Below are 57,671 nucleotides of genomic sequence, written 5' to 3'. Positions count from 1 at the left end.
TAATTGGATATGGAAATCGACAAAATACAAGAAGGCCTAACGTTTGACGACGTATTGCTGGTTCCTGCTTACTCGGAAATACTGCCGGCAGAGGCAGACACACGCACCAAATTTTCGCGCAATATCGATCTGAACATTCCACTGTGCTCATCAGCCATGGATACTGTGACCGAGGCGTCCCTGGCGATCGCACTTGCTCAGCAAGGCGGGATCGGTGTGATCCACAAGAATTTCAGTGTGACCGAACAGGCCGAAGAGGTCGACAAGGTAAAGCGCAGCGAATCTGGAATGATCGTCGATCCGGTCACGATCCATCAGGACAAATTGGTCTCTGATGCCCTCGAGATAATGAGCCGCTACAAGATCAGTGGTGTTCCGGTCGTCGATAGCAATGGTCTACTTGTTGGAATCATCACGAACCGTGATCTAAGGTTCGAGACGCGTTTTGATATTCCGGTCTCCGAGATTATGACGCCGCAGCCTCTCGTTACGGTTCCAGTCGGTACAACGCTTGACGAGGCCAAGGTCAAACTTCAGAAACACCGTATCGAGAAGCTGCTCGTTGTTGACGACAACGGGCATCTCAAGGGCTTGATCACGGTCAAGGACATACAAAAGGCGATCAACTTCCCACTCGCGGCAAAGGACGAACTCGGCCGTCTGCGTTGTGCAGCGGCGATCGGTGCAACGGGAGATTTTCTGGAACGTGCTGAGGCTCTCGTCAATTCGCGTGCCGATGCTATCGTTATAGACACGGCACACGGGCACAGTTCGAGAGTGATCGATGCGGTGAAAGCTGTGCGATCCAGGTTCCCTGAGATCGAGATCGTCGCGGGAAACGTCGCGACTGCGGAGGCAACAAGGGCATTGATCTCCGCCGGTGTTGATGCTGTTAAGATAGGAATCGGGCCCGGATCGATCTGTACGACCCGCGTTGTTACCGGAGCAGGAGTGCCGCAGATATTGGCGATCGTTGAAAGCGTAAACGCAGCTAAGGGCTCCGGCGTTCCGATCATTGCCGACGGCGGTGTCAAATTCTCAGGGGATGTTGCCAAAGCAATTGCCGCCGGAGCCGACAGCGTCATGATCGGCTCGCTTTTCGCCGGAACCGAAGAAGCTCCGGGCGAGGTCATACTGTTCCAGGGCCGCAATTTCAAGACATATCGCGGCATGGGCTCGATAGGAGCCATGAAAAGGGGCTCAAGCGACCGATACAGCCAGGAAGGCACCGTCTCCGACGCCAAGTACGTCCCCGAAGGCATTGAGGGCCGTGTCGCATATAAAGGTTCAGTCGCCGAAATGGTCACGCAGCTCGTCGGCGGCCTTCGATCAGGTATGGGCTATACCGGCTGCCGCTCGATCGCGGAACTGCAGACCAATGCACAATTCGTTCGTATTACGTCAGCCGGCCTGCGCGAGTCGCATGTTCACGATGTCATCATCACCAAGGAAGCTCCGAATTACAGAATTGAATCCTAAGAAGATATGACCGCGAGAAACGAGAAAAGACGCAAAAAAGAGATTCTCCTTTTTGCGTCTTTTCCTTTTTTTCGTGGTTAACTACTTTTTCATTTCCTCTTCGATCAGAGCACGTAAATATGATTCGCCGAAGGTAGCAAGTTCTCGGCCGTTGACGAAAAATGTAGGGGTCCGTCGGACGCCGATGGCCTGGCCGTCTTTTCGGTCCTGCTCGATCTTCGCGTCGAATTTCTTTGACTTGATCGCGGCCGACGCTTTTTCCATATCGAGGCCGAGTTCCTTGGCGTATTTGTCGAACAACTCGTTGATATTGGGCAGCGGAGCAGCGGTCGGCGGGCCGTGTTTTGTTCCCCATTCAGGCTGTTTTCTGAATAGAATGTCCTGGGCTTCCCAATACTTGCCTTGCTCGCCTGCGGCCTCGGTGAAGTTCGCGGCTGTCAAGGAGTTTGGATGGAGCGGCATGTATCTCGTCACGAAACGAATCTTGCCTTCGTATTCTTTGAGGATCTTTTTGACGACCGGTGCAAACGACGCACATGATTCGCATTCGGGATCGTAAAACTCAACTAGTGTTACTTTCGCGTCCGCGGGCCCTAATGACGGGCTGTCGGGCCGAACCAGCTGTTCTGGAGCGATCTTTGGCTTTCCACCGGAATTGCTGTTACCGACGACCGATTCTTTTTGAACGGAACTACGATAATAGTTTGAACCGATCACAGCCCCGACAACGACAAGGGCGATTATCGCCCCTAATATAATGATCTCTTTACGCATAATTAATTTTCCTTTGGTTTATAAAATATCAAACAAAGCGCTATCGTGGCGAAAGCCGCGAGCCCCATCAACGGTATCGTAATAAAGCCGAGAAGCTCGATCTGCACGGCGTTGCAAGGAACGCCTTCTGAACATGGCGCGATCGTCTCGGGGATAATTCCGTAGTAGAGCAGATTGTGATAAATGGCAACGGCCAACCCGGAGAGACACAGCGGCAAGGCGTAGATCTTCATCTTTGCGTCACGAGTGATTATTCCCGCACCGATGATCAGCAGCAGCGGATACATCGCGATCCGCTGAACCCAACACAAGACGCATGGCGGCAGCTGCATCACTTCACTGAAAAACAAGCTGCCGGCGATAGACAACAGCACGATTATCCAAGCGATATAGGGCAGCAGGCTGGCTATTCCATTTATTGACATATTCTCTACTCGATCCAACGTATTACAATCTTATCTTAATTCCGCCGTTAAAAATACGACCCTCGGTATGTGTATAGAGTTCAGCGAATGTCGGATTCTGATGCGTTCCGAGAACAACCCGACCATAACGTCCCTGACGGACATCGGTCAGGTTCTCGGCATTGATAAACAGACTGAACTTGCCGAAGCTCTTCTCGCCAAACAATCCTAACTCAGCAGTTGATCGCGTCAGCGAACGGTCATCGAGTGTCTGCCGGCTTCCATAGTAAAACTCAACTCCGGCCTTAAAGCTCTCGTGTTTTTCGAAAACGAGCGATGAGTTGACCCTATGTCTCGGCAACAAAGTCAGTGTGTGGTCACCAGTGAGGAATCCGGCCTTCGCGTCGGTGAAAGTATAGCCGAAGAAGAGCTTCGTGATCGAGTAGCCGACCCGTGCGTTCGTCTCAAAACCTTTGCTGATCACAAGTGACGGGGCGTTGCTAAACCGAAAGATGTTATTGGTATCGGGCCTCAGGATGATCGGATCGGTTATTTCTGTGTAAAAGAACATCTGGTTGAGGGAATAGGTAAAGTTCTCGCCGATACTATCCTTGTAATTAACATCAAACGTCCCGCCTTTGCTTCGTTCTGCTTTTAGAAGTTCGTCAACAGGTGACACATTTCTGAACAAAAGTGTCTCGGCGTCTTCAGTGAACATTGTTGGCGTCTTGTATCCTAGGCCGAATCCGACGCGAGTGGTCAAATGTTCGCTGAACCGATAGAGTAGTGAGACTCGGGGTAAAGCGAAAACGCCATGATCCTTGGAATAGTCGAGTCGAAACCCGGCTTCGAGCGAAAATCTGTCGGTTAGGTCGACTGTGTCTTGAACAAATACTCCGACAGTCGATCGAGTTTCATCGCGAGGATCGATACCGTTCGTCGTCTTTTCCCGAAACTGATCGTAGACAACACTTCCGCCAAAAACGACTGCATGCCTACCAAATGCCTGTGCATAAGATATATCAGTAAATGAATTGAACTGGCTTCCCTTGAATACGTAACTTTGCGTCGTCAGTTCGCGATCGAAGAACGCAAGACTTTGTTTTGCAAACAATCGTCCGCCGGTTGCGAATTCGCGGTTGAGATTGAACGACGTGATGTTTCGAAAGGATCGATTTTGTTCGAAATACTGATGAAACGCCGTAGCGTTGCCATTTAGCACAAAAGTGTCCCCCCCCTTGCGGTTTTGATAGGACATCGAGTTGCCAACCGTTAAAGTAGTTTTCTGATCGATATAGAAGAGCAACTTTGGGCGGAAACCGAAAGCCGTAGTTTGCGGCAACTCCGTAAAATCGTCGTCATCAACGTCATACGGTCGTTGATAATTTGTAGAGCCGTGGAGCGTATAGCCGAACCGCGAGTATTTGCGTGAATTGAAAACCGAAAAGTCAGTGCCGTATGCCGACGTTTGATTCAGGATCAGCGTAGTCACAGGCTCGTCCGTGGGGTCTTTCGTGACAAAATTGACGACTCCGGCGATCGCGTCACCGCCGAACAGAGTCGCGGCAGGACCCTTTACAACCTCGACCTGTTTAAGATCGAGAGGTGGTATTTCAAGAATGCTAAGACTGCCGGAAAAGCCGCCAAATGCCGGAAAACCGTCCTTTAAGATCTGAGTATAACGGCCATAAAGGCCCTGGATCCGAACACTTTGTGTATTCGATGTTGCCGATGTCTGCTGCACCTGAATGCCAGTGCTCTCATGTAAGACCATCGAGACATTCGCGGGCCGCATATTGATCTTTTCATCTATCTCTTCTTCGTCGATCGCCTCGACACGTGAAGGTTCCGATTCGATCTCGCGGCCGGTTCGAGTCGAGGTTATCGTCACCTCGCCAACTTCATTGTTGATCTCAAGGAATGCGACTCGTTCGGACGGATCGGTCAGCGGGTAAGTAAGTTTGAGTTCCAACGTTTCGAATCCGGGTGAGAATATCTCGATAGTTTGGTCACCATCAGCTGCGATCCTAAGCTCCGCCCTACCGTTTATATCAGTGACCGCAGACACCTCGGTGCCCTTTAGGCGAACTGTCGCTTCGGCGATATTCGCCTTTGTATCTCTGTTCTTTACAATGATCGTGACCGTAGTTGCGCTTTGCGCCAACACGGTGTTGGCTGTCAGAACGACGACGAGAAATATAATTGCTCTTCTCATAAACTCCATAACCTTAGCTCTAACTCGAACCATGTCACCTTTACAAAATGGTGACGAAAAGCGGGCGCAGTGGTGCGGGGCAGTTAAGCTTTTGGCGGCTGCCAAATGGAGTTTTGGTGGGCTTTTGAGTATGGGTTTGCATACTCGATGACGTTCGTTGGAATCGCTTTACTTTCAACATCGCTTGAAGCAAATGTCCGGAAAGAATGATCAGCAACCGACAGGCTACAGCATGGACAAAGACAGAATGGGGAGCAATCGTCAGAGTGCCTGTCACTTGTTGGCTGAATGCTAGTGATCTCTGTCCTACTATCAGTGCAATCATTCTCCATTGCAAGCAAGTCCTGACACGGCTGTGTCATGAGGAGCAGGAGATAGACGATAAAGCTGAAACAAAGAACTTTCACTTCATTTTATTTTCGCTTGATTGAGGATCTCCTGCAAGTCGTCAGGTACGGGCATCGGTTTGAAGAACCAAACGTTAGCTCCGCCCGTGTTGCCTGTCGGGTAAATTCCCAGCGGTGTCTTGGTCGCAGCACCGATGATCCGTATGAATTGCCCCCAGATCTCGAGTGCAGAATGCATCATTAACGCAAGCCTAAACATCCGCCAGTGAACACGCGTGTGATGATATGTGCTTGCTTGGCCAAGCACGTGGGCACGTTCCAGGTGACGAAACGCGGAAGAGAGATCGCCGATCGCGATCTTACGGTCGGCTTCGAGGATCTCGGCGTCGACATATTTTTCAATTCGATCCATTGAACAAAATGTATCATTGAGAAAAACGCCTTTGCAAGCATAATTCTGTTACGACAACTGTTCAGCGGCAGATTCCCATTCGGAGTAGAGATCCTTGATCTTTGCTTCTGTTTCGGTGAGCTTTTGTGTGACTTCGGCGAGACGGGCATAATCCGATGCGACCTTTGGATCGGCCATTTCTGCAGCTAGTTTTGCGGCCTCGTCTTCGAGTTCAGGGAGATCGGATTCGATCTTTTTGATACGTTTTTCGAGCTGGTTGATCTGATTCTTTGACAGAGTCGATGCCGGTTTATCGTTGGCATTTGCTTGCTCGATGCCGGACGATGCCACCGTTATTTTTGCCTGCGGCTCTAAGTTGGCCACGGATCTGTGTAGAAGACCACCCGCTGCTGCAGGTGGTTCTGACAATTTCCAGTCGTGAAATTCGGTGTAGTTGCCGTCAAAACTAAGTACCGTGCCGTCGGGTTCGAATGACAGCATTTGGCTCGCTATCTTGTCGAGGAAAAAGCGGTCGTGGCTGACCGTGATGATCGTTCCGTCGTATTCCTCGAGCGCATTTTCGAGCGACTCGCGTGATGGGATATCGAGATGGTTGGTAGGCTCATCGAGCACCAGCACGTTCTTTTGCGAATAGATCAGCTTAGCAAGGGCGAGCCTACCCTTTTCGCCTCCCGAAAGGGCTGAAACGGGCTTGAAAACATCTTCGCCCATGAAAAGGAATTTGGCGAGAAAACCGCGGAGTGTGCCGTTATCGGCAGTTGGGGCTACGCGTCGGAGCTCCTGGATCACCTCATTTCGCGGTTCGAGGCCCTCAAGATTCTGCGAGTAATAGCCGATGTTTACCTTTGTGCCCCAGTGTATCTTGCCGTCGAGTTCACGAATGTTGCCGAGGATCGTTTTCACGAGCGTCGTCTTTCCAGTACCATTGCCGCCAATAATGCCGAGCGCGTCGCCTCGATGAAGTGAGAATTTGATATCTCGGGCGAGAACCTTGTCGCCATAACCGATCGCCAGATCTTCGGCGGTCAGCACGTTGTTGCCGGTTCGCTGCACCTGCCTGAGGCCAAAATTGCCGCCCGATCTTTCGCTTGTAACTGCTTCGATACGTTCCATTTTGGCAAGGAGCGTACGGCGTGATTTTGCCTGTTTGGTCTTTTGGCCTTCGAGATTGCGGCGGATGAATTCCTGCGTTTTGTTGATCAGCTGCTGCTGATTTTCGTATTCGCGGATCTGCTGCTCTCTACGAAGTTCGCGTTCTTCGAGATATTTTGAATAATTACCTTTGTACGTTACCGCCTGACCGCGATCGATCTCGATCACACGGTTGGTCGTGCGATCAAGGAAATAGCGGTCGTGGCTAATTACGACATAGCTTTTATCGTATGTTTTTAGAAACTCTTCGAGCCATTCGACAGCATCGACGTCCAAATGATTCGTCGGCTCATCGAGCAGCAGAACGTCCGAACCGGAAAGCAGCAAACGCACCATGCCAAGCCGGTTCTTTTGTCCGCCGGAAAGCGTTCGCACATCGTCGCCCCACGATTCGGGCGCGAAGCCCATTCCGAGCAGAACAGATTCGGCCTTCGCAGCATACGAAAATCCGTCGGCGTGCTCAAATGCGGTTTGGAGATCGGCATATCGGTCGAGAATAGCTTCGGAGTGATCCGTTTCCATCTCTTTTTCGAGCCGCCGCATTTCGGCCTCCATGTCGTGTATCTCTTTGAACGCTGAAAGTGCTGCAGTGTGAACTGTCTCAGCCTCGCCAAAATCGACGTGCTGATCAAGGAGGCCCAATTTGAGGCCGTTCATTTTGATCACGTCACCATCATCAGGAGCCTCTTGCTGCGTGATTATGCGAAATACCGTGGTCTTCCCGGCGCCATTGCGGCCGACGAGACCGACCTTTTCGTTCGGGTTGACCTGAAACGAGACACCTTTTAGTATCTCGGTCCCGCCGTACGATTTCCACACATCTGAAAGTCTAAATAGCATGTCACTTAAGCAAAAAGGCAAAAGGCAAAAAATGAAATTTGCCTTTCACCTTGAATTGATAAAAACGCGATCCTTGTGGCTATTTGGTCGCCTGTTTCTTGGCTTCCGGTTTAGCTTCGGTCTTCGCAGGTGTCGCCGCCGCCGGTTTGACCGGTGTAGCCGCGGCCGGTGCCGCAGGTGTCGCAGCGGCAGGAGCCGCCGGGGTCGCCGCAGCTGAACCGGCAGGACGTGCTCCGCTGAGCTCATTCGGGTTCTCGACCACTTTCTTAGCAAGCAAATTTTCGATTTTCGCTTCGTTCAGGGCAAGCGCTTGATACGATGCGGCAAGCAGCTGCTTACGGTTGTTTGTCAATAGATCGATGATCTGCTGACGAACGCCCGGGCTCTCGAGAGTCAACGCTTCTTCCTTTTCGATCCGTTCCTGCAGCTTGAAAATATAGCCCTTTCCGTTGAGAGGTATCACATTCGTAACGCCTCCAACGCTAAACTGTGGATTCATGAATCCCGCAGCATTCTGTGCACCAAAATTCTGCTTCAATTCGTCTTCGCTAAGATATCCAAGATCGCCGCCCTGCAATTTGCTCGGGTCTTCGCTATACTCACGAGCCAAAGCAGCAAAATCGCTGGCCGGCTGCGAGAGTTTGGTAAGAAGTTCCTTGATGCGGACGTTCGCTTCGGCGTCATTTGTCGTAACATCGCCCTGACCGTTGTTCGTCGGATCAATAACAATAGCAGCAAGCTTTACGCCGCGCTTCTTCACGAACGATTCAGGATTTGCCGAGTAGAGATCGGTGATCTCCTTGTCTTTCGGTGCTTCGATGCGGGCCGTGATCTTGTCAACGAGCTTTTTGATTGCGAGGCCTCGTTTCGTTGTGTCGCGAAGTGCAGCCTCGCTAAAGCCTGCGTCTTTCATCTGCTTATCAAATTCTTCGGCGGAAACACGGCTGTCCTGCTTTTGCTTGTTCACCTCAGCAGTGATCTCTTCTTCCGTCGGCACAAGATTCTCCTTCTCCGCCTTTTGGAACATCACTTCCTGTTCAATGAGCGACTGTAGAACCTGGAGGCGGGCACCGGCAAGTTCAAGCGGTGACATTTTTGCTTCCTGTCCCTGAGCCTGTTGTTTGACCGCTCGGTCGACCTCTTCCATCTTGATGACCTTACCATTTACGTTCGCGGCTGTTTCATTCGAGGCACCCGTACCCGGGCCTCCGGCACCGCAAGCGGCAAACATCGCTGTAAAAACCGATATTACGGCGACGGTCAAAATTCGTTTTGTGTTATTTTGCACTATGGCTCTCACTCCCTCTTTCCTATCGATCTGTATCATAACTTGACTTAACCTACTCTAATTTGCTATAAACTCTACTTTTGAGTTTTGAATAACTCTTCTTAATACCTCAGTAATAGGAGGCAATAATAATATGGCAAAACGCTGCGACGTATGTGGGAAAGGCCCACAATTTGGAAATAACGTATCACACGCTAATAACAAGACCCGACGACGCTTTAATCCGAATCTTCAATCGGTTCGCGTCTCGCTTCCGGCCGGCGGAAACGGACGTGCTAAGGTTTGTACCCGATGTATCAAATCTGGGAAGATCGTTAAGGCTGCGTAATATCATTTGAGACATGAGTCTCACCTTTGGTTGCCAAACGCTTGAAGCAATTCAAGCGTTTGGTTTTTTTGTGTTACGCAAATGCTCAGTCGTACAAAACAAAGCTTGTATCCTAAACAACAGCCACGCACTCGATCTCAACCTTGGCATCTCGCGGCAGACGAGCTGCTTGAACCGTTGCCCTCGCAGGCTTATTCTCACTGAAAAACCTGCCGTAAACTTCGTTCATCTCTGCAAAATCATTCATATCGGCGAGAAAGACCGTCGTCTTGACCACATCGTTCAAGCTCGCTCCAGCAGCGGCGAGCACTTCGTTCAGATTCTTCAAAACCTGCTCGGTCTGCTCAGCCACAATTTCCGATACAAAATTTCCTGTAGCCGGATCGATAGGTATCTGGCCCGAGCAAAAGACCATGCCTCCTGCCTTGATTGCCTGCGAATAAGGGCCGATCGCTCCGGGGGCTTTTTCTGTCGAAATGATCTCTTTCATAGCACCAATAAACTGCGACTTGAATACTCAAGCAAAACGCGAATTGTAGCAAATTAAGGGAGGAAAGAAAAGCGGACGAAAGAAATAAGATACTATTCGAAACCCACAATACTCAAAAGAACGCGAAAATAAACGCTTTGTTTGGCGATATTTTGTACATTTCCCAACTTATCTTCACCCTATGCATTTACACGTTCTACCGCGATCACGCCCGGGACGTGTTCGATCGCTCCGACGACCTTGTCGAGGTGTTTCTTGTCGAAAACTTCGACCGTCACCTCGATCAAACCTATATCGTCCTTTGAGACATTTGCACGGGCATCTCGAATACCTGTTTTGATGTCGGCAATCGCATTTGTGATGCCGGCGAGCATACCGGTTCGGTTCTCGGTAGTAGCCAGCAACTGCACAGATTGGACCTGTTTCTCGTCGCTCTTGGCCCACTCGACCTCCACGATACGGTCGCGGTTAACCATTAGCTGATTGACATTCTTGCAGCGTTTGTTGTGAACTACGATTCCCTTTCCCAGCGAAATGTATCCGATGATATCTTCGCCCCTTAGCGGATTGCAGCAACGGGCCCGCGTCGTCAGCAAATTGTCGACACCGCGGACGACAATTGCATCTTCGCCTAATCCGATGAATTTGCGAACGGCCTTCATTCCGGTCCCAATTCGGGTTTCCTTTTTCTTTTCGGGATCAAGTTCGTCAAATTTATCGCCAAGATATTTCGCGAGAACATTTCGCGGCAAAGTCTTGCCATAACCGATCGAAGCAAGCAGATCATCGCCTCGGCCGAGGCCGTATTCATTGGCTATCCGCTTCATTTCCGGATCGTTATTAAGTAGTTTTTTAGGCGTGACGCGAAATTTTTCAGCCTCTCGTTCGAGGAGTTTCCGGCCCATTTCGACCGATTCCTCACGCTGCTGGAGCGATATCCAATGGCGGATACGGTTTCGGGCCTTGGACGTGATGACATGGTTGAGCCAGTCACGCGACGGCTTTGAATTTTGCGTGGTAAGGATCTCGATCACGTCGCCATTCTGGATCTCGTGACGGAGTGGCACGATTCGGCCGTTTATCTTTGCACCGGTACAGGTATCACCCACGACGGAGTGTATGGCGTAAGCAAAATCGATCGGTGTCGATCCGCGCGGCAACTGGATCACCTTACCCATCGGCGTAAACGCATAGACGTCCTTTGGAAACAGGTCTAACTTCAGAGATTCAATGAAATCCTCACTGTCGCCGGTCTGGTCGCTAGACTCGACGAGCGGCAAGAGCAGCTTTTCGACCGTTGCACGCAATTCGTCAAGACTATTATCGTCTTCGTGGGCCCCAAGCGAGCTTTCCTTGTACTTCCAGTGTGCCGCAACACCTTCCTCGGCGACCTGATGCATCTCTTCGGTACGGATCTGCACCTCAAAGGCCTGGCCACCCTTATCGATCACGGACGTATGGAGCGACTGATAGAGGTTATCGCGTGGTATTGCTATCCAGTCCTTGAATCGCTCGGGAACAGGCGTCCAGATGTCGTGTATGACGCTAAGCGTCAGATAACAGTATTTCCGGTCATTCGGAGTGATGATGCGGGCAGCGATCAGATCGTAGACCTGCTCGATCATGATCTTTTGCTTCTTGAGCTTTTTCCAGAGGGAATAAAGACGCTTAACACGACCCTCTATGGCTACATATGGAACCTCGTGCTCAGTAAGTTGGATCGCTATCCTTTCCTTGATCTTATCGAGAGCCGCCTCCAATTCCGGCCGCCGGGCATCGACCTCTTTTGCGAGCCGCTTATAATCGTCGGGATATAGATTCTGAAACGACAGGTCCTCGAGTTCGCTTCGCATTTTACCCATACCGAGCCGATGCGCGATCGGTGCGTAAATGTCGAGGGTTTCCTGCGAGATACGTGCTCGTTTCTCGGGTTTGAGAAATTGCATCGTCCGCATGTTGTGCAAACGATCCGCAAGTTTGATCAACACGACGCGTACGTCGGTGATCATTGCGAGGACCATCTTGCGGACATTCTCCGCCTGCTGTTTTTCTTTTGAAAGATTACTGATGTGAGCGATCTTAGTCAGGCCGTCGACAAGCAGTGTGATCTCGTCGCCAAAGTACGAGCGGATCGTGTCGAGATCGACGAGTGTATCCTCGACGACGTCGTGCAAAAGGCCGGTCGAAACACTAACCTCATCCAGCCGCATATCTGCGAGGATCTCGGCAACCTCGATAGGATGAACGAGATAAGGTTCGCCGGATGCACGCGTTTGCCCCCGATGATGAAGGGCGGAAAAGAGGTATGCTCGGCGAATGAGATCCACATCGGCATTCGGCCGATTGGCATTCACTTTCTCAATTACATCCTCGATCCTGATCATCTGTTTGATAAGGCCACAGTATCAATAGCGGCACCTTGTCACCGTTTCATCCATCCGATAGAAAAATGGCGATGCTCAATAAATTGTAATTGAGCACCGCCAGAGTTGGAAAGAAAAATTTGCCTACATTATTTATTAGTGTTCTTGCTGGCGTCTGCCTGCTTCTGAGCTTCGGTCTTTTCGGCCTCTTCCTTAGCAGCAATGCGAGCTTCGATCTCGGCTTGGAGCTTCTTAACGACATCACTCAATTGGAGTGAATTTCGCCTTAAAGAGCATCGCCCTCGGCTTTGAGTCTGTCACGTTCGGCGTTATTACCATCCATTTCAGCGATCCTCATCGCCTGAATAGTAAGACTCGCTTTATAAGAACGGGTCGATTCAAAAACCTTCATGATCTCACTGTTCAGCTGCAGCTGAGGATCAGAAGCCCCGGTAATATCAAACGTGGCGGCGTTCTTTACCTCATCCGGTTCAAGAGCAACGGCTTGATCGATCAACTTAGTGCCTTCGTCAACGCATTGTTTCAGCTTGGCGAAATCGTCCGCGTTCGCAGGTTTTGTGAATTGAAAGACGTCCTTTCCGTCCTTTTGAACGGTCTTCTTCGTCGCTTCAGTATCCGAAATCTCGTTGGCACATGAGTTAGCCTTTGACGCAAGCGAACTCAAGGCTCGTGCTCGTGCAGTCGCCGGCATCTCGGCATTGTTAGCAACCTGCACCTGCCATTCGCGTGCTTTTTCGGGCTGTGTCAGGTTCTCGTAAAGACTTGCGATTGCACTTGTCGTACTGTTGAGTGCCGAAAGTGTATTAAAGTACTTACGTTGGGAATCAACGTCTGCCTTGTTCTTCTCGTATACCGCCGTAACTTCTTTCAGATCTTTCAGCGACTGCGGAAGGCTCTTATTATACTCGGCCAGTGCCTCTTCCGCCTTTGCCTTGTTCTGGCGATCGCCGATGAACATCGAGTGAAGTGTGCGTGCCAAGGACAACTGTGCGGTCCTGCCTTCAACCGTGTCGCCATTTGGATCAAGTGACGCGGCATAGCGGAAAAGCCTCTCAGCTTCCGGGAACTTTCTGTCCTTGTAAGCCTTGGAACCATCGACCAGGTTCTTACGAGCCATGACCTTATTATAATAGGAGCAGTTAGTTCCCAATAAAACTGCAGCAGATATTAAAGCTAATATCCAAAAACGAGACAATCTCATTATTTGACTCCATTCACCAACCCTTACGGGTGCACGTCGAGAATTTCTGCTGATGTGCGACACCGGCCGGGCAAATTTAATCTGTTAAATCGTCGATCTGCAAACCGATCGGCGAAGCACCGACTGATTTGACCGCATCGATCACCTTGACAACATCACCATAACGAACGGTCTTGGGCGATTTGATGAACAATGTCTTTTCGACCTCATTGGTTCCTTCCCGCAACACACCGTTGGTTTCGCGTTCCTTAAAGATAGAACGAAGACGTTCGGATAATTTTTCCGTATCCGTAACATCACCGAAAGGCTCATTATTGAGCAATATCTTCTTATCTTCACGACTGATCGACACGACAAGCGTTAGCGGATTGGGCTTAACGTTTACCTGCGGCTCATTCTTCGGCTCAGCCGGAACCTTTGCCTCAAACCGGCTCGGCTTGAGAGGCGTGATGACCATAAAGATGATGATGAGCACGAGAAGCACATCGATCAACGGTGTAACATTGATGGTCGGCTTGGCATCGCCGCCAACGCCGCCTGTTGACATTCCCATATCTGTATCCTTCCTAAGTCGCTGCTAAAACAACACAACAGCCTATTTCGGCGCTTCGCCGCCCTTTTTCTTGTCAGCGACCAGCCCGATCTTATCAATATCCTGCTTACGAATAGTATCTATCGCCTTGACGACCTGACCGTATTCGACCTCGATACCGCTCTTGATGTAAACGATCCGTTTTTCAGGCGTTTTTCCTTCCATACGCCGTTTGATCACTTCACCGAGTTGATCGAGAGGATAAATTTCCTTACCGATGTAGAAATTGCTGTTATCAGGGATCGCGACGATCACTGATGTATCTTTGGCAATATCCGCATCTTCATCGGGGCTGATCATGTCACGCGGAAGGTTGACTGAAACTCCCTGTTGGAGCAGCGGTGTCACGATCATGAAAATGATCAGCAGCACCAACATCACGTCAACCATCGGAGTAACGTTAATATCCGAATTGTATTCGGATGATCCACCTATTTGTGCACCCATGGCAGTAAATCTCCTGAACTGTCAAAGATCACTACGAAGCAATTAGCCGCGTAGTGACTTTGCACGCTGTTTAATAAAGTAGTCAACCAGTTCCGAAGCCGAGTTCTCCATTTCCACACCAAAGCTCGTTACCTTGCTTGTGAAGTAGTTGAAGAGCCAAACGGCCGGAATTGCCACGAGGATACCAAAAGCGGTAGCGACGAGAGCTTCGGCGATAGCACCACCAACCGCACCGATACCGGCTGATTCGTTGGTTTTAAGAGCCTGGAAAGCACCGATGATACCGACGACCGTACCGAACAGTCCGACGAACGGAGCGGTCGAACCGACAGTTGCGAGTCCCGAGAGGCCGCGTTTGAGTTCGGCGGTCTTAACAGCGATCGCTCGCTCAAGAGCACGCTTCGAAGCTTCCATTTCATCAGCCGAAATATCCGTGTTGCCCTGATGAGCAGCGAATTCTTTCAAACCCGACGAAACGACCATCGCGAGATGTGAATCTTTGTGCTTGTCGCCGATGTTGATGGCCTCGTCAATGTTGCTGTTCTTAAGTGCCTGTGCGACTTTAGGTGCATACTGACGGGATTGAGCCTTCGCTTTGCTGTATGTAAGCCAGCGTTCGATACCGACCGCGATCATGTAGACCGACTGAAACAGCAGAGTGATGATAACGCCCCAGCCGGGAATTGTAAGGCTCTTTGCGATATCGTAAATACCGAACGAAACGCCCTCGCCGGTAAGCATTAGAAACAAGCCCGAGATGTCTGATGCGACCAGGCTGCCAAGAAATGTCATGATTTTTCCTCCAAAGAAATCGAAAACTTAATCTGATAATTGCGTAAACTTTTTATCGAAGGGAACGGCTCAACCGTTCCCTTCCGTTAAGGTCGTCCGCTTATGGAACGAAATTGTAAGTGATAACGCCCGAAACCTTGACGGGCTGTCCCGACAATAATGTCGGACTAAAGCGTGCCCCTCGAGCTGCGCTGGCTGCCGCGGCCCTCAGCAGCGGATGACCGCTAACGGCCGAGGCCGAGATCACGCTGCCGGTTTCACTGATCAGGACCTGTACGCTCACCGCTCCAGACGCTCGAACCGCTTTTGCTGCAGCCGGATAAGCCGGCTTTGGCAAACTCGTTGCCTTACCGTTCAATACGCCGCCCGAAACGGTTTTCGGAGCCGGCTTAGGTGTCGGCGGTTTGACATCGGGCGGTTTAGAAACGGGGTCATCGTTGTCAAAATCGGCGTCATTACCTCCGCCGCCAAGCGTAGGCTGCCCAACGACAGCTCCCTCGCCTCGTCGCGCGACAGCATCCGGGTTCGTCACGTTGCTGTCGCCCTGAACCGTCTTCACGTTCTCACGCATTGCAACAAATTTTGTATTCGCCGTTTCAACCTTATCCGGAACCTTTGGCGGCGTTTGATTGATGTTTGCGATCAGCTCCTTGCGGACGTCCACGTCAGGCTGCTTTTGCTTTTCAGGCTCCTTTTCCGGTTTGGGCGGCGGCTCTTCGTCCGGCGGCGGCGGGGCTACCAGCGATGTTAATTCTAGATCGCCGCCACCCATCGCGTAATCCTTACCAAAAAGGCTGTACGTCCAGCTGCTAAGCAGTGTGATGACCGCCAAAACACCAATCGCCAGAAAGAACTGGCTCTTACGTGCGTTTTCCCTTGAATTGCTTTTAGATTCAACTAATTGATCCAGCATAATAATTCCTCCGTTACTGCTTACCGGTGCCAAACATTAGGTCAAGGGTTACGAAACCTAAAATTGCTTATATATACTAAAACCTTCGCGAACAACCAAGTACGATACTGCTGCTCACGCCAGAGAGACCTGGTCGCTCATTTCGCTTTTACTTCTCTTCGTTCGATCAATGCGGGCTTTTCGGATTCTCGCCGGTCGAACGTACAAAGTTCCACGAATTCCGTTCCCTTATCGAACACGGAAAAAAGCAGATAGATCTTAAATTGACCAGCAACGTAAAGAAGTCTAAAAGTTTACAAAATGAAAGTCAAGAATAATTGCCTTGATTTCAGCTGTTTTGCACTTTTTTTAACGTTTTGGTCTCACCAATTTCCGGTCCGGATTCTTCTATCTCGTAACGGGCCTTCGAGTCACGCTGCGGCGTGAAGCCGTCGCCAGTTTCTCGCCCATTTCCGGAACCAGAACCTCTTTGACTTTTGTTCCGCCAAGTTTACCCTGCCACCAAATAGCTATCGGGCTGGCGATCGCAATCGTCGAATATGTTCCCGAGATCGAACCAACGAACAACGCCAACGAGAATCCCCTGAGAACTTCACCCCCAAACAGGACGAGTGCAAGGACCGACAAGAAGACCAGACCGTTGGTAACAATGGTTCGCGACATCGTCTGATTGATCGAGTCATTGGTCAACAGGTAGATCGATTTTCCTCGGTGCAAGGTAATATTCTCTCGGATTCGGTCAAAAATAACGATCGAGTCATTTACCGAGAAACCAACCAACGTCAACATTGCAGCCAAAACGGTAAGACTAATCTCCCATTGAAAGACCGAGAAGAACGCCAGTGTGATCAGGACATCGTGAAAAACGGCTATGACCGCTCCGGCAGCATAGGTCCAGTCATATCTGAATGCGATGAACAACAAGATACCGACAAGCCCGAGCAATGTAGCAATCACAGCCTGGTTTCGAAGCTGTTCGCTGGCCACGGGCCCAACTGTGTCAGTTCCAACGATCTTGTATGCAGCCGCAGTGTCGTCGGCAAGCGTTGCGGCGCCTTCGGCCTCCTTACCAAGCGTGTCAAGACCTTTCTTAACAAAACATCGGCTGGCCTCGCCCTCAACATCCGGACAAACGTCTTTACGCTCGCCAATATTCGGGACCTTTATCAGCACTTCGTCCGTCTTATCGGTCGAATCCTGGATGACAGCTTCGGACACTCCGGCGGTCTGAAGTGCTGAGCGAATCTCATCAGTCGAGGGCTTTTGCCGAAACTTGGCCGTCACGACCGTCCCGCCCTGAAAATCTACACCCAGATTAAAGGCATCAGTCCCGCCCTGGGTTAGCTGGCGGCCAATTGCTGAAAATAGTCCCGCGAGCAGGACAATGATCGAGATAAAGATCAGCGGCTTGCGCCATCCCATCCAATCAACATTGATGTTCTTAAAAATTTCTATCATCTTAAATTTGTAGCTCTTTTCACTACTGGATCTCGGCTAAATACTGACGGTTTTCAAATCCTTGTTTCGATGCAGGATCCACATAAATATGGTACGTGAAACAAAGACGGCTGAGAACAGATTGATCAAAAGTCCCAGCACCAGAGTGACTGCGAATCCGCGAATCGGGCCGGTACCGTAAAGGTACAAAATGGCAGCTGAAATGATCGTCGTCACGTGAGTATCGATGATCGTAATAAACGCTCTGTCAAATCCGGTATAAATCGATTTGGCAACATCGTGTCCGGCTCGGAGCTCCTCACGGATCCTCTCGAATATAAGCACATTCGAGTCTACCGCCATGCCGATACCAAGGATCAGCCCGGCGATACCCGGCAATGTCAATGTAGACTTGATCGTGATCAGCGCAGCCATCGTGAGCAGCAGGTTCAACAATAATGCAACGACTGCATTAACTCCGGCTCCGCGGTAGTAGAACAGCATGAATATTACGATGAACACCACCCCGCCGAGCGAGGCTTCTACTCCTGACTTGATCGAATCGGCACCGAGGCTCGGCCCGACGGTGCGCTCTTCCTGATATTCGATCTTTGCCGGTAATGCTCCCGATTTAAGCGTGAGTGCCAGGTCTTCGGCAGAGGTCTTTGTAAACTTGCCGGAGATCTCACCGCTGTCGAAGATCTGCGATTTGATGAACGCAGCAGATTTCACCTCGTCGTTGAGAACGACGGCCATATAGTTATTAATGTTCTTTCCGGTCCATTCGCCAAATTTCTGAGCTCCGGCCGGTTTGAATGAGAACGAGATCTGATAATCGCCCTCGCTGCCGGTACGGGACACAGCGTTCGCATCGCGAAGCTCGCTTCCGTCAATCACATATGGGTATTCGATAACGACAAACTGTGAAGGAGCTTTCGGATCTGCTGGTTTTGCTCCGGCTTTTGTCGGTTCGTCGCGGTCCGCATAAGGAAATACCCTTCGCGTTTGCGTGTCCTTACCTCCGATCGAAGCCAACGCAGCCTCGCGTGTCGGATATGTCTGAACGGGCGAAGGATTTGGAGGACTCACGATCTTTGCCAACGCCAGATTCGAATCAGATCCGATCAGCTTTTTGACGCGTTCCGGATCATCTACACCCGGCATTTGAAGCAATATCTGGCCAGATGTCTCAGCACCGTGCTTCTGGAGCGTCGGCTCCTTGACCCCGAATGCATTAATTCGGCTATCAATGATCTTCAACGCCTGATCGACCGACTGCCTTTTCATTACATCCTGGGCGGCCGCACCGAGCGACCAACTGACGGTCGAACCATTATTGCTCTCTGCCCAATTGATGAAATCGACCTTTTTCTTTACTTCATCGATCACCGCCTGGCTCTGCGACGGATCTGAAATATTGAGTGTGACCGAATAGCTTCCATTCTCGGCTGCAATTACGTTGCCGGTCACAGGCAGTTTTGCGTCCTGAGCGGCCGTAAGTGCAGCTTGTGCACTATTTTCCGTAAGCGTTTTGAGATACTCGTCGGTTTTAACTCGCATGACCAGATGCGAACCGCCTCTAAGGTCAAGGCCAAGATTGATATTCTCGGCCAAATTAGCCTTGATCCCCGTCCACGTAAGGTCAGCACCGGTGGGCATTCGACGCGGGCCAAAGACAAGATAAGTCCCGGCGAGCGTGATCGCGATAATGATTGCTGTTCTGATCCACAAACCTGTGTTTTTCATATAACTCGTGAATCGTAAATTGCCGATCGATCTGCTCAACAAGACATTACATCTATGCGAGTTCCTCGATCTACCGTTTTACGATCTACTAACCAACTATTCTGCTTTTTTGCCAACGACCGCGGCCTTTCCAACTTCGAGCAGCGATTTATCGGCACTCATGATGATGAAACTGGTCTCCCTGACCTCTTTGATCTTGCCTATAATGCCGCCATTGGTGACGACTTCGTCATTGATCTTAAGTTCTGCGATCATCTCCTGAAGCTTTTGTTTCTGACGCTTCTGTGGAAGGATGACCAAAAAGTAAAAGATGCCGAAAATTGCGAGCATCATGAAGATCATTGACCACGGGAAACCTCCCGCGGCCGGATCACCCTGGAAAAACAAGAGTAAGTTATTCATCATTTGGTACGACATGCAGACAAAAACTCAATCATATACGTTAAAGTTCCCATTATCAAACGCAATTGGCGTCGTTCTCGGCTAATTTCGCCAGAAATTCCTTTCGAAAGGTTTGAAAGGCTCCCGATCTAATCGATTCTCTGACACGCCGCATCGTATCGAGGAAGAAATGCACATTATGGTGCGATATCAAGATCGCCGCGGTCATTTCACCTGCTTGATACAAATGCCGCAAATATGCAAGTGAATATCGCGTGCAAACCGAGCAGCGGCAATCCGGATCGAGCGGGCCGGCATCATCGGCGAATTTTGCATTGCGAATATTGATCTTGCCACGCGACGTGAAGGCGCTTCCGGTGCGACCATTTCGGGTCGGTATAACGCAATCAAACATGTCCACACCGCAATTCACTCCTTCGATCAGATCTTCCGGCGTGCCAACGCCCATTAGATATCGTGGGGCGTCGGCCGGCATCTTGGTTGCAAGATAATCGAGCACCTCGTACATTACAATTTTTTCTTCGCCGACGCTGAGTCCGCCGATCGCATATCCGTCAAAGCCGATATTCACCGTTCGCTCCAGGCTTTCCTTTCGAAGTTCCAAATGACCGGCACCCTGGATGATGCCAAAGAGCGACTGGTTACCGCTTAGCCCGCCGGTATCCTTAAAACCGGTATCGGCGCCCTTGGACTGTAATTCATCAAAACGGTCCTTAGAACGTATTGCCCAGCGGGCCGTCATCTCAAGGCTTTCCCTGGTGGCATCAAAGCCTGCGTTCCCCGGCGGACCTTCGTCACAGACCATCACAATCTCCGAACCAAGTGCAGCCTGGATCTCCATCGACACCTCTGGAGAGAGAAATTGCTTGCTGCCGTCAAGGTGTGATTGGAACTCCACGCCGGCTTCAGTGAGCTTTCGCAGTTTTGTCAGCGAAAACACTTGAAATCCGCCTGAATCTGTCAGTAGTGAGCGATCCCACGTACTGAATTTATGAAGCCCCCCGAGTTTTCGAATTATTTCGACTCCAGGCCGCAGGAACAAATGATATGTGTTGCCAAGAATGATGCGGGCGTCCATCTCTTTTTCGAGCCACTCGAAGCGGACACCTTTAACTGCTCCCTGTGTTCCGACAGGCATAAAAACAGGCGTTTCGATCTCGGAACGCCTCGTCCTTAAAATTCCCGTTCGTGCCTCGCCGTCAATAGCGGTCACTTTCCATTCGATAGGTCTATTCATCACTAAAAAAACTAAATATCACTGCCATAAAGACGCAAAAAATATGCAGGCGCAAGATCAGTGACTATTTCATTCCTACGGCTAGTCGCGGCAAGCGGCTCTATCGGCCTTTACGGCTATTTCGTCTTTCCGATCAATGACCAGATCTGTGGAGCACCGACCGCAATCTCCGATGCGAACCTTCCCTCTTCATCGATAAGGATCGCCGATGGCGTGCCAAACATGCCTAGCTTCGCCGATAGTTTATTGCCCTTATCAAGTACTATCGGCGCCCTGAACCCCAATTTTGTATGCGGCTCCTTTTCTCCGTCTGAAAATAAGATGAGGGCAGGATCATCAGGCGTGCGGGCAAGATCCCATTCCCTCAGATCAGGGGCCATTCGATCGCAATGCGGACACGTCGTACTCCAGAAAGTGATCAATGTTCGTTTGCCGGGCATTTCGCTCGACTTTATCTTGCTTCCGTCGATCGCGTCGATCGTAAATTCCGGTATTTGAGAACCGAGATCAACGTGACTATGGCGTCCGCTCCCGTTTCCAACCGTAAAATGCAAGAATTTGTCGCGAAGGTCGGCGGTGCGGATCTTTTCGACCAATTCAATTATTGCAGAGTCGCCCGCCGCAACATGGCTCGAGATCCTGCTGTTTGTATCAACAAACAATGCTGAAGGCGTCCATTTCGCGTTAACGGATTCAGCGAAATCCCTTTCTTTGCCTATAAACAGGGCTCTGGTGATCTGTCCGCCGAATTTATCGACGTTATCTTCGACGGTACCTGAGCTTATCAAAACGACTTTCACACGCCCCGAAAGCTCTTCTGCCCACTCCTGAAATTTAGGCACAAGTGCCTTACACGGACTGCAGCTAGGACTGACAAAGAACAAGAGAAGCGGAACATCACCGGAAACGAGGCTTCTCGTTGTCGTCGGGTTCCCATCGATGTCAGAGATCTCAAAATCGGGGAGAATTGCACCGATCGGCAATCCATCGTGCGGGTGGCCTGCAGTTTCGCGCTCAACCTGACCACCGTTTTTGGCAACCAATTCGAGCAGGTCTATCCGTTTCGCGATCTCGTCCTGCCCTTTCGATATTCTCCGCAAGAATTCGACCGCAATTCCGAGCAGAAATACCGCAGCGATGACCAAGATCAACTGGAGCGAATCACGATCGATACTCGTCACGCTCATGCCCTGTCCGGCCGGTCCTTTCGAAATGATGATCACTGCCGGAACAAGGAAGATGATGTTCCGGATCAAACTTGAAATTCCGACAGGTTCGCTGTGAATCTGACCAAAACAATGACAATCAGGTGCATTGCCCTTTGCGATTTGATAGATCATTCCGGCGATGAAAATCGTCAGCAAGACGACAGCGCCGATTGCACCATACCATGAAGAAATAGCAAAAAGCAGCGAAACTGCGACGGCTATCTCGATAGCGGGCAACGCGACACCGACGAAGCCGACAAAAGGAGACGGAACACCAAAATCCGCGACGGCCTTTCGCGAGCCCGCTAGGTCCGCCAATTTTGCGAAACCCGCAAGGGCGAATACCGCTGCCAGAAACAGCTTGAATATTAAGAGTGCAAGTTCCAATGTTTATTGTCAGTTCGACCGTCTCATCTTATCGAAACCCAATTTGTTTGCCAAATTTGTGTTGAACCTAGCCCTTCTTAGGCTTCATTTTGTGCCTCTCAACAAGCCTGATAGGGGTGGCGAAAAACTCAAACTCTTCCCGAAGTTGGTTTTCGATATAGCGTAGATACGAAAAATGAAGGCCGGCTTTCCCGCCCGAGGTGAACAAAATGAATAATGGTGGACGCATTCCTGCCTGTGTGAGAAACTGCACCTTTAGCCGCGAAAAGCCGCCTTTGACCGGGGCCGGAGCCGAACCGCCCTTTGGCTGCAAAATAGACTCTTCGAAAAATTTGTTCAGTTTCGATGTTGAAACACGCAAATTGCGGGCAGCGTTTGCCTTATTTACCAACGGGAGTAAATTCTTGACTCGTTGGCCGGTTAGCGCGGACATCGTGACGATCGGTGCCCAATCGAGGAACTTCATCGCCATTCGGAGCGTGCGCTCAAATTCGTAAATGGTGTTCGTCTCTTTTTCCTCGAGAGCGTCCCATTTGTTAACGGCGATTATTACCGAGCAGCCCGAATCCACGGCGTAACCCGCTATATTCGCATCAAGATTTGTCACGCCTTCGACGGCGTCTATGACGATTATGGCGACGTCTGCTCTTTCAAGGGCCTTACGGGCCATGATGACTGAGAGCTTTTCGGCCATCTCGGTCGTTTTGCCTTTACGGCGGATCCCGGCGGTGTCGATGAGTAGATAGTCTTGGCCGTCGACCGTCAAATGCGTGTCGATCGCATCGCGGGTCGTGCCGGCGATCGGCGATACGATAACGCGGTCTTCGCCGAGAAGCTGATTGAGCAAAGAAGATTTACCGACATTAGGCCTACCAATGATCGCGAGCTTGATCTCGTTTGAAGCTTCTGTCTCGACTTCTTCTTCAAAAACAAGATGGTCAAAGACCATATCGAGCAGGTCGCCTATGCCTGTGCCGTGTTCTGCCGAGACCGGAGACATTTCGAAACCGAATTGATAAAACTCGCCGGCTTCGTTTTCGACCGTTCTCGATTCACATTTATTAGCAGCAATTATTACCGGTTTGCCGGTATTTCGCAGCAAGACGCCTAGTTCCTCGTCAAGCGGCGTTATGCCCGCACGTGAATCGAGAACCCAAATGATCGCGACTGATTCGTCGATCGCATGCGATGCCTGTTTGAAAATATTTGGCGGGATTATTGCATCATCATCGGGTACGATACCGCCCGTATCTACTAGCCTAAACGTCTCTGCTTTCCAATCGACCTCACCGAACATTCGGTCGCGCGTGATGCCCGGCTCATCGCCTACGATCGCCTTTCGCGAACCGACAAGGCGATTGAACAAAGTGGATTTTCCGACGTTCGGCCGGCCAATGATGGCGACTAGCGGTGCTTTCATTACTGACAAGCATAGTAGATATTGGGGGAACATGCATCTTTGAACAAAAAACGGCCTCGCCGAATTTGGTTCAGCGAGGCCGCAGATCGTCTATCGTCCAACTCTTAGTCGTTCACAAACTCGAGGATCGTACCGAGAATTGCGCCGAGTATCGAGTATTTGCCGCTCGAATAGTTGCCGTAGCGATTCTGGCTGTAATAGCCGTCTTCGTAACCGCGACTGAATCCCTCACGGAAGTAGTAATTGTATTCTTCCATCGAGACGTAATAGCTGTCATACCCAAAGGCGGCATCTTGATAACCATATGAGTTTCGATAGTCAAAGTCCCAACCGTCCTGGCGATCGGCCTGTCCGGCGTAAAAGCCTTCTTCATAGCCGTTGTTAACCGCTTCTCGAAGCATCTGAGCACCGTACTGGCTGGTGTAGTAATACGAACCGCCGCGGTTGTACTGATAATTATTGTAGTAATTATCGTAATACTGAGCCTGCTGCAGCCTGATCTGGTCGCGTCTTATCCGCTCCCAATAACGCTGCTGATACCGCAAATATGCTTGACGACGCTGGGCCTGGATCTGGCGATAACGTTCCTTCTGTACAGTTTGGTAGTTTCCGCCCCAGTAATTGTTGTACTGTGACCAACTATTCTGCTGCATTCGACGCTGCTGCGTACGGTCTATCTGCTGATCATACTGATTATACGTGTTTGAATTCTGCTGAGTCCGAACACGACGGTCAGTTTGAGCGTTGTTGTAAACAGTACCCGGCTGCTGTTGTACGGTATTCGCGGGATTTTGGGTCTGACGACGATTCCGTACTTGCCTCAATTGATCGTCTCTCTGTCGCTGGTCGTTTTGCTGCTGACGAATCACAGTCTGCTGTTCCTGGATCTGTCGGCGATCCCGCTGCTGACCGAACTGTTCGTCACGCTGTCGTTGGATCTGCTGCTGCACTTGCTGCTGGCTCTGCTGTTGCCGCGTATTATCCTGTATTTGACGACGCTCTCGTTGCTGCTGGATCTGTTGCTGACGCTGCACCTGCTGCTGCTGCTGCTGCTGCTGCTGCTGCTGTTGCTGACGCTGGACCTGCTGTTGCTGCATCTGCTGCTGGCGAGTATTGTCCTGGATCTGCCGCCGCTGCCGGTCCTGCTGCATCGGAGCCTGCGGCTGGGCTGGCTGGGCACGCCGTTGGTTCTGCGAATTGTCTTGTCGCTCAGTCTTTTGTGCGTCTTGTGTATCTCTGCCGCGATTACGCTGGGCATTTGCATCGGCAACCATAAATGCACCGACCGCTCCCACCGAAACGAGCGAGATCATAAATTGTCTGGTAAGATTTTTAGTCATTTGACACCCCTTTTCATATTGCTAAAGGGCGAATATTGATTCGTCCTGCAATGGTAACAGCAATTACCGTTCCATTCGCTGAAATGTTGGAGTTTAGGGGCTTTTCCGTGCTGAAATGGAATCTGAGGCACTAAATCGTCACCTGTCGGCACGATTTCGTTCCTTCTCAACCTTTGAGGAAATCGTAGGTTATTCGGATCTGAACGGAACCGTTCAAGATCTCGGGACGGACACCGGTTGCCTTCATCTTCAGCGGGCCGGTATTCGGTATCGGCAAGCCAAACGACACTTTCTCAAGACTTAGGATCTCGATAGGATTAAGCTTTTTATCGATAGAACCCTGGATCAGCCTTGCGATCACCGTCCCGCCGAGTCCTCCTGTACCATTTAGGTTGACGTTGGTAACTCGTGCCCGGCCGACAAGACGTTGTGTTGTTGCGTCAAACTCAAGATCGACGTCAGCTTCAGCCATTCCCGCAAAGTCAACACATCCGATGAAAGGTGGGGCATATCCGCCTGAAAAGGCAAGCGGTACATAGACCTTGCCGTCGCGGAATCGGACGGCGGTTCGGACGCCGTTGTTTTCACGTAATATCTTTACCGTTTCGGTGCAAAATCCAGGTTCCGATTCTGCCGAAGGCCCACGATAGCCAAAAAACGAGAGAGCCGAATTCGCGGCATCATCGTAGCTGCCGACCCGTGCTATCGAAAACTGTGGCGGCTCGTAATTCAGAAAAACCGAATCAAGCAAAGCGTCGAAAAACGGCTCGTTTAGACTGATCGTAACTTCGGCCTTCTGCGCCGCAACGGCGGAAACAAATAGAAAAACTGTAAAAATCGCTGTGATCGTTCTACTTAACAACATATTTCGCTGCCCTTTTCGCAATTGACGTAATACACATCTCAGATGAATGATGAAACTTTCGGGTTGTTCATCCATTTCGATTCAAAGTCCGCTCCGCACAACATCGTGAAGCCGAAGAAGGCCGACACATTTCCCAAGATCATCAGCAATTGGAAGTACGGATATTTGCGAAGGGCGGTCTTCCATCAGTCTGAGGGCATCAAAGGCAAGCATTTCCGGAGTTGCGGTGATTGGTCGGACCGTCATCATAGCTTCGGCGGTCAACGCTGAAAATGATTCCGGATGCGTTCGCTCGATGGTTCTGCGAAGGTCGCCATCGGTAACGATCCCAATCAAGGTGGAATCGTGATCTACCACATTTACAGCACCAAGGGCGTTGGTCGAGATCGCCTTTACTACGTCAAGCCAGTTTGCTTTAGGATCGACATTCGGGCTCGGGTGCATCAGATCGCGGACCGTCAACGTCAACCGCTTGCCGAGGCGGCCGGCGGGATGATTGACAGCGAAGTCAGTCGCCGTTAGGCCTTTTGCTTCCATCAGCGTCATCGCCAACGCGTCACCTATTGCGAGAGCGACGGTGGTTGAAGCCGTCGGAGCAAGATTAAGCGGACACGCTTCTCGATCGACTTTCCCGTCGAGCACCACGTCAGAGTTACGGGCCAATGTCGAATTGACATTACCGACGAGCGCGACCACGGCGGCTCCGCGCTGTTTGATCGCCGGCATTATTGCAAGGATCTCATCAGTTTCACCCGAGTTACTCAGTGCGATCACCACATCTTCGCGAGCAACGACCCCAAGACCGCCGTGCAGAGCATCCGTCGGATGAACGAACACCGCTATCGTTCCGGTACTTGTCAATGTCTGGGCGATCTTCTCAGCGATGACTCCAGATTTACCGACGCCGGTAACGATCACCTTTCCGCGGCATTTTGATAATACATCTATCGCATCATCTACACTTTTGGAATCAAGATTCGATGCCGCGTGCGAGATTGCTTCTGCCTCGATATTTAGTATTTCCGACACTCTTTGGTGGTTTGTTTTCACGTGAACTATTACGAACCAACTGTTCTCCGGCCAGACAAGATAATATCATACCGGAACGGAATAAAAATTAGGTTGGGCCGCCGGAGAACTCGCATTTCCCGGCAGCCCGATGGTTTATCTGCATAGCATCTATTCGACGATCACAAAATCAGTGCCCGTCCGTCCGAAGGTTTCGGGATGGTACATCTCCTCAGCTTTGGCAGGCGGAACAACGAACTGTCCGGGAGTAGTTGCCCGCGTGACATACGAGTAGTTGTAGACCCCTTCCCACAACAACGAAGCGAATGCCTCTGCTCGCTCGTCGCGGAAGTTCTGATGGTCGAACCAGTACTGTCGCCACCACCACGAACCGTAACCATATGAACGGCTGCCGTAGGTTAGAACGCCGGTGCTGCCGCCGGAATCACCCGGGATCGCTTCGGTTGTCGCGAGTCCGGGATTGAGTATCTCGAGTCCTGCCGGTAGATTATCGACCAACGCGACGTGATACCGCCGGGCCTGTGCGACCATCGTGAGTCGAACACGAACCCTCGCTCCAGCCTTGATCGTCCAGCTACCGTCCGCGTTTTGTTTGACGTCTTCTTTGTCATCAACCGCCTCGTATTTCCTTAGAACCGTGAAGCCGTAATCTGCCGGTTCGAGCTTAAGATTCTTCGGCGCGTATTTCATGCCGATACGGTAGTACAGTCGTCCCGCACCCTGTTTATCAAGGATCAGATTAGACGTTCCGCCTTGATCGGCAAGGTACGACATCGGAATGTTCAGTTCTTTCGAGTCGACACTGCGTCCCTTGAACGCTTCTTCGCCGGCATAGGTATTTCCCAGCCAGATCCGCGTGACAAAGTCAGGCGTGACCTTTTCGAACGTGTTGAAATACTTGTCGAGTGCCAACAGTATGAATACATTCTCCTGTGTGTTCGACCATGCACCTTTTGTCCGGTGATCGAGTAATCCGCGAACGAGCTTTGGAATGAGATCGTTCTTTGGATCGGCTTTGATCATTGCTTCTAGCAGAACACCGTCAGCACGACGGTTTGAGTACATGATAAGCCAAGCACCATCGCCGTAGTTGGTGACGAAATTTGCCGTCGCGGCGGTTTCGGTCGTGCGGTTCATCAAATGTCGGATGATCGCGTCAGTTTCGACCTTTGAGTTCGGATCGTTAGCGAGCACCGACAACACCCAGCCCAGAGCCTCGAACGGCATCTTCTCGATCTTTGCTTCGGCCAAGAGTTTCTTGGTCTTGGCAACGTCCTTGTCGCCCATCATGTCGCGGATGTACAAGGCGTATGCAGAGATCGTCCATCGGACCTCAGGCGAGGACTTGTACCATTCGTCGTAGTGCTTTTCGACGTCTTTCAAGTACGGTTTGACCTTATCGATCATCTCCTGCGGAACCTTATAGCCTTTTGCTTTTGCAAGGGCCAGAGCGTGTGCAACGTGGACCGTCAGGAACGGATACTCGTAACGCTCCTTATCACGTTTCCAGAGGCCAAAACTGCCGTCATTACGCTGACGCGACTGCAGTATCTCGATATCGCGTTTGTAATAACCTTCGAGCTGAGCCGCTGTCGGCATATCCTTTGCTTTGAACGCCGACAGAACATCTCGCATCGCGGCGATCGAGATCATCCGCGATGATATCTGCTCGGAACAGGCGTACGGATAGTTTGTAAGATAGAGGAACGCATCGGTGAGCTCCTGCAATTGCGTCGAAGATGTCGTTACTTCAAGCCCGCCAAATTGCGGGTAAACATCGCCCGGCGTCTGTACGGGTTGGACGATAGCTCCGTTTTGGTCGGTCGTTCCGTAGGTCGCAAACGCCTCCGTCGTCGCGGGCGTCCAAACAGGCAGACTGATCTCCGCCGCATCGTTGAAATTGCCGGACGTGACCGCGATCTGGAACCTCGCAGTTCCGGCCTTGTCTGCCGAAACCGGGAATCGGACCTCTGCACGGTCGTTGGCCTTGACGAGAACTCGTTTGCCATTGCCGCCGGTCAGGTTTGCGTTCGTTGCACGAACTGCAACATCAACAGCCATGTCTTTGTTGGTTTGATTTTGAACAACTACCGGCAGTTCGATCTTATCCCCGAAGTTCATAAACCTCGGTGCCGAAGGCCGTACCATCAGCGGCTGTTTTGCCGTGATGTTCGACTCGTATTTGCCGAATCGTTTTCCGGCATCGACCGAGACCGCAGTGATGCGGTAACGCGTCAGATTGTCGGGCAGTTTTATATCGATCACTGCTCGGCCGTTCGAATCGGTCTTGACGGTCGGCGAGAACAACGCGAGAGCGTTGAAATTCTGCCGCAGATTGATCGGTGTATCCGGAGACTCGGGTTTCTCCTCGTCGGAACCGACCATCTTATCGTCCATCTCATTACGGGCTCTCTCGCCTTTTTTCATCGGCGATGCAGCAGGTCTTGCAGCTAAGACGCCACCGCTGATCGGTCGCGGCCCGCTTTCAGCCATTCCGTCTGCTGTTACGGATTGCGGGATCTGCTTTATGTCATCCGGGTTGGCGAGTAAAATGTCCTTCCGCAAATGATAGTCGGTCGTACCTACCCCACGTGGCGTGTAAAAGATGTTCATCGGATCGCCGATCGTGTAACGTGTGAGTGCCAGCACGCTCTCGTCAACAACGATCAACGCTACTTCACTATTTGCGACAGGCTCGCCGCGATTGTCCTTCACCGCAACGTTCACTTTGGTCGATCCGCCGGGAGCAAGTGTTTTGTCCACGGCATCGGCGGTCACAAATAGTTTGCGAGAATCGGTAGAGATCGAGAGATTGATGTTTCCGGCCGCAAATGAGGGCCGTTTTGCGAGCTTCGGGTCTACCTCACCTTTATCATCGGTCCGTGAGGACGCGCCAACGAGATCGATCTGGGCAGTGATATTAGGCAGGTATTTCTCTTCGAGCGGGATCTTGAGCGTGATCGACGAATCTTTCATCGTAAATCGCTCGGTCTTGACCAGACCGTCACGGCGTAATGTCAGTATGCCCTCGGCCGGTGTGAATGGTGAAACGACCAGCAATTCTGCGGTCTCACCCGGAGCAAAATCCTTCTTGCTCGGGATGATCTGAACATTTTCCTGTTCTACGTTTCGTTTCGGCGGTGTTTTTCCGCCGGGAACCCAGACGGTAATTTCGGTCTCGTTGAACCGTTCCTTGTCGTCCATCACAGTCGCCGTGATCGTATATCGTCCGCCGGCTTTTGCGACAAAACTGCATTTTTGGGCAGTCTCAGCAGATCGGATCGAGCAAAACTGCTCGTCAACGATCTTGTCGATCCAAGCTCCCTTTTCAAAGACCCAATCTTTCAAGACCGCCTTGATCTCGGCATCGCGGCCAGCAACGAGTTTGCCGTCGATGTCCGAAACGATCGCGTCGAGTTTGATATTCTCGCCTTTTTGCACAAAGGTCCGCTCAGTTTTGACACCAATATAAAGATCCGAGGGATGCACGAGCAGCGATGTCGAAGCCGACCATGTCTGACGGTTAACATCCTGTACCGAAGCAGCAGCGGAAACCGTGTACGGCCGCGAAGGCTTTACGGATTCAAAATCGATCTTGATCAGGTGTTTGCCGCTCGCATCTGTGACGCCTTTGAATGATTGCGACGAACCGCCGCCATACCCGCCGCGTCCGAATTCGCCAAAGTCGTAGCGTCCCCACCATGGCGTCCAGGTGCCGAACGTATAATCACCGCGATTCGGCGGGGTGTAGTTCGTTGGCGAAGCCGTTACGGTCCAGTTTGCGTCAGCGTTTGCAAGACCGCCGCCAGCGTAATATTTCCCTTCAACCGAAAGCAGTGCCTTGCCGCCGACAAAGTGCGGGGCTTCGGATTCGACCTTTGCGGTAACCTCAAACTCGGGACGTCGAAATTCCTGTATTTGAAACTGATGTGAATAGCTTCCGCCGCCGTAAACACTGGTATCGGTTGTGAGATCGACGCGAGCATATCCAAGATTTGCGTTATCGGGCAGCGAGAACTTGAGATCGAACGCTCCGAACGCATTTAAGTTGGTCGTGCCTTTCGCGATCTCATTATTCCGCGGATCCTTGACGGAATACGAGATGCCGTTTGCCGCATCGCCCAGTCCCTCGACATCGCCGAGTTTACCGCCTGTGATCTTACGGATGTAACCCTTGATCGCGACCTCTTCTTTCGGTTTATATAGATTGCGGTCGTTAAATACGAACCAACGCAGCTGATCGTATTCACTCTTTTTGTACCAATTTCCTCGGTCCTGCCAATAGTAATCAGTGTTCTCGGGTAAAAACGCGGTGTCTTTGCCGCGTTTGGCAATAAGAAGATTCATGCCCTTCGGTGTCTGCTCGCTTGCGAGTTGGAGCCGCAAAATGCCATTCTCACCGGTTCGATTGGTTTGAGCCTCCGGGACAGTTTCAGTAGTGGATTCGGTACCGTCGGTATCGATCGATTCTATTTCACCGGCATTTGGGCCGCCGGCAACCCAATTCCAAAGCCGTTCAATGATTCCCGGCTCTACGACAGCTACGCTGCCGCTCGCGGAATTACCGTTCGGGTAGATCGAAAGGTCGACTCCGGGAATGGGTTTTCCGGTTTTTAGCTCGGTTGCGAATCCGACGAGTTCATTGTTATCAACAAAGGCATCGAGCCCAATCTGCGTTGATTGTAGCCATGTAAAGATCCTGGTTCTATCGTATTTATCGCGTCTGACGGTTGGTTCGATGTCAACGATAACATTGCCAAATCCGCCGTCAAGTGCCGCCGAGATATCGATCCGCGTTTCGACCATTTCGTCCGGTTTACTGGAGATCTCAACGATCTTGTCCGAAACAACTCGCCCCGGGATCTTAGGACGCTGATTGTCGTCGTAGTTTAGCCGTTTAACATATTCCTGAAACTGATGCCAGTCTTGGGGCGTTACGTCATAGAGCCGCACCTTGACCGACTTATGATTTGTCGAAAATATCGAAAAAGTGGGCTTCGCGGTCGGGTCGAGTACAGACATGTAGCCGCCCTGCGCATAAAGGTTTTGTGCGGCCTGGCCGACCTTTATCGTCGCAGTTCCAGGCTTGCTAAGAAGCTGGCCGTAGATATCAAGGATCGAGCTATTGACCGTGATCTTATAGGTCGTACTTCCCTTTTTGTAACCCTGAATATAGACGTAATTGCCCGACGGATAAATGTTCAGCCCTTCGACTGCCGGTTCGATCCGGATCGATTCATTGGCAAACTTCGCGGCGTCGATCGCGTTGCTGAACTCGAGATACCAGGTTTCGAACGGCGTGCAGTTCTTGTTCTCCCGCCATCCGCACCATCCGCCGTTAAATGTCATCGGACCGAACGTCGAATAGCTGTACGTCTGAGGCTTGACGGTCGTCAAAGGACCTTCGGCCGAGGGCGTGCCTTTGTCGAATGTGACAACGATGGACGAAGCAGCGGGCAACGCGTTCTCAGTCGTTCCTTCACTTGTAACTGCACGAAACGCCATCCAACGCTTTGGCTGAGCTTGTTTTGAATAGTATGAGATGCTGCTGTCCGCATCGATCTCTGCCTGCGTAGCAAGTCTGATCGGAAGCCGCTTTCCGCCGCCTGTAACGAACGTCGTGCGAAGCACTGCCTCCGGGTTGATCTCTTGATCGAACTGAGCGTACATCAGTGCATTTCGACGGGTCGTTCCGCCGTTCGGGATCATCGTTTCGAGCTTTGGAGGTGGTGTCGTGAATGTCCATATAACGTCTTTCGTTGTTGCCTGGCCGGTCGCAGATTTTGTTCCTGCGGGAACGCGAGCAGTGAATTTCGTCGCCATCGGGAAACGCTTTGTCGTATCGAACATCAACGTCTTTGTGCCCAGCCAACGCCAGTTTCCTTCGACCTGCGGCGACAGTTCGACCGGCGCGTATTTCGCCGCTTCGTCCTGAGAAGTGACCGCAACCATCGGCTGCGAGAATGTCACGCTCAGATCGGGAGCAAGCGGAATCTCGCCTTCCGGCGAATACCGAATAACTTGCAGAGCATCAGTGCTCGGATTCACATTCAACGGCGCGCGCTGTTCGTCGGACGGAAATTTGACCGGGATCTTGTTTCCGGTCTTGGGCGCGGGAAGCGTGCCGATGCGTTTTGTGAATTCGGTCTTGTCATCTGTCGTAGATTTGATCTCGGGAATTCGCTTGAGCAATCCGTTCGTGTCGCTTTCGCTAAGTGGATCGGTCGCGGCAAGCTGCTGCTTGATGCGAGTTTCGGCTCCTTCGACACCTTCAGAGAGACGAAATTTCAGCCCGTCGGGTACATTTTTCATCTTTTCATTCATCGCTTTTCCAACAACCTGAGCATTTGCCGTTAGATAAACAGGAGCAATATGGCCGAAATATATTGTTAACAATAAGACCCAAGATATTAGTTTTTTCATTGTCGTCATCATCCTAAAATACGTCTTTGCGGCCAAACGGGCCGTTCACTTCTGTTTTCGGAACGCGCAGAGCCGGCAAAACTTGCGTTGGATCAATATCCTTTCAATATCGCCAAAGCCGTTTCAGCTCCGCCCGATGAAATATTTACAAGTGAACCCGCCGCGAGACGGACCATCCCGCCCTCAACAACACCGCGAAAAAGGAACGGATCAAAATCGACCGTCATCGATTCCATTCTTGCTTCGCCGTCTACATACACAGGAATATCAACTTTTTCGACCGGCACCCGTTCCTGAACAACATAATGTGCCGAGAGTGCTCTGCTGATAGCGTCATCCCATTCTGAGACTGAGCTTTCCCATCCAAAGCTGATTCCCTTTCCGCCATAATCATCGTTCGGCTTAAGCACGAAACGCTCTCGCTCTGCTCGCACGAACTCGACCAGATCGACGGCCTCACCTCTATACGTCGTTCTGCAGTGACGAACGTTTCGTGTCCACGGAACGTGCAGTGCGATCGCCGCCAGTTCGTCAGCATCGAAGAGATCGCTGTATCTTTCGTCTGTGAGTATCGCAAGCCCGGCCTTTTTATGCGGGATCTTTGACCGGAACGAATTAGCCATGCAGACATTGCCTTCAGTGATCGCCTGATATACTGGATGCTGTTCGTCAAATCGGTCTAAAAACTCATGAATGATCACTCGCTTAAAGAAGACATCGATCTCAAAATCGCCGGATACGAGTGAGCCGTCAAAATAATCGAGGTCCGTTGGATCGCAGATCCTGGTCGGATAGCCTTGAGCTTCGAAATGATCCTTCAATATCTCAAATTCAGCTCCGGTCGAGACTCCGGCCCAATCCACGATCGCAATATTTGGCCGCTCCTTCAAACCGCCATATTCGCGATACGCCTGATCAAGTGCATCGAGCAATTTGATCTGCGGCTGAGGAAAATAATGTTCGGTGTCTTTCAAGAATTGTCGGACTGTCGGAATATGCGTGAATAGCCGCTCGAGCGATTCTTGATCTCCAATACCGGCAGGGTTTTCGCCGTTGTATTCGAGAAACGCAAAGCCGCTCGACGACAAAAAAGTGTCAAGCCGGCTGTTTATTGAAACGTCCAAGTACCGAGGGTCTAGTCGGGCCCATCTCGCCTCCTTCTCCGAAACGCCCAGTTCCGCGAGAATAAGGTCATCGGCAAGCGCCGCGTTGGTGAGAGCACCAAACGCACTATAGACCGATGCGGCAGCATTCTGGATCGATCTATACTTCGATTCGGCAAGGAAGAATGGCCGGAGAAACGGACAAATTGGCCGCTCGCCGTGAAGAATTCCTGAAGATCGCTGGATCGCCGTTAACTCCTCAAACAAAGCAGAGTCGAACCGGTGTTCGTTAAGTAATTTCCGGTCGAGTTCGTTGACGACGATTTCAAGGGAATCTGACATCGTATTGAAAAATTTGACACTGCGAGATAACTGTAAACCACTTCAAGTAAAAACCAAATTTTGTAACCCGCTAACTGTTTGATTTATCTTTCATAAATCGATTTTCCTGTTATACTAAATCGGAATTTGCAACTTTGGATATTTTGCTGTCGTAAGGTTGTTGGCAAGAAGTTGTTGCGTAAAACTTTTTTGAGGAGCCGTTAGATAAAATGGGATTGTGGGCAAGATTAAAACGAGTATTTTTTGCGAGTACAGGTGCTGCACTTGATAAAATTGAGAACCCCGAATTGGTGCTGCAGCAGACGATCCGCGACATGCGTGACCGCGTGCCTGAGTTAAATAATTCGGTCGCCCAAGTGATGGCTACCGAACGGCTTTTGCTCAAACAGAAAGAGAATCTTTCGACACAAGTTGTCGATCTCGATTCGAAGATCAAAGCCTCGGTCAAAATGGGCCGCGACGATATCGCGACCGCATACATCGGTCAACTACAGCAGGCACAGTTGGACCTCCAGCGGACCGAAGTTCAGGCCGAACACGCCCAGGTCGCTTCCAAACAGGCTCTTAAGGCCCGCGACAATTACGTTCTCAATATGAAAAAGCGCACTGCTGAGGCGATGCAGCTTATCAGTGCTTCAAAGCAGGCGAAACTGCAGGAACAGCTCGCTCAGACGATGGACACCTTCAACATCGGCGACGATTCATCGACATTCAACGAGATGCGCGAAAAGATCGACCGCCGTGTTGCCGCCGCCGAAGCGAAACTTCAGCTTGGTTCAAGCTCCGTCGATGCCCAGATGCAGGACATCGAACGTGAAGCGATGGATATCCAACTGCAGGACAAACTCCTTGAATATAAGCAATCGATGGGAATGCTCGGTGCAGGAACGCCGGCTCCGAGTAAACAGATCGAGGCTGGCAACGACGTTGCCGAGGCTGATGTGCTCGACCAAGTGATCGTTAACGAGACAAGTCAATCGAACTAAGTAATAAAGTCGAAAGAAACGCATTGAGCGAGAAGTTACCCACGTTAGTTTGATATGGCAGATATCGCAAAATACCGGCAGGAGATCGAGAGATTTAATACGAGCTATGCCAAAGAAGCGGCAAAAGAACTCATTAATTTTTGGGCTCTCGCCGGTTTTCTGGCGGCTGCGGTCTTTTCACTGAGCGTTATCCCACTATTGATCGCCTTGGTCGCTGAGGCGATATATCTGGTCGTTGTGCCGCAACTCCCGTCCTATCGCCAGATCGTTAACAAGCGACATCACCAAAAGTTGCTTGAGGCTCATGTTGCCAATCGCGAGGGACTGATCAAATCGTTCACGCCTCGTGAACGGGAAGCCGTAGAATATCTGCGTTGGCTGAAGAACAAAATACAGGATAATTACAAGAAATTCGCAGGCGTTGGAAGTCTTCCGTCAAATCTAACGGCCCTTGATCAACGTTGGGAAGATTTCGTCGATCTGCTCGACGTCTATCGCCGCCGCAAACAGCATCTCAAGACCATTAACCGACAAGCGGTCCACAACCAGTTGTCACAGGCATTTCGAGCAATGGAAAGTGCCGGCGACGATAAGACCAAACGCATTCAGCAGACAAACGTTGAGATCCTCAAACGCCGCATCGCTTCGTTCGACGAGATCGAAAAGAGCGTCAAATTGGTCGAAGGGCAATTGCAGTCGATCGAAAACTTCTTCAGCTATCTGAACGACGAGATCGTGACCATTTCTACACCGGAGAAGTTCTCACTTCTTGATTTCGAGCAGCTCTCCGATTCGATCGCAATGACCAAACAAATGCTCGATGCCACGGCCGACTCGGTCGGAGCTTTGGACTCCTACAATCGTGAGATGGGAAATTATGAGCTCCTGCCTGGTGTAAAATAACTATTCGTCGCGTGACGAGATATTCATACTCGTCATTCCTGTTTTTTCGTTCTCATTTTTATACCAATCCGGAGCCGGAAAGATCTTTTTGATCACAAAGATGACGGGCATTGAAATGATGGTGACGATCAGTAATGAAACAATTACCGATCCCACCGCCCCCGAGATCGCTAGCGCTGTGAGCGCTGCAAGTATGGTATATCCCCACACGATATTTCTCTGGTGAAACATAGTTCTTGATTAGGTCCTTTCTTATTTTCTACGCTCTTCGGATTCAGCAACCGCCATCCAATTGCTTATCGAGTTGGCCTCTAGTTTGTCGACCTTCCTGCCCAGACCTTTTTCCATCCGACGCTTGTTCAGAACCGTCAGAATGAAGCCCAGGATAGCGACAATCACAATTATTGTTAATGAAATTATTGTATACATTCTTTCTCCTTCAATTTGTATCCTTCACGAGCGGAGATCGACCTTATCATCAGATCTTCGCTTGTAAACAAATGCGACAAAACGGCGAGAATTGGCTCACATTTTTTCGACTCCTATGAAAGTATTTTCTGTTGCAATCCGCAACTAGCTTGTTTCGCTGAATTTTCTAAACTAAACTATGTGTTTCTCGCAATAGCCGAGGAACGCACCGGAAGGTTTTTAACTGACGATTATATAATCAGGAAGGCAATTTAATGAAGAAAGTAGGAATTCTAGCGGGACGCGAAGTTACGTTTCCCGAATCAATTATCAAAAGTATCAATGAGAAGAGCGGCGGCGAAGTCATAGCTGAAATGGTCAGCATCGGCGGCATCACTCTCGATGAGAAAAAACGCTATGACGTGATAATCGACCGCATTTCGCACGAAGTGCCGTATTACCGTGCGGCGTTAAAGCGTTTCGCTCTCGAAGGAACGTATATCATCAATAATCCGTTTTGGTGGTCAGCGGACGACAAGTTCTTTAATTTTGCGCTAGCCACCAAACTTGGCGTTGCGATACCGAAGACCGTGCTCCTGCCGCAGCATAGCTACATAAAGGACATCACTCCCGAGTCGCTTCGCAATCTCGAATTTCCGATCGATTGGGAAGGAGTTGTGGAACACGTCGGCTTCCCATCGTTCCTGAAGCCGTTCGACGGCGGCGGCTGGAAGAATGTATCAAAGGTCAACTCGCTTGAGGAGCTTTGGCAGGAATACAACGCTTCGGGGACGCTCTGTATGACCCTGCAGGAAGGCATCGAGTACGATCATTTCGTTCGATGTTATTGTGTTGGAAAGGAAAACGTGTTGATCATGCCGTATGACCCGTCGAAACCATACTTGAGCGGCATGCAGTATGTCGATATCGACGATTATCTAACCCCTGAATTGCACGCCAGAGTCGAGCAAGACGTAAAGACCATTTGCACAGCTCTTGGTTATGATCTAAATACGGTTGAGTTCGCCATCAAGGACGGAATTCCCTACGCGATCGACTTCATGAACCCTGCCCCGGACGCTGAACTCGCATCAGTTGGCGAAAAGAACCACCGTTGGATCGTCGATAATATGACGGATTTTATTCTCAAGAAGTTGAAAGATGGTTGGGAGACTCAGGAATATCGCTGGTCAGCAATGCTCAACCCGCCTGCCGAAGTTGCAAAAAGCGAAAAGGCCTAATGGGCTTGCTATAAATTATACAGATGGCACGATCGAAGACCTCTTCCATCGTGCCATATGTGTTTTGAAATGAGGTCAGCGAATTTCAGTGTTTCTTTGCCGCCGCTTTATGGCACGAGGCGCAGTTTGTGGAAGTTGGGGCCTTCGAACCGGCGACACGAAATCCTATTTGGAAATGGCAGACGTCACATGTCTGATGGAGTGCGATCTGGTTTGTTAACTTCGTGGTCTTGCCGGTAATGGCATCATCATAGGCCGGGGTCTTATCGAGCAATTTTGGCTTTGCACCGTCACGCGAGTGGCAATCGCGGCAGCTTGCCACGCCGGCTTTCGCTGGATCTTCTGCGAACAGTTCAGCAGTGAGCGTTGTCGTACGGTCTGCCGGCCAGGCTGTCTTCAATGGCGGGAATCGCACGAGTTCAGACGCTGGCTGAGCGGTATGATGACACTCGGTACAAAGTATCGGGCCGCCGATATTATATTCGCCGCCGTTGTGCTTAACGTGATTGAATGTGACTTGTCCTTGTTTTGAACCTTTGGCCAGGATAATGACCTCCGGTATCGTCCTTTTCGTTTCGGCTTTTTTTGGGGGTAGTCGCTGACCATTCGTAGTATTGCCGTCCACAAAAAGAAAACCTACAGCCAGAATTACGAAAACGGTGATCGAGTTTATTATTTGCCGCATATTCAATCCAAAATAATTAGTCATACTGACACTCTATCCCAAGCAATCAACAATCAGAGTGACGTCAATCACACAAACGCCCAAACTTCGAATTCTATCCGGATCTGTGAACCCAATTTTTAAGGCCGAACCCTATACGTCAGATACTACTAAATCGTACGGAATTCGGGTAGAAAGGCCCCGAACACTAACAATCAGGCCGACCCAGACCAAAATGGCGAACGCAGTAACTGCCCAGCCGATATCTGAAAATAACGAATCTTCAAATACAAGTCCCCAAATCAGCGGTACCAATCCAAATGAGGCAATTCGCAGCACTGTCTTTTTTGCGTTTTCGAGCGATTCGAGGAGATTGACTCGGCCCACCTCGACCTCCATATACTCGTCATCGTCATTTAGCCGGGCGAAATAGTCAGCCTCGGTGCGGGAGTAGCGACGAAGAGCCGGCGACTCTGCAACACGGTTCGCGGCAGAAAATTGATGGATGACGTGGGCAAGTTTACCTTCGCGAAGTGCAATCTCCGCCATTCCGCGAGACGCAAGGAAGTTTCCGCCGGCATCTAACGATCGTTGAAATACGAACCCGGCCCGACGCCATTCACCAAGCTGGAAATATGCTTCACCGAGTCGGGCAAGCAAATAACTGTCTCCGTTTGCTCGCTTCTCGGCAAGGCGCATCGCGGCGATCGACCTCAAACCAAGCCGCCGATCACGTTCGACGCCGGCAAACGAATGGAGGCAGCGGGCAAAATCGAATAGTAATCTACCGTTGGTTGGTGTTAGAACGAGAGCGCGCCGAAAAGATTCAAGTGCCTGATGAAGACGGCCGATCAACCGCAGTTCGTTGCCAAGACGGCGCAGATATTCGGCTTTTTCGACATCGCCAGGCTGAAGGTCGACGGTATCGTCAGTATGGTCCCGGATCATTTTTCTTTCCCGCGAAAATGAACCTGCAAGAACATCGGCCTCAGGTATCTTGGCGAACGCGGCCTTCATCCGCACCTCTTTCGGGTCGGCGAGGTAATCACGAAGTTCGACCGAACGGTTGTCAAGTACATTCTCTGGCACCAAAGGCAATATTCGACCGATCATCTGCCGGTAGTCTTCGCCGCCTGACGCAATGGCAATACTGACATCGCGGCCGCGGATGGCAGTGCGATACCGGTAGTAGACATTACCGCCGCGTTTCAATGCCCTGATAGATTGCGTATCGATCTGCTCGATATCGGTAATGCGCAATCGACGCCTCGAACCGTTCATTGCTCCCCAAAATCTCGGCAAAATGCCCGTGCGGGTGAGCCGTTTGCCGTCAAAAACGATACGGTCTGAAAATGCGAGAAAAGGAATGACGATCCACGAAATTACGAACAACGTGAATCCTGAAGTGTCGAATTCAAGGTATAGGAGGAAGCCTGCGAAGAATGTTCCGATCAGAAATGCAGTTAAATAGCTGTTTGGGGATACACGGATGGAAACGAGCGATGGCGATGTTTCATCTGCATCATCCGCGATATTCGCAACCGTGGTTTTTATCTGAGAGCGATCGTTCAAATGGTATTCATTGCCTCTGCTGCAACCAATTTACAACAAACGGCCAAATGACGGCGATCTTTATGATCGGCTTAGCTGCCAAACGGCGACGCAGGAGCCGGAACAACGATCTCTTTGGCACGCTCGGGGTCTAGTGCCGTAAGCTTTTCTTTAGCTTCGTTAGCGGTTTCGCCCATCGGCACCGGCTTACCGTCTGAGTCCTTAGCTTCGGCAGCCGCCTTTGCGATCGTGAAGTAGAGGTCCGCGGCTTCTTTCGTTTTGCCCTGTTTCTCGTAGGCCTTGGCAAGCTGAAAATTTATTGAATCTTTGGCGACGATCGCGTCAGGCAAGGCAGCAAGCTCCTGATAGAACGTCACGGCTTCATCGTACTTACCGTCATCAAAACGCGTTTGAGCGAGTGCGAATTTTGCGAGCTTTCCAACGTCTGTATTACCCTTTGCGATACCCTCGAGTTCCGCGATCCCGGCGGCACGGTCAGACATCAGTCGATTGACAGCAATGAAATATTTGGCCTTTTCGCCGGCGGCACCGCCGAATTTATTGACCACAATCTGAAACTCGGCAATAGCGGCATCGGCACGTTCCTTTTCTGTTTTGAACACCTTATCGGTCGACCCGGCAGGAGCAGGCTGATCGGAGACACGCGATTGTGACGTCTCGATGGCCTTGCCAAGAGCAGTCTGTGCTGCACCATTCGAACGTCGGCTCCAAGTCGTGACAATGAAGATCAGCAAAACGATCACTGCAAGTGCAGCGATGCCATACATGATCGTTCGGCCCTTGCCCTCAAAGACCTTTCCGGCCTCTTCGAGCTTTTTGTTCACATTCTGCTGAAATGGATCCTGGTAGCGAACCGCTGCTTTCTGTTCTTCAACGCCGGTCGCTACTTGTTCGAGTCTTCTCTGTTTACGTGCCATGATTCAAAAATAATGCAATTTTATGAGATCTAATCGTTGTATAATTGGCGGCAGAGCACCTAATACAAAAGGTTTAATTTAGCGTAAATTGCGAACAAGAGCAAACAAGTGAGAGGAAAAAGCCGTCTAAACACTTAGGCGATCGCTGCTCGGCGGTACCGCCAAAAGTTTTTTGGAACAAAATCCGATAAACGGCGTCTAATATTCCAGTTCGCGGAATGGGCGAACGAGCAGAGTGAAGGTTCTCAGGAGGAGAACTCGAAAAGGCGGGAAATGATCTTCAGTAAGTCAATCACATTTGACGAAGAAGACCTGAGGCAAGCCGTAACCGCGGCACCCGTTGTATCTGTTCGTCAGGCCGATAGCGGATTGATTGAAAATTTACGAGAAAGGGACGCCGCCGCATTTGACGCTCTGATCAACCGTTATTCGGGTGATGTTTACGCTTTGCTATATCGTTTAACGTCCGATCCGGACGAAGCCGCTGACCTGACGCAGGAAACATTCCTGCACGCTTTGCGTGCGATCAAGAGTTTTCGCGGTGAATCCGGGTTGAAGACATGGCTTTTCCGTATCGCGATCAATGAATCGCGTAACCGTTTTCGCTGGTGGAAACGCCGGCGGCGAGACCAAACACTCTCGCTCGATGCGACGATCGGTGACAGCGAAACGCAGGTTTGGGAAACGATCTCTGACAATTCTATTTCGCCCGAAGATGAAGTACTTCGGCAGGAACGGACAAAAGCTCTGAATAATGCTCTGGGAATGTTGAAGACCGTCTATCGAGAGGCTATCGTCCTATGCGATCTCGAAGGATTTAGTTACGAAGAGTGTGCCGAAGCACTCGGAACGAATATCGGAACAGTGAAATCGCGAATTTCGCGGGGACGTGAGGAATTACGAAGGCAATTAAAGGGTTTTTGACAATTGAAGTGAATGGCTGACTCGCCCCGGTCTCATCTTTGAGGTTAAAACGATCGGTGCCAAACGATAGGTCAAAGAGAGCGAGAGTGGCGAGAAGAGCTAAGAAAAACGTGAGCCAAGGAAATATTTGAAGCGGCCAGCAACATGTCGTATCAGACAACCGCGGATCACGGCGATCTGAGCTTTTATCAATACACAAGCGTTGTTTTCTAATTGGAAAACAGCCGGGGTCAGTCTGCCATTCAATTCAAGGCTGAGAAAAAACAATGAAATGCGAAGAATTACGATCTGATCTTGCTTTGTATGGCGACGGTTTTTTGCCGATAGAGCGGTCAGCGGTGATCGAGACCCATTTCGAATCATGTCCTGTTTGCCGCGCCAAAAACGCGGCCAATCTCGAGATCGTCAGCGACCTGCGGCAGAGCGAAAAGCCCCGTATTTCCGCCGATCTTCAAAGGTCGTTGCGGATGGCGGTAGCGTCCGAATTGAATAGTCGCCGGCGGCCGGCATCGTTCTTTTCGCACGGCTTCGGCGAATGGCTGCAGATGCGGGTAATGCCTTACGCTGTCGGCGTAGCGGCGAGCACGGTGATCGGAATCGGCGTGCTCACGTTCCTGTTGTCGAATATCCAATCGCCGGAGTCAGCGATGGCCAAACCTTCGAGCAGCAGGCAAACCGGTCTTCTGCTTGCCGGCAATCAGGATCCTTATGCCGGAACAGGTAGCGAGCCGATCTATCCCGCAGAGTATGCCCGCAATCGGCTGGCGGTCTCGGGCGAATCTCCGAGTCTAAACCCGCAGGGTGCCCTAGTCGCAATGACAAGTTCCCTGCTTCGCGAGAATCGCGGCAATGATGGAGTTGTGGTGGTCGCGGATGTATTGAGCAATGGGGTGGCACAGATCAAAGAGGTCATTTCGCCGACTTACAATAGCCGAACCATATCCGATCTGGAAAAAGCGATGGATGCCGAACTCGGGAACGCCCCGTTCGTTCCGGCATCCCTTGATAATCGGTCTGACAGCGTCCGCGTGGTACTTCGTTTCCAGCGAGTCGACGTGAATACCAGAGAGAACGTTAAGCGCCGAAGATAATTATAGCTTGTCTATCTCAGCCTTGAGTTTACCTGCAAGAGCAACGTCCTGTGCCAGCAGGAAACTGTACTGTGTCATCGCTCCCGTTTTATCCTTTTTCAAAACCAATATTATCCCCAAATTGTATCTTGCCTTTGCAAAGTTTGGGCTCAGCTGGAGACATTTGGTATATGCCTCGATCGCTCGGTCGCGCTGGTTGTCGGCAAAATAAGCATTGCCGAGTAAATAGAATCCATCTGCATAGTCAGGGTTCCCGTTAGTAAATTCGACCAGGCCCGTCACCGCTTTTCGATAGTAGCCTGTTGCTTCCGACGGCTTTCCAAGCAGATCGCTCGCTCGGCCGAGGTAGAAGAATGTTTCACCATCACCCGGCTTCAACTTCAAAGCACTGTTACAGGCCGCGACTGCTTCTTTGTATTGCTTGGTCTCGTTATATGCACGGCAAAGATTCGTGTAGCCCATGTACTGATCGGGCAGGAATTTGATGGCCGCCAATGCCGCTTGAACAGCATCCGCCGGCCGGTCGTTCAAGCTGTAAAACCAACTAATATCAGTGTAAATATTCCCGTCATTCGGAAACAAAAGAATGGCCTTCTTGAGTGTTTCGATCGCGTTAGACAGCTTGTTTTGGCGTTGATAGATATTTGCCAGATTTCGATAAGCCTGATACAGCGTGGGTTTCGCACTGATCGCCCGTTGATATGAAGTGATCGCAGCCGCGAAGTTCTTTTGGCGTTCAAGCGCATCAGCCAGCAAATAATGGGCTTCGCCCATGTATTGGGTGCCCATTCGAATTGCCTCACCGGCCGATTGCTCTTGTCCTTTCAAATTGCCCGTTTGAGCATGAAGGTAGGCGATCGAATAATAAAGGTCGGCATCCTTCGGAGTGATCAACAGAGCACGCTGGTATGCATTCAAGGCATCCTGATTTGCTCCCAACGCCAGATGAGAATCGCCCAAACCTTTCAGCAAATTGGTGTTCTTTGGTTCGAGTTCAACAGCTTTCTTTAGATCACCTACCGCCTCGGAATACTTTTTCTGAACATAAAACAAGTACCATCGAACCTTGTACACCTCGATCGGCTTAAACCCTTGGTTCAATGCAAGTACGAATGATCGTTCAGACAGATCATATTCTTGAAGGTAATAATGTGCGTATCCCTTCCAGAAATGACAATACGGATTTGTTGGAACTATGACGATCGCCTGGCCATAAAGCTCAGTTGCCTGGCGGTATTCCTTTTGTCTGAAGGCCTTATCACCTGCATCCGCGAATTCCTTTGCACGCTTGAGGTCGTTTCTGGTCTGCGCGGCAACTGCACCGGCGAATGATAGGACCACGCCTAGCACCATTGCTGTTGTAAATGTTCTTATTAGCTTCAATCTCATAATTCCTACAGATCTCCGTACTTACTGCAGAATGACTGTGCGATCGTTGTTCGGCTTTGGCTTGGGCGTCGCTTTCGGGCCGGGTGTTCGGGCCGGTTTGACGGGACGATCAACAACAACCGGTGTCTGTGCCGGTCTCGGGCCGGCGGTCTGAGTCGGCGTCGGTACCGGTGTTGGTTCTACGGTCTTAATGTCATCACTGTTCGTATTACTGTTCGAATTACCATCGGGCGATGCCGTGGGCGACGGCGACGGCACCGTTGTCGGCGACGCAACCGGTGTGGCTGACGGTGTCGGCGTCGGTTTAGTGTCTCCGGCTAAGTAATAATTCGTGTAGTAATACCAACCGCCGCCAAGAGCTCCGATCATAAGTAAAAAGAACGCAGCAAGGCCGCCCAGGATCAAAAATGCTTTCGAACCCGATTTTTTTTCAGCAGTCTGAGAATTCGCGGATGCCGCTCCGGCCGACGCACCGGCGGAAACCGCTGACGAAACGACCGGAGGCGGCAGATCCTCTTTTCTAACTTCGGCAACCGGTGTCGTAAAGAATTCCGGTGCGGCCGGTTCCGCTGAAGCCGGAGAAATCACATTCTCATCGATCGAGATCAATGGAACCGTCGCTGCGGGCACCGATTCGTCAACCGGTCGTGTCGAATCAAACGGCGACGGCGGAGGTTCTGACACTACCGGTGGCGGAACTTCATCATTTGCCGCCGTCTGATCGAACGATCCGGCATTGAATACCTCGGTGCGGACATCCGCCTGACGAACGACCTCCTGAGCCTCATCAGCGTCCATTGCGAGTGTTGCGTCAAAATTATTGTCAGCCGACTGGGATACTACCGCCGGGGCAGGCGGGACCGTTGCCATCCGCGTCGCCATTTCGGATGGAGCGAGAGGAACGGAAGGGTCCTTTGCCGGAGGAACCGTCGAGTGCAGATCGCCGACATTAAAAACCTGTGTTTCGGCAGACATCTGATTCTGCATCTGAGAATATGCCGTTCGCAATGCCTTCTGCATTTCGGCCGCAGTGCCAAAACGCTTATCCTTGCTGACCTCGAGCCCTTTGAGTATCACGTTCGAAACTGCGGGCGAGATCTCGGGATTCGCATCTGACAGGGCAATGATCGGATCCGTTTTGCCGCTAAGCATGGTATCGGCACGGGATAGTGCGTCCGCCGGCACCACATTAGTCATCAATTGATAAAGCGTGGCCGAAAGTGAATACAGGTCGCTGCGGCCATCGGTACCGGTTCCGCGTATTTGCTCCATGGAAGCGAAATGCGGCGTGTAACCAACAACGCTTCCGGACGACCCAGGTTTCGAAGCGATCGTCTGGCCGCTCGAATCCTTGGAAAGGCCAAAATCAAGCAAAATAATGTGATTCTCGTCCGTTAGCTTTAGATTTTGCGGTTTAATATCGCGATGAATGATCGGAGGCTCGTGCGAATGAAGGTAAGTGAGTGCATCGAGCAATTGATCCGCCCAAAACATCACCCAGCTTACCGGAAACGGCTTATTCGCACTCTCCAGACGCTTTGAAAGGTCGTCACCCGAAATATGCTCCATTACGAGGTATTGATCGCCGTTTTCGGAAAAGTGATCGCTGACTTTCGGGAGTACGGGATGCCGGAGTCGGGCGAGTATCTTGGCCTCGCGTTCGAACGCGTTGCCGAGTGTCTCGTTATCGGCGAAAAACGTTCGCTTCAGCGCTATCGCACTGCCGAGACGCTGGTCAACGGCCAGATAGACCTCGCCCATTCCGCCTTTTCCGATCAAGTGAACCACCAAATAGCGGTTCTGGATCATTGTATTCGGAGCTAGTGGTTTCATTGTTTATCGATACTGCTTCATCTTAGCCAATTCAGCTGTCAACCAATCTTCAATTTGTTTCCCGAAAGCATCGCGGCCATTCCCTGATGCTGATAGCAGCGCACGTTCCCCTTTACGCGGCGGCTGCAGGGCGTTCCCTTCTTAGTTTGTGCACCGCAGAAATACTGAGTCTCATCCGCCGGCATATTCGGCTTCGCGGCCGGCAGAGCAGCGAGTGATCGCAGATCCGGCTGCTGCAAAGCCGTTGGCTTGTCAACGTTCGTGGCAGATGATGACACCGAACTTGATGTAACGGGCTCAGACTTGATGGCTATATTCGAATTTTCGATCTTTCGCTGCCTCACGATCGCAGGTTCAGCGTTCCTTGATTCGTTACTCAAATAGCTTCCAAACCCAACGACCGACGCGAAAATACCGATCGCAACTACGATTTTAGGCCCATATTCGTAAACCGGCATTTCGGTCACACATAGATCGCAGAATCGGCGACTGGTCCAAATATGCCAGTCGGCCCGATCGATCTTTTCTCCACAGTTTGAACAAAAACTAGGCCGAAACAACATCTCCGCCACCTTGAGAACATTCGGCGTCCGTTCAAAGCACATGCAACGCCGATCTTTCGTAAAGCCATTTCGAAACGATTATAAACCATAAATCCAATTCTGTTAAGACATTTATGAAATCACTCGCAAAGCAACCACACTTCCGGTTATCGCGTCTGATTGTTAATATTTGTTTATGTTACTTCGCCGCACGCTCAACGTATTTTCGCTTATTTTGTTAATGTGCGGTGTCATGGCTGCACAGGATGACGACCCGATCCGCGTCGACTCGTCGATAGTGCGTCTGAATGTCGGAGTGGTCGATCAACGCGGCCGCCCGATCACCGATCTTTCAAAAGCAAGTTTCACGGTTTACGAAGACGGCGTTAAACAGGAGATCACCAGATTCGAGCCGTCAACCGCACCATTCAGCGTCGTTATGATCCTGGATATGAGCGGCTCGACCCTGGGGTTTCGCCAAGTGATCCGGCTTTCTGCGTTTAGATTCATCGACGCTCTGCTGCCGAACGACCGCGTTGCGGTCATTGAATTTTACGACAAGATCAATCTTCTGAACGATTTTACGACCGACCGCCGAGCGATCAGCAATTCGATCACGGTCGCAAATGGTCGAGGAAAGACTCAACTCTATAAGTCGCTCGATTTCGCTCTCGACAAGCTTTCCAAAGAAAAAACTCGCCGAAAGGCGATCGTTGTGCTGACCGACGGTGTCGACACGGCCGTGCGGGACAAGGATCGCGAACAGCTCGAAAAACTCAGCGACGCCCAAATTCCAGTTGCCATAAAACCAGAAACGAGTGATATTTTAAACCGCGTTCTCAGCCGCTCGGACGCTCAAGGAGTGACTATCTATCCGCTGGCGTTGCCAACTGGCGACCCTGCAAAACTTGCAGACCCGACCCCACGGCAGGTGGCTATGTATAGGGCCGCCCGCTCACGTCTTCAGATAGTTGCGGACCGCAGCGGTGGCACCTTAAATGCGATCAAGGCCCTCGAAGATATGGGCAAGATCTATGGTCAGGTCGCCGCCGAACTGCGTACTCTTTACACCGTCGAATATCAGCCCATAAACGACAAACGAGACGGGAAATGGCGATCGGTCCGTGTCGGCGTAAGCAACACCGAGTTGATATCGCGAACGCGTCAAGGATATTTTGCGAGGTAAGATCCGCCTGGCGGTCTGCCGCCCGTGTGTATCGCGTTCGGATCACGTTACTTGACACTATGGCCATAGATTTGTAGTCTAGCTATTCGCCACTGTGCACCCGTAGCTCAGCTGGATAGAGTACTTGACTACGAATCAAGGGGTCGCATGTTCGAATCATGCCGGGTGTACCATCAATTTAACTAAAGGCAGTCCGACCGGGCTGCCTTTTTGTTTTGCTCCGCCTTGTCCTCGACCGGAAACTATTTGTCCAACCTACCGTAACAAGATATAGTCTAACTATCGACAAATAGGAGATATCGAACAATGAAAAAGTTCTCTTTATACCGCCTTGCAGCGACCGGATTGATCGCAGCGGCGGCAATTTTTATGATCACGAATAATGATAATAGTGCAAACGCCAAGGCCGTGTCGGAAGCGGCGGCAAATCCGCTGCTTGAGGCGTGGACGGGCCCATATGGCGGCATTCCTCCATTCGATAAGGTCAAGGTGTCGGATTTTGAACCGGCACTCGAAGCCGCAATGGCTGAGAATCTCGCTGAGATCGATGCGATCGCCAACAATAAAGCGGCACCGACGTTTGAAAACACGATCGCAGCGATGGAAAAGACCGGCCGAACGCTCGATCGAGTTTCGACGATCTACGGTATCTGGTCGGGCAGTTTGAGCACGCCTGAGATGGAGGCTGTCAATACTAAGATGGCCCCCAAACTGGCCGCATTCGGCGACAAGATATCGCAGAACGAGGCACTGTTCAAGCGCATCGAGGCCGTCTACAATTCGCCGGATAAAAAGAAGCTAACGAGTGAACAGCAGCGGCTTGTTTGGCTCAACTATACGAGCTTCGTTCGTCAGGGAGCAAAACTTGGAGCAGCGGAAAAGAAAAGGCTGTCAGAGATAAATCAAAGCCTCGCCGGATTGTTCACAAAATTCAGCCAGAATCTGTTGGGCGAAGAAGGATCGCTTTACGTTACCTTGGAAACCGAAGCGGATATGGCCGGCCTGCCGCAATCACTTCGTGACGCCGCTGCACAGGCAGCGAAATCAAAGAACGTTGCCGCCGCCGGAATCGTCCGCAATACGCGTTCGTCCGTTGACCCGTTCCTTACTTATTCGGACCGACGCGAGCTTCGCGAAAAGGTCTGGAAAATGTTCGTAAATCGCGGCGACAACGGTGATGCTCGTGATAACAACGCGGGCATTACACAGATCCTCCAACTTCGGGCCGAACGTGCAAAGCTGCTTGGTTTTGCAACTCACGCCCATTGGCGTCTGGAACCGCAAATGGCAAAAACGCCGGAAAATGCGATGAAGCTGATGGAATCTGTATGGCCGGCCGCAAAGGCTCGCGTTAAAGAAGAAGTCACTGATATGCAGGCTCTCGCCGACAAGGAAGGTGCAAAGATCAAGATCGAACCGTGGGATTACCGCTACTACATGGAAAAGGTAAGAAAACAGCGATACGACCTCGATGACAATGAAGTAAAGCCGTATTTGCAGCTCGACAAGATCCGTGAAGCGATGTTCTGGGTAGCCGGCGAAGTGTTCGACTTTACATTCACGCCCGTAACTAACGTGCCTGTTTTTCATCCTGATATGTCGGTCTATGAGGTCAAAAACAAGACTACCGGCAAACACGTCGGTCTCTGGTATTTTGACCCATACGCCCGGGATGGTAAACGCAGCGGTGCTTGGATGAACGCCTACCGCAGTCAGGAACGGGTCGAAGGGGAGATCACGACGATCGTGTCCAACAACTCTAATTTTGTAAAGGGCAAGCCAGGCGAACCGGTTCTCATATCGTGGGATGACGCGACCACAATGTTTCACGAATTCGGTCACGCATTGCACGGCCTTTCGTCAAACGTCACCTACCCGTCGCTGTCGGGTACAAATGTTGCCCGCGATTACGTCGAATTCCCTTCGCAGATACTAGAACGCTGGGTTTCGACGCCCGAAGTATTGTCGCGGTTCATGGTCCATTACCAGACCGGCAAACCGATCCCGCAGGCTCTTGTCGATAAGATCAAAAAGGCCGCCACGTTCAACCAGGGCTTTGCAACGGCTGAGTATCTGTCGAGCGCATTGGTCGATATGAAACTGCACTTGGCAGGAGACAAGAAGATCGATGCCGATGCTTTTGAAAAAGAGACACTTGCTGCACTTGGAATGCCCAGTGAACTCGTTATGCGGCACCGCACGCCGCAGTTCGGCCATGTTTTCTCAAGCGACGGCTATTCGGCCGGCTATTACAGCTATCTATGGTCGGATGTGATCTCGGCCGATGCGTACGGTGCATTTACCGAGGCCGGCGGGCCGTATGACAAAAAGGTCGGATCAGATCTGGTCAAGTATATCTTCTCGATCGGAAATACGGTGGATCCGGCTGAGGCGTATCGGAAATTACGCGGCCGCGACCCGCAGACGTCAGCTCTGATGCGTCATCGCGGTTTTCCGGTGACCGAGAAGTAACACTGAAATGTCGTATTCATCGACTTAGCTGAAAAAAGCCCCTCCGAATTTCGGCGGGGCTTTTTATTTCAGTAAGATTCGCTTCCGGTTTTCTATTTTGCCGACGCGCCGGGCCGATAAATGGGATCGGTAATGTTGATCTTTTGCAGGATCATCTTAGCCTCGGAGGGCGTGGCCATACGGGGATTCCCATTTTTCGATCACTACCGGCATGTATTCAATGCTGTCGAGCAACGCTCGCTGGTCAGGGTCGGCGGTTGTTTTGACGTTGACCTTGAGCATTAGCCCGAGGATCGTCTCAGGCTTTCGCTGGTCGAAAATGAAATTGCCGAGCGAGTAATAGATCATCTTGCCATTGTATTCTTCGGCCACCTGCACCCAATGAGGATGGGCTCCGATAACGACATCCGCCCCAAAATCGACTGCCGCACGGGCAAATTTGACCTGAGTTCTGTCGGGCAGACGAACATATTCGATACCGGCGTGCATCGTCACGACCACGAAATCAGACTGCTTACGGGCACTCTCGATCGCCGCTTTTAATTGGTCTTCGTCCTCGACCCTCGCCACATAGTTGTTGCGGGCGACGCCGCCGTCGTTGATCGACGCATACGAAGCACCGACAAAGCCGATCTTTATTCCGTTGGCTTCGACGAACTTCGGCTTCCACGCCTCGCTCAGGTCGGCACCGACCCCGAGAAATTCGATTCCCTGTTGTGTAAGAAAATCTCGCGTGAATTGCAGTCCGTTCGCTCCCTGATCAAGAGCGTGGTTGTTGGCTAGATTGACGACCTTGAATTTGTACTTAACTAATCCGGCGATGTCAGCCTTGCGGGCATTGAACACCAGTCCCTTGCCGACGCGGCTATCATTACCCGAAACGGGGCTTTCGAGATTGCCGAAGTTAAAGTCGGTCGAAAGGAACTCTTTCTCAAGCGCGGAAAAAGGAACCAGCGGGTCGCGGGCGTTGTCGATCACTCGTGCCACTCCGCGCGACAGCATAATGTCACCAACAGCGAGGAACGTAGCCTGGCTCGGCTGCCGTGCGGGCTTGGGCGGTGCCGTATTGGTCGCCGTCGATGCAGTGCCGCCCGAACATGCCGAAAATGCCAATGATGCCAAAACTAAACAGGAAACTGTCCCCAATTTCGCGATCGATCTAAAGTTACGCAATTTATTCTCCTGATATTGGATAAAATCTTAGCTGAAACGCCAAATCCGATTGATGATAAGGCATTTTTGGGAATTTCGCATTCTTGAACCGAACAATTGTTAGCTCAGACGATCATTTCGCTTGAATACCGAGATTTCGCATGCGGCGATACAGATGGCTGCGGTCGACGCCCATTTCTTCTGCGGCCTTTGCGACGCTGCCATCGTGTTCGGCGAGTTTGTGGAGGATGAATTCGCGTTGATATGCGTCGGTCGCATCTTTGAAACTGGGAAAGCGAAAGCTGATCGCGGGACGCTCGTTCGTTGTTTCCATCGCCGGCAGGTCGTCGGCCGTGATCATCTCTTTCGAAGACATGATGACGATACGCTCGATCGTGTTCTTCAGCTCGCGCACATTGCCGAGCCAGTCGCTGTTTTGCAGCTTTTCAAGAGCGTCGGGGGCAAATACCTTTACATGTTTGCCGTAATCAGCCGAAAATCTGCGGTTAAAATGCTCCACCAAAAGCGGCACGTCTTCGCTTCGCTCGCGAAGCGGAGGGATCTGGAACGGGATCACATTCAAACGATAGAACAGATCCGAGCGGAAATTCCCGTTGTCGATCAACGATTCGAGCGGCTTGTTTGTGGCCGAAACGACGCGGACATCGACGGAAACCGGCGTGTTGCTGCCAACCGGTTCGAAACGCTGCTCTTCGAGAACACGAAGCATCTTTGCCTGCACACGCGGCGACATATCGCCTATCTCATCTAAGAAAAGCGTCGCACCGTCGGCGATCTCAAATTTCCCTTTCTTAGACCGCGTCGCACCCGAAAACGCTCCCTTCGCATGGCCAAACAACTCTGATTCCACCAATTCCTCAGGTATCGCGGCTGAATTTATCTCGACGAACGGCGCATTGCGGCGTTTTGATTGGGCGTGGATCGCACGGGCTACGAGTTCCTTTCCGGTTCCGCTCTCGCCTGAGATCAATACCCGCCCGTCCGAAGGAGCGACGATCGCGATCTGTTTGCGAAGAGCACGCATTGCGACCGATTCGCCGATCATGACGTATTCGTCAGCGAGATCGCTCTGTAGTTGCTGATTGACGCGTTCGAGTTCGCGTGTACGGACAGCGTTTTTGACGGTGATGACTGTTCGTTCGAGGCTGAGCGGCTTTTCGATAAAATCGAACGCCCCAAGCTTTGTAGATTTAACTGCTGTCTCGATATTCCCATGACCCGAGATCATCACGACCGCCGCATCGCTTCCCTCTTCATTCAGTTTCGACAGCGTCTCAAGCCCGTCGATGCCATCGCCGAGCCAAATATCGAGCAGAATACACGCAAAATGCTGCTTCCGCGTGATCTCAAGACACTCCTCGCCCGACGCGACAGCCACCACAGCAAAGCCCTCGTCTCGCAACACGCTGCTCAGCGTCTCGCGGATCCCGCGTTCGTCGTCAACTATCAAAATGGAATCTGGCATTAAACCTCTCTAAGCCCCCACGGGAAGTTCAATAATAAATTTAGCACCACGCGGCTGGTTCGCGACGGCGTTTATCTTGCCGTGGTGTTCGCTGACGATGCGGCGGACGATGGCGAGGCCGAGGCCGGTGCCGCGTCCTTTGGTCGAAAAATACGGCTGAAACAGCTTTTGCAGATCCGCCGGACTGATGCCTTTGCCGTTGTCTGCAACCTCTGCGACTAGCAGATCGCGTGCCGTGTCGTGCCGCGTTCTAACGGTTACACGTTTGTCCGTTTCGCTCTCGGCAAATGCCTCGACCGCGTTTTCGATCAGGTTTACGAACACGCGTTTTAGCTGCTCGGCGTCGATCATTGTATCAGGAACGTTCGTCCCGAGCTCGGTTTCGATCGTGATGTCGGCAAAACGGCCCTCGAACGACGCGACCGCCTGTTCGACGATCTCATTGAGATTCCCGGTTTCGAGTTTCGCATCCGGAAGTCGCGCGAATCGCGAGAATTCATCGACCATTGCCTTGAGCGAACTGACCTCGCGCAAGATGGTCGAGGTACTTTCTTCGACAACGTCGCCGATCGCACCTTTGTCGTCGATGCGTTTGCCGACGCCGTTCTCGACGTGGCCGGTTGACGCAAAGCGTTTAGCAATGCGTTCGGCGGAAAGCTGGATCGGCGTCAGCGGATTTTTGATCTCATGTGCCATTCGTCGTGCGACCTCTTGCCAGGCTGACGCGCGTTGAGCAGCGATCAACTCTGAAAGGTCTTCGATGACAAGCACGGCTCCGCCTTCGGTCGGCAATGCTGTTGCCGTTAGAGCTACATTCAGTCCTTTGTCGGACTCGTGAGAACCGTCGGTCGATTCGACCTGAAGTACAGTTTGCTCCGAGGAATGCCCGACACGCCGGGCTCGATTAAGCAGGCGTTCGAGAGCTTCGTAATTTTCCTTGCTTACCAATTGCTTGAGTTCGACGCCGACAAGACCGGTTTCGTCGAGACGCAGAATACTGAGTGCGGCCCTGTTTATCGTTCCAACGCGGTTCAATGCGTCGAAGGAGATCACGCCGGTCGGCAGCGATTCGAGTATGGTCTCGATATACTTTCGGCGGCTGCTCAGTTCGGCCGAATTCGCCTCAAGTTTCGAAGACATCTCATTAAAGGCCGCGACAAGGATATCGAGTTCGTCCTCGGCAATGACATCGACACGATGAGCGAGATTGCCTCGGGCGATCTCGCCGGCACCTTCGGCCAGGGCCTTGATCGGGATGGTCAATCCGCGGGCGATATAAATGGCGAGCCACGACGAAATGAAGATCAGCAAGAATGTGAGCACCCCAAGCGTAAGCAGCCCGACCTGACGGACGGTGATCTGTTTCGCCTTCAGCCGGTCAAATTCGCCGAGCGAATTCTCGACCATCTGGTTCACAGCCTGTTCCGACATTGGGTCGGGTACGATCAAAAGCCTGCGGCCGCCTGACATTTCCGCAATGACCGCACCGTTGGGCAATTCCGCGATACGTTTTCGCACCTGTTCGACGGTCTGGTCAACAGATTCTTTTTGTTCAGCGGTCATTGGCTTTTCGCCAACGGCGAGCGTGCGGTGATCTGAGCTCAAAACCTCGATATGGGCAATATTCCCGGACGTCGCTATGCTGTTCAGGTCATGGGTCGCGAGGCTGCCGGTTCCCAACACCTTCGCCAGCATTGTCGCCGTCTCGTTCAGCCTTAACGACCTTTCCGCCAACGACTGCCGCTGAATATCGCGGGCCTCACGAATGACGTTCTCAGGGATCTGAGAGAACCAGCGTTCGAGCGCACGGTTCATGAACAAGAACGAGAATACCGCCATCGCCATGATCGGCAGTAGGCTGAGCACAAAGAAATAGATGAGCAGCCGCGTCTTGATCTGCGAACCGAGCACCGACATTCGACGCTCGCGCATTAGTTTCAAAATGCTGCGCAGGAAAAAGAAACAGAAGATGATGAGCGCTATGAAATTGAGCGACGAAAGAGCATACAGGAGCAGAGTGTCGCTGGCGGTCTCAACAGCGAGACTGCGGCCAAGATTTGACGATTGCAGCACGATCAGGAACGTAAAGGTCAGCACGATCATCGAGCCGATGATCCACGGTACCTTGCGTTGCTTTTTTACGACCGGCTGTGTCTCCATTTCAAGAAAGTTTAGCACAAACAACGGCTCTCACCGGCCTGCTTTGCCGACCGTGTTCGGCTTCGCGTACAATCGGTGAGGCGTGGAAACGATTCAACTGATATTCATCGGCAAAGACGGACAGCTCCGCAGCGGTTGGCGGGCGGGCTTGTTTCTAATCGCGTTCATCTTTTTCTCCGTTATTCTCGGAACGATCGTTCAAGCCGGTCTGTTTACGGCGAATTTCGAATCGGCATCTCTCCAGTCAATATCACTCGCCGCGAACGCCGTCGCTGCATTGATCCCGGCGATCGTCATCGGCTGGCTGTGCGGAAAGTGGCTCGAAAAGCTGCCGTTTGGTGCTCTTGGGGCATCATTCTCGGGCAGTTGGATCCGGAATTTCGTGCTCGGCGTTGTCGCGGGCGGTGCAACTCTTAGCTTTGCGGTGCTTGTCGCGTTTGTATTCGGCGGTCAACGGTTCGAACTGAATCTCGCGAACGGCTGGCAACCTGTGTTGACGTCGTTGGCAGTGTCGTTCGGCGTATTCGCCGCCGCAGCGGCGATGGAAGAGGCTCTCTTTCGGGGATATATTCTGCAAACATTCGCCCGGTCGAACCTTGCCTGGCTCGCGATACTGCTGACGTCCGTTTTCTTCGGCCTGGTCCACGCCGACAATCCGAACGCAGGCGTCATCTCGACGCTCAACACCGTCCTCGCCGGCATCTGGTTCAGCGTGGCTTATCTAAAAACGCGCGATCTGTGGTTCGTCTGGGGTTTGCATTTGATGTGGAACTGGATGCAGGGCTCGTTCTTCGGCATCGAGGTCAGCGGCCTGACAGATATCACAAAGAATCCGCTCCTACGCGAGATCGACACCGGTCCGACATGGCTCACCGGCACGACCTACGGCATCGAAGGCGGCATCGTCTGTACCGTCGCGTTGGTTATCTCAACAATCGTCATTCACTTCTTCCCCGGAAAGACTAACCACATAGAAACATAGGACACATAGACAAGAAAAGACAAAATTTCTTTGCCCTAACTATGTTCCCTATGTTCCTATGTGGTTAAAGACTCTTACCCGATCTGTATCTTAAACGATATATCAACAGCGCGAGCAGAATGCGTGATCCTGCCGACTGAGATAAGGTCAACTCCGGCCTCGGCATACGAACGCACGCGGTCGAGGTCCATGTTTCCGGAGGCTTCGATGAGGACGTTGGGATTGAGATTGCGGGCCATTCCGACGAGTTTGGCAGCTTCTTCGGGAGTTTGGTTGTCGAGCATAACGATCTCGGCCCCGGCTTCGATGGCTTCTCTTAGTTGGGCCCAATTGCCGATCTCGACCTCGATCTTGTGGAGGTGGCCGACGCGTTCTTTGGCGGCGGAGACGGCACGCGTGATGCCGCCGGCGAGGGCGATGTGGTTGTCTTTGATAAGCACGCCGTCATCGAGCCCCATCCGATGATTCTTGCCGCCGCCAACGGTCACGGCGTATTTCTCAAGGGCGCGCAGTCCCGGCGTAGTCTTTCGCGTATCAACGATCGCGGCGCCCGTCCCTTCGACAGCCTTTACAAACTGCCGCGTCAGCGTCGCGATGCCGGACATTCGCTGAATAAGATTAAGCGCGGTGCGTTCGCCGACGAGCAAAACGTCCGCGTAGCCCTTCATCGAGCCAAAAACGGTGCCTTCCTCGATCTCGTCGCCCTCGTTGTAGCCGGTCTCGATCTCGCCGACGTCCGGATCAAGCTGAAAAAACACCGCCTCGG

46 protein-coding genes and 1 tRNA gene (1 of these 47 only partly in view) are annotated in these 57,671 nt (G+C 51.4%); 12 read left to right on the top strand and 35 right to left on the bottom strand.

Going from position 1 to position 57,671, the window contains the following annotated elements; all coding sequences use genetic code 11:
* Positions 1-9 precede the first annotated feature (9 nt).
* Positions 10-1,479, top strand: a complete 1,470-nt coding sequence (guaB, locus tag IPK01_17570; protein MBK7935242.1) for an IMP dehydrogenase — start codon at positions 10-12, stop codon at positions 1,477-1,479.
* A gap of 81 nt (positions 1,480-1,560) precedes the next feature.
* Here the strand turns inward: guaB and IPK01_17565 are convergent, their stop codons facing one another.
* From IPK01_17565 to IPK01_17540, 6 genes are all read right to left on the bottom strand, one after another.
* A complete protein-coding gene (locus IPK01_17565; GenBank protein ID MBK7935241.1) occupies positions 1,561-2,253 on the bottom strand; it encodes a DsbA family protein in 693 nt (230 codons plus the stop codon).
* A 2-nt stretch (positions 2,254-2,255) separates the two neighbouring features.
* Positions 2,256-2,678, bottom strand: a complete 423-nt coding sequence (locus tag IPK01_17560; GenBank protein ID MBK7935240.1) for a disulfide bond formation protein B — start codon at positions 2,676-2,678, stop codon at positions 2,256-2,258.
* A 22-nt stretch (positions 2,679-2,700) separates the two neighbouring features.
* Positions 2,701-4,872 carry a TonB-dependent receptor gene (locus tag IPK01_17555; GenBank protein MBK7935239.1) on the bottom strand — a complete coding sequence of 724 codons (2,172 nt, stop codon included), beginning with the start codon at positions 4,870-4,872 and terminating at the stop codon, positions 2,701-2,703.
* Positions 4,873-5,280: 408 nt separating this feature from the next.
* Positions 5,281-5,631 carry a DUF3703 domain-containing protein gene (locus tag IPK01_17550; GenBank protein MBK7935238.1) on the bottom strand — a complete coding sequence of 117 codons (351 nt, stop codon included), beginning with the start codon at positions 5,629-5,631 and terminating at the stop codon, positions 5,281-5,283.
* Between the two features lie 48 nt (positions 5,632-5,679).
* Positions 5,680-7,623: an ABC-F family ATP-binding cassette domain-containing protein gene (locus IPK01_17545; protein MBK7935237.1), complete on the bottom strand. Its 1,944-nt coding sequence runs from the start codon at positions 7,621-7,623 to the stop codon at positions 5,680-5,682.
* 79 nt (positions 7,624-7,702) lie between these two features.
* Positions 7,703-8,911, bottom strand: a complete 1,209-nt coding sequence (locus IPK01_17540; protein ID MBK7935236.1) for a SurA N-terminal domain-containing protein — start codon at positions 8,909-8,911, stop codon at positions 7,703-7,705.
* Between the two features lie 133 nt (positions 8,912-9,044).
* Between IPK01_17540 and IPK01_17535 the strand changes: the two genes are divergently transcribed.
* The gene (locus IPK01_17535) at positions 9,045-9,239 is read left to right on the top strand and encodes a 50S ribosomal protein L28 (protein MBK7935235.1); all 195 of its coding nucleotides are present in this window, start codon (positions 9,045-9,047) and stop codon (positions 9,237-9,239) included.
* Positions 9,240-9,351: 112 nt separating this feature from the next.
* Here the strand turns inward: IPK01_17535 and IPK01_17530 are convergent, their stop codons facing one another.
* The 14 genes from IPK01_17530 to IPK01_17465 form a co-directional block, all read right to left on the bottom strand.
* A complete protein-coding gene (locus IPK01_17530; GenBank protein MBK7935234.1) occupies positions 9,352-9,729 on the bottom strand; it encodes a RidA family protein in 378 nt (125 codons plus the stop codon).
* A gap of 179 nt (positions 9,730-9,908) precedes the next feature.
* Entirely contained in the window at positions 9,909-12,113 is a 2,205-nt protein-coding gene (locus IPK01_17525; protein MBK7935233.1) for a bifunctional (p)ppGpp synthetase/guanosine-3',5'-bis(diphosphate) 3'-pyrophosphohydrolase, read from the bottom strand.
* Between the two features lie 265 nt (positions 12,114-12,378).
* Positions 12,379-13,230 (bottom strand): hypothetical protein, encoded by an 852-nt coding sequence (locus tag IPK01_17520; protein ID MBK7935232.1) that lies wholly within the window; start codon positions 13,228-13,230, stop codon positions 12,379-12,381.
* Between the two features lie 160 nt (positions 13,231-13,390).
* The gene (locus IPK01_17515) at positions 13,391-13,867 is read right to left on the bottom strand and encodes a biopolymer transporter ExbD (GenBank protein ID MBK7935231.1); all 477 of its coding nucleotides are present in this window, start codon (positions 13,865-13,867) and stop codon (positions 13,391-13,393) included.
* 42 nt (positions 13,868-13,909) lie between these two features.
* Positions 13,910-14,353: a biopolymer transporter ExbD gene (locus tag IPK01_17510; GenBank protein MBK7935230.1), complete on the bottom strand. Its 444-nt coding sequence runs from the start codon at positions 14,351-14,353 to the stop codon at positions 13,910-13,912.
* A gap of 42 nt (positions 14,354-14,395) precedes the next feature.
* Entirely contained in the window at positions 14,396-15,094 is a 699-nt protein-coding gene (locus IPK01_17505) for a MotA/TolQ/ExbB proton channel family protein (GenBank protein ID MBK7935229.1), read from the bottom strand.
* A gap of 151 nt (positions 15,095-15,245) precedes the next feature.
* Positions 15,246-16,058, bottom strand: a complete 813-nt coding sequence (locus IPK01_17500; GenBank protein ID MBK7935228.1) for a TonB family protein — start codon at positions 16,056-16,058, stop codon at positions 15,246-15,248.
* 387 nt (positions 16,059-16,445) lie between these two features.
* Positions 16,446-17,516, bottom strand: a complete 1,071-nt coding sequence (secF, locus tag IPK01_17495) for a protein translocase subunit SecF (protein MBK7935227.1) — start codon at positions 17,514-17,516, stop codon at positions 16,446-16,448.
* Positions 17,517-17,552: 36 nt separating this feature from the next.
* Positions 17,553-19,241 carry a protein translocase subunit SecD gene (secD, locus tag IPK01_17490; GenBank protein ID MBK7935226.1) on the bottom strand — a complete coding sequence of 563 codons (1,689 nt, stop codon included), beginning with the start codon at positions 19,239-19,241 and terminating at the stop codon, positions 17,553-17,555.
* Positions 19,242-19,337: 96 nt separating this feature from the next.
* Positions 19,338-19,643: a preprotein translocase subunit YajC gene (gene yajC, locus IPK01_17485; GenBank protein MBK7935225.1), complete on the bottom strand. Its 306-nt coding sequence runs from the start codon at positions 19,641-19,643 to the stop codon at positions 19,338-19,340.
* Between the two features lie 55 nt (positions 19,644-19,698).
* Positions 19,699-20,880: a tRNA guanosine(34) transglycosylase Tgt gene (gene tgt / locus IPK01_17480; protein ID MBK7935224.1), complete on the bottom strand. Its 1,182-nt coding sequence runs from the start codon at positions 20,878-20,880 to the stop codon at positions 19,699-19,701.
* A gap of 116 nt (positions 20,881-20,996) precedes the next feature.
* Complete coding sequence (locus IPK01_17475) at positions 20,997-22,475, bottom strand: redoxin domain-containing protein (GenBank protein MBK7935223.1); 1,479 nt, start codon at positions 22,473-22,475, stop codon at positions 20,997-20,999.
* A 67-nt stretch (positions 22,476-22,542) separates the two neighbouring features.
* Complete coding sequence (gene der, locus IPK01_17470; GenBank protein ID MBK7935222.1) at positions 22,543-23,895, bottom strand: ribosome biogenesis GTPase Der; 1,353 nt, start codon at positions 23,893-23,895, stop codon at positions 22,543-22,545.
* A gap of 104 nt (positions 23,896-23,999) precedes the next feature.
* The gene (locus IPK01_17465) at positions 24,000-24,548 is read right to left on the bottom strand and encodes a hypothetical protein (GenBank protein MBK7935221.1); all 549 of its coding nucleotides are present in this window, start codon (positions 24,546-24,548) and stop codon (positions 24,000-24,002) included.
* An 84-nt stretch (positions 24,549-24,632) separates the two neighbouring features.
* Between IPK01_17465 and IPK01_17460 the strand changes: the two genes are divergently transcribed.
* Positions 24,633-25,274, top strand: a complete 642-nt coding sequence (locus IPK01_17460) for a hypothetical protein (GenBank protein ID MBK7935220.1) — start codon at positions 24,633-24,635, stop codon at positions 25,272-25,274.
* A gap of 127 nt (positions 25,275-25,401) precedes the next feature.
* Here the strand turns inward: IPK01_17460 and IPK01_17455 are convergent, their stop codons facing one another.
* The 4 genes from IPK01_17455 to IPK01_17440 all read right to left on the bottom strand — a co-directional run bounded on the left by IPK01_17455 (position 25,402) and on the right by IPK01_17440 (position 34,997).
* Entirely contained in the window at positions 25,402-26,100 is a 699-nt protein-coding gene (locus IPK01_17455) for a hypothetical protein (protein MBK7935219.1), read from the bottom strand.
* Between the two features lie 81 nt (positions 26,101-26,181).
* Complete coding sequence (locus tag IPK01_17450) at positions 26,182-27,159, bottom strand: KpsF/GutQ family sugar-phosphate isomerase (protein MBK7935218.1); 978 nt, start codon at positions 27,157-27,159, stop codon at positions 26,182-26,184.
* A gap of 120 nt (positions 27,160-27,279) precedes the next feature.
* Complete coding sequence (locus tag IPK01_17445) at positions 27,280-33,552, bottom strand: hypothetical protein (GenBank protein MBK7935217.1); 6,273 nt, start codon at positions 33,550-33,552, stop codon at positions 27,280-27,282.
* A 92-nt stretch (positions 33,553-33,644) separates the two neighbouring features.
* A complete protein-coding gene (locus tag IPK01_17440) occupies positions 33,645-34,997 on the bottom strand; it encodes a hypothetical protein (protein MBK7935216.1) in 1,353 nt (450 codons plus the stop codon).
* A 209-nt stretch (positions 34,998-35,206) separates the two neighbouring features.
* On the opposite strand from IPK01_17440, the gene IPK01_17435 reads away from it, so the two are divergent.
* Complete coding sequence (locus IPK01_17435) at positions 35,207-35,983, top strand: PspA/IM30 family protein (GenBank protein ID MBK7935215.1); 777 nt, start codon at positions 35,207-35,209, stop codon at positions 35,981-35,983.
* A gap of 54 nt (positions 35,984-36,037) precedes the next feature.
* Positions 36,038-36,886, top strand: a complete 849-nt coding sequence (locus IPK01_17430; GenBank protein ID MBK7935214.1) for a hypothetical protein — start codon at positions 36,038-36,040, stop codon at positions 36,884-36,886.
* Here the strand turns inward: IPK01_17430 and IPK01_17425 are convergent, their stop codons facing one another.
* Positions 36,887-37,117, bottom strand: a complete 231-nt coding sequence (locus IPK01_17425) for a hypothetical protein (GenBank protein ID MBK7935213.1) — start codon at positions 37,115-37,117, stop codon at positions 36,887-36,889.
* 452 nt (positions 37,118-37,569) lie between these two features.
* Here IPK01_17425 and IPK01_17420 point away from each other — a divergent pair, with 452 nt between their 5' ends.
* Entirely contained in the window at positions 37,570-38,535 is a 966-nt protein-coding gene (locus tag IPK01_17420; protein MBK7935212.1) for a hypothetical protein, read from the top strand.
* 85 nt (positions 38,536-38,620) lie between these two features.
* Here IPK01_17420 and IPK01_17415 read toward each other — a convergent pair whose 3' ends face one another.
* The 3 genes from IPK01_17415 to IPK01_17405 form a co-directional block, all read right to left on the bottom strand.
* Complete coding sequence (locus tag IPK01_17415; protein ID MBK7935211.1) at positions 38,621-39,220, bottom strand: cytochrome c3 family protein; 600 nt, start codon at positions 39,218-39,220, stop codon at positions 38,621-38,623.
* Positions 39,221-39,352: 132 nt separating this feature from the next.
* On the bottom strand, positions 39,353-40,771 hold the full coding sequence (locus tag IPK01_17410) for a hypothetical protein (protein ID MBK7935210.1): 1,419 nt from the start codon (positions 40,769-40,771) through the stop codon (positions 39,353-39,355).
* Between the two features lie 71 nt (positions 40,772-40,842).
* Positions 40,843-41,688: a tetratricopeptide repeat protein gene (locus tag IPK01_17405; GenBank protein MBK7935209.1), complete on the bottom strand. Its 846-nt coding sequence runs from the start codon at positions 41,686-41,688 to the stop codon at positions 40,843-40,845.
* 273 nt (positions 41,689-41,961) lie between these two features.
* Between IPK01_17405 and IPK01_17400 the strand changes: the two genes are divergently transcribed.
* Together IPK01_17400 and IPK01_17395 are read left to right on the top strand one after the other, a co-directional pair.
* A complete protein-coding gene (locus tag IPK01_17400) occupies positions 41,962-42,612 on the top strand; it encodes a sigma-70 family RNA polymerase sigma factor (GenBank protein ID MBK7935208.1) in 651 nt (216 codons plus the stop codon).
* A gap of 266 nt (positions 42,613-42,878) precedes the next feature.
* The gene (locus tag IPK01_17395; GenBank protein ID MBK7935207.1) at positions 42,879-43,703 is read left to right on the top strand and encodes a zf-HC2 domain-containing protein; all 825 of its coding nucleotides are present in this window, start codon (positions 42,879-42,881) and stop codon (positions 43,701-43,703) included.
* Here the strand turns inward: IPK01_17395 and IPK01_17390 are convergent, their stop codons facing one another.
* The 3 genes from IPK01_17390 to IPK01_17380 are packed head-to-tail and all read right to left on the bottom strand — an operon-like array spanning position 43,704 to position 47,530.
* On the bottom strand, positions 43,704-45,092 hold the full coding sequence (locus tag IPK01_17390; protein ID MBK7935206.1) for a tetratricopeptide repeat protein: 1,389 nt from the start codon (positions 45,090-45,092) through the stop codon (positions 43,704-43,706).
* 21 nt (positions 45,093-45,113) lie between these two features.
* Positions 45,114-46,925, bottom strand: a complete 1,812-nt coding sequence (locus IPK01_17385) for a protein kinase (GenBank protein MBK7935205.1) — start codon at positions 46,923-46,925, stop codon at positions 45,114-45,116.
* 38 nt (positions 46,926-46,963) lie between these two features.
* A complete protein-coding gene (locus tag IPK01_17380) occupies positions 46,964-47,530 on the bottom strand; it encodes a hypothetical protein (protein MBK7935204.1) in 567 nt (188 codons plus the stop codon).
* A gap of 133 nt (positions 47,531-47,663) precedes the next feature.
* Between IPK01_17380 and IPK01_17375 the strand changes: the two genes are divergently transcribed.
* The 3 genes from IPK01_17375 (at position 47,664) to IPK01_17365 (ending at position 51,125) form a co-directional block, all read left to right on the top strand.
* Positions 47,664-48,653, top strand: coding sequence for a VWA domain-containing protein (locus tag IPK01_17375; GenBank protein ID MBK7935203.1), 990 nt, complete (start codon positions 47,664-47,666; stop codon positions 48,651-48,653).
* Positions 48,654-48,749: 96 nt separating this feature from the next.
* Positions 48,750-48,826, top strand: a tRNA-Arg gene (locus IPK01_17370).
* A gap of 133 nt (positions 48,827-48,959) precedes the next feature.
* Positions 48,960-51,125, top strand: coding sequence for a M3 family metallopeptidase (locus tag IPK01_17365; protein ID MBK7935202.1), 2,166 nt, complete (start codon positions 48,960-48,962; stop codon positions 51,123-51,125).
* Between the two features lie 156 nt (positions 51,126-51,281).
* On the opposite strand, the gene IPK01_17360 is transcribed toward IPK01_17365, so the two are convergent.
* From IPK01_17360 to IPK01_17350, 3 genes are all read right to left on the bottom strand, one after another.
* Positions 51,282-52,298 (bottom strand): CapA family protein, encoded by a 1,017-nt coding sequence (locus IPK01_17360; GenBank protein MBK7935201.1) that lies wholly within the window; start codon positions 52,296-52,298, stop codon positions 51,282-51,284.
* Between the two features lie 112 nt (positions 52,299-52,410).
* Positions 52,411-53,763, bottom strand: a complete 1,353-nt coding sequence (locus IPK01_17355; GenBank protein MBK7935200.1) for a sigma-54-dependent Fis family transcriptional regulator — start codon at positions 53,761-53,763, stop codon at positions 52,411-52,413.
* Positions 53,764-53,772: 9 nt separating this feature from the next.
* Positions 53,773-55,923, bottom strand: a complete 2,151-nt coding sequence (locus tag IPK01_17350; protein ID MBK7935199.1) for a HAMP domain-containing protein — start codon at positions 55,921-55,923, stop codon at positions 53,773-53,775.
* Positions 55,924-56,005: 82 nt separating this feature from the next.
* Between IPK01_17350 and IPK01_17345 the strand changes: the two genes are divergently transcribed.
* Positions 56,006-56,905: a CPBP family intramembrane metalloprotease gene (locus tag IPK01_17345; protein ID MBK7935198.1), complete on the top strand. Its 900-nt coding sequence runs from the start codon at positions 56,006-56,008 to the stop codon at positions 56,903-56,905.
* 74 nt (positions 56,906-56,979) lie between these two features.
* Here IPK01_17345 and nadC read toward each other — a convergent pair whose 3' ends face one another.
* A protein-coding gene (gene nadC / locus IPK01_17340; GenBank protein ID MBK7935197.1) for a carboxylating nicotinate-nucleotide diphosphorylase crosses the window boundary here: on the bottom strand, positions 56,980-57,671 show its 3' portion. Its footprint extends 166 nt past the window's final position; only the last 692 of its 858 coding nucleotides appear in the window; the start codon falls outside the window, past its right edge; it ends in the stop codon at positions 56,980-56,982.

The sequence above is a fragment of the Acidobacteriota bacterium genome, assembly GCA_016713675.1.
GTDB lineage: Bacteria > Acidobacteriota > Blastocatellia > Pyrinomonadales > Pyrinomonadaceae > OLB17.
Note: the sequence above shows the minus strand (reverse complement) of the source record. Positions and strands in the feature narration are given on the sequence as shown.

Bases quoted from the DNA above. Each gene is read 5' to 3' on its own strand.
- der (MBK7935222.1), bottom strand. From the start codon at position 23,895: ATGAAAGCACCGCTAGTCGCCATCATTGGCCGGCCGAACGTCGGAAAA.
- IPK01_17520 (MBK7935232.1), bottom strand. From the start codon at position 13,230: ATGGCTCGTAAGAACCTGGTCGATGGTTCCAAGGCTTACAAGGACAGA.
- IPK01_17550 (MBK7935238.1), bottom strand. From the start codon at position 5,631: ATGGATCGAATTGAAAAATATGTCGACGCCGAGATCCTCGAAGCCGAC.
- IPK01_17545 (MBK7935237.1), bottom strand. From the start codon at position 7,623: ATGCTATTTAGACTTTCAGATGTGTGGAAATCGTACGGCGGGACCGAG.
- IPK01_17355 (MBK7935200.1), bottom strand. From the start codon at position 53,763: ATGCCAGATTCCATTTTGATAGTTGACGACGAACGCGGGATCCGCGAG.
- tgt (MBK7935224.1), bottom strand. From the start codon at position 20,880: ATGAATAGACCTATCGAATGGAAAGTGACCGCTATTGACGGCGAGGCA.
- guaB (MBK7935242.1), top strand. From the start codon at position 10: ATGGAAATCGACAAAATACAAGAAGGCCTAACGTTTGACGACGTATTG.
- IPK01_17530 (MBK7935234.1), bottom strand. From the start codon at position 9,729: ATGAAAGAGATCATTTCGACAGAAAAAGCCCCCGGAGCGATCGGCCCT.
- IPK01_17440 (MBK7935216.1), bottom strand. From the start codon at position 34,997: ATGTCAGATTCCCTTGAAATCGTCGTCAACGAACTCGACCGGAAATTA.
- IPK01_17380 (MBK7935204.1), bottom strand. From the start codon at position 47,530: ATGTGCTTTGAACGGACGCCGAATGTTCTCAAGGTGGCGGAGATGTTG.
- IPK01_17560 (MBK7935240.1), bottom strand. From the start codon at position 2,678: ATGTCAATAAATGGAATAGCCAGCCTGCTGCCCTATATCGCTTGGATA.
- IPK01_17385 (MBK7935205.1), bottom strand. From the start codon at position 46,925: ATGAAACCACTAGCTCCGAATACAATGATCCAGAACCGCTATTTGGTG.
- IPK01_17510 (MBK7935230.1), bottom strand. From the start codon at position 14,353: ATGGGTGCACAAATAGGTGGATCATCCGAATACAATTCGGATATTAAC.
- secD (MBK7935226.1), bottom strand. From the start codon at position 19,241: ATGAAAAACACAGGTTTGTGGATCAGAACAGCAATCATTATCGCGATC.
- yajC (MBK7935225.1), bottom strand. From the start codon at position 19,643: ATGAATAACTTACTCTTGTTTTTCCAGGGTGATCCGGCCGCGGGAGGT.
- IPK01_17500 (MBK7935228.1), bottom strand. From the start codon at position 16,058: ATGCTGGATCAATTAGTTGAATCTAAAAGCAATTCAAGGGAAAACGCA.
- IPK01_17430 (MBK7935214.1), top strand. From the start codon at position 36,038: ATGGCAGATATCGCAAAATACCGGCAGGAGATCGAGAGATTTAATACG.
- IPK01_17420 (MBK7935212.1), top strand. From the start codon at position 37,570: ATGAAGAAAGTAGGAATTCTAGCGGGACGCGAAGTTACGTTTCCCGAA.
- IPK01_17445 (MBK7935217.1), bottom strand. From the start codon at position 33,552: ATGAAAAAACTAATATCTTGGGTCTTATTGTTAACAATATATTTCGGC.
- IPK01_17465 (MBK7935221.1), bottom strand. From the start codon at position 24,548: ATGCAGCAGAATAGTTGGTCACAGTACAACAATTACTGGGGCGGAAAC.
- IPK01_17455 (MBK7935219.1), bottom strand. From the start codon at position 26,100: ATGTTGTTAAGTAGAACGATCACAGCGATTTTTACAGTTTTTCTATTT.
- IPK01_17400 (MBK7935208.1), top strand. From the start codon at position 41,962: ATGATCTTCAGTAAGTCAATCACATTTGACGAAGAAGACCTGAGGCAA.
- IPK01_17405 (MBK7935209.1), bottom strand. From the start codon at position 41,688: ATGGCACGTAAACAGAGAAGACTCGAACAAGTAGCGACCGGCGTTGAA.
- IPK01_17390 (MBK7935206.1), bottom strand. From the start codon at position 45,092: ATGAGATTGAAGCTAATAAGAACATTTACAACAGCAATGGTGCTAGGC.
- secF (MBK7935227.1), bottom strand. From the start codon at position 17,516: ATGATAGAAATTTTTAAGAACATCAATGTTGATTGGATGGGATGGCGC.
- IPK01_17425 (MBK7935213.1), bottom strand. From the start codon at position 37,117: ATGTTTCACCAGAGAAATATCGTGTGGGGATATACCATACTTGCAGCG.
- IPK01_17565 (MBK7935241.1), bottom strand. From the start codon at position 2,253: ATGCGTAAAGAGATCATTATATTAGGGGCGATAATCGCCCTTGTCGTT.
- IPK01_17435 (MBK7935215.1), top strand. From the start codon at position 35,207: ATGGGATTGTGGGCAAGATTAAAACGAGTATTTTTTGCGAGTACAGGT.
- IPK01_17350 (MBK7935199.1), bottom strand. From the start codon at position 55,923: ATGGAGACACAGCCGGTCGTAAAAAAGCAACGCAAGGTACCGTGGATC.
- IPK01_17535 (MBK7935235.1), top strand. From the start codon at position 9,045: ATGGCAAAACGCTGCGACGTATGTGGGAAAGGCCCACAATTTGGAAAT.
- IPK01_17365 (MBK7935202.1), top strand. From the start codon at position 48,960: ATGAAAAAGTTCTCTTTATACCGCCTTGCAGCGACCGGATTGATCGCA.
- IPK01_17515 (MBK7935231.1), bottom strand. From the start codon at position 13,867: ATGGGAATGTCAACAGGCGGCGTTGGCGGCGATGCCAAGCCGACCATC.
- IPK01_17555 (MBK7935239.1), bottom strand. From the start codon at position 4,872: ATGAGAAGAGCAATTATATTTCTCGTCGTCGTTCTGACAGCCAACACC.
- IPK01_17415 (MBK7935211.1), bottom strand. From the start codon at position 39,220: ATGCGGCAAATAATAAACTCGATCACCGTTTTCGTAATTCTGGCTGTA.
- IPK01_17375 (MBK7935203.1), top strand. From the start codon at position 47,664: ATGTTACTTCGCCGCACGCTCAACGTATTTTCGCTTATTTTGTTAATG.
- IPK01_17395 (MBK7935207.1), top strand. From the start codon at position 42,879: ATGAAATGCGAAGAATTACGATCTGATCTTGCTTTGTATGGCGACGGT.
- IPK01_17525 (MBK7935233.1), bottom strand. From the start codon at position 12,113: ATGATCAGGATCGAGGATGTAATTGAGAAAGTGAATGCCAATCGGCCG.
- IPK01_17505 (MBK7935229.1), bottom strand. From the start codon at position 15,094: ATGCTTACCGGCGAGGGCGTTTCGTTCGGTATTTACGATATCGCAAAG.